Below are 57671 nucleotides of genomic sequence, written 5' to 3'. Positions count from 1 at the left end.
ACCTGCCGAGGAAGAGACAACCCCCTGGTATGACCAGCAGGTTCCTGTGCTCAGCTTGCCCGCGCTGGCTGCCAGCTATCCCGGCCGGTTCAGCGCTGCGTCCGACAGTCGAAGTACACGCCTGACCACCCAGGACGCCGCGCCCTCGGCCTGGGATCAGCTCTATGGGCAGGCCGGGCGCCAGGCCCAGACCGATTATGAATCCCAGTCAGGTGCCCTTGCCTACGCCAACCCGCACAAAGGCCCGGCGATCCTGACCCTGCAAAGCGGCAGCGGTCATGTCCAGCAAGTCGGCCTGATCGGTGGCACCAACCAGATCCGGGGCAACGTGGACGGTCCGCTGACGCATCGCGCGCTGGCCGATCCCAATACTGACACCCTGAACCTGCAAGGCCAGAGCCTCGGCGCCTACTGGAGCCTGACCGGCCCTCAGGGCTGGCACGTCGACCTGAGCGCCAGCGGCGGGCGCGTCAACGGGTTCAGTCGCAATCAGCAAGGCGCCCGGCAAGCCACGGAAGGCAGCGCAGTCACACTCTCGGTGGAAGGTGGTTTTCCGATCGGCCTGAGCGAGAACTGGGTCGTTGAACCGCAGGCACAGTTGATCAATCAGCGCATCACCCTGGACACCCCGTACGCGGGCTCCGGCAATGCATCGTCCAGCGACCTCACCTCGTGGAGCGGCCGGGTCGGTGCCCGACTCAAAGGTAGCTACGACATCAATGGCCTGGGGTTCGAACCCTATGTACGGACCAACTTGTGGCACACCGTCTACACCGGCAACACCGTGACCCTCGACCAAGTCGACAAAATCAGCAGCAGCCGTAAATCATCGACCGTCGAAGTGGGGTTGGGATTGGTTGCGCGGATGACACCGGCCGTCAGCCTGTACGTCAGCGCCGACTACAGCAGCGACGTCGACGATAACGACTTGAACGGCTTGATCGGCAGCCTGGGTGTGCGGATGCGTTGGTGAAAGCCTGTCCGAACTGTTACTTCTAACAGTAGGCAGACGGTTGGGGGTCGTGCATTGTAGTTGGCAAGTCCGCTTGATCAAGGCTTGCTCAAATGGCGACCGGTACTTCCTCCCGCGTGCATCTCGACACACCGACGCTTCAAGTGTCGGATGCGCGTGGGTTACCGGTCCGGACGGTGCAGTTCCATCGCCGCGAAACCGATGATCCGATCGATACGCGAGTGACCGCACAACGTTACGACGCGGTCGGGCGGCTGTTGGCCAGTCGTGATCCGTATCTGTTCGGCCTGGCACAAACGGATGCTTCAACACCGTTTAATGTTCAACAAGTGCTGAGCTTCTCGAGCAGTGCGTTGTTGACTGACAGCGTCGACGCCGGATGGCGTGTCGCGCTGCATGCCGAGGCCGGGCAAGGAGTGGAGACCTGGGACGGTCGTGGCAGCCATTCGCAGCATGAGTATGACGAACTATTACGACTGGTCGCCGCCCGCGAACAAAGCGCCGATGTTCCCCTGCACACGCTCGAACGCTTCACCTACGCCGATGCCAGCTCGGAAAGTGCCTTGCACAACCTGTGCGGGCTGCTGATTCGGCATGATGACCCCGCCGGAACACTGCAAACCCATGATGCAGGGCTCACTGCAAACGTGCTGAGCCACACACGCCGCTTTCTTCTCACTACCGACGCCCCCGACTGGCCGCTGCCAATCGCCGACAGAGAAGCACTGCTGGAGCCCGGCGACGGCGCCACAACGCTGTGTGCCTTCACCGCAAGTGGTGAAGCCCTCAATCAGACTGACGCGATGGGCAACGTCCAATCCTTCAGCTACACCCGCGCCGGACAATTGAAAGAAGCGCGTTTGACCCTGGCTGGCGAGGGGCAGCCCGCTCAACGGCTGGTCAGCGACCTGCATTACAACGCCCTTGGCCAGATCGAGCGGGAGACCGCCGGCAATGGCGTCATCACCCGTCACCTCCAGGACAAGGCCAACAGTCGGCTGACCGAATTGAGCGCACACAAGGCGGACGGCACGCCGCTGCAACGGCTGCATTACCTGTACGACGCCGTCGGCAACGTGCTGAGCATCGAGGATGCCGCGCAGCCAATCCGCTTCTTCAACAACCAGCGTATCGAACCGATCAAGACCTACCGCTATGACACCCTCGATCAGTTGATTGAAGCCACGGGAAGCGAAGCCCGAACTGGCAGCGGCGGCCCCGCCCTGCCCGACTTGCAACCGCTGCCGCTGGATCCGGGTCAGATCGCCCATTACACCCAGACCTTTCATTACGATAGCGGCGGCAACCTGCTGGACCTGGTGCATGTCGGCGCCCAAGCACAAGGCCGCACCCTGACCCGAGCGAAATACAGCAATCACTGCCTGCCTGAGCGTGAAGGCCGTCCACCCACGGAAGCCGAACTGGCGGACGGCTTCGATGCAAACGGCAATCTGCGTGAGTTGCAAGCCGGCCAGCGACTGAATTGGGACCTGCGAAACCAATTGCGCGAGGTGCGCCCGGTTGTCCGCGAAGACACCGAAGATGATCGTGAATGCTACGTCTATGACGGCAGCGGACAGCGCGTGCGTAAGGTACGTTCGAGTGTGACCAACGCCCGCACGATATTGTGTGAAGTTCGCTACTTGCCCGGCCTGGAGATACGCAGTCACGGGGGTACCGGGGAAGTACTCCACGTCATCAATGTAAGCACGGGCAGCAACAGCACACAGGTGTTGCATTGGGTCGTCAATCAACCTGATGAAATTGCCCAGGATCAGCTGCGTTACAGCCTGAATGACCAAATCAAATCCAGCACACTGGAGCTGGACCAGCAGGCCGATGTGATCAGCTGGGAATGGTATTACGCGTTTGGTGGAACAGCACGCTGGGCCGGTCGGAACAGCATCGAAGCAAAGTACAAGACCGTGCGTTACTCCGGTAAGGAACGGGACGCGTCCGGAATCCTTTACTACGGCTTACGTTATTACGCGCCGTGGCTACAGCGCTGGATTAATCCCGACCCTGCCGGATATACGGACGGAATGAATTTGTATTCGATGGTCAGCAACAGCCCTATAGTCTATTACGACAATCAGGGTCGCAATGGACAAAGCTTCAACCACGAGCAATATCTGAGCGACTTCAAGGAAATACTGCGAAATTTTCAATTAAAAGATAATTACATAAAAGCTTTCTCCCTCGACGCTTACAAACATTACAAGAAAAAGCTCTTGAAAATAGATTCGATCGAGACCGACGAGCAAAAACTACATTTCCGAAGACAAGTGATAAAGCTCGGTAAAACGCTGCGCTCCAGCCAAAGCGTCCTCGATGACAGGCCTCCCTATCGAGATACCTCGAAGATTGAAGACTACCGAACATTTCTACGCAATTTGCGCAAAGCCTTCAATTTCGAGCCCTTTAAGGAGGCGGCCAGCGCGACACACAGAGGCAGCTCAGGCAATCCAAAGTGGATGGAAGATCTTTTTAACTTTGATTGGGGAGCGGGCTGGTCTCAATCGGACGACACTGCTTATGCAGGTGATTTCAACTCGGGAGCATCATCGCAACCCGGTTCTTCAAGTACTTTCCGGCAAGCCCCCCAACCGGGCCCCAGTCGCGCGCGTACTTTCCGCGAAGAGCCACAACCCGGTCCCGCTACCTCACCAAAAGGTGGCCAGGGGGGTTCACGGACGAGCGGCGGAGAGGCAACTGCGGCACAACAACCCGCTACGCCAACGCCTCTGCAGAGTTTCCCCGTATTACCCGAAGGCACCGACCCAAAGATCATCGAAGGTTATGAACTGGCACTTCGTATCATAGCCAATGAAGGAAATCAGGACGCCATATTCCCGAACGGGTTTAACCGCAGGGAGTTCATGCATATTTCATTAAGAGTCCATCCTGACCGACTCAAGTTGGAAGGGACGGCTCAAGTCAACGAAGCCGCGACGAGAGCCTTTCAAATTATCGACAACTGGAAGGTCCGTTCAGGCAATTGACTTAATAGTGGAGGCAACCTCAATGGCAGCAGGAGTTTCGGTCCACGCACACTCGGGTACACCCACCCTAGCTGTGTCTGACGCACGGGGGTTGTCGGTCAGGGCCGTGGGATATCACCGCCGTGAAGCGAATGATCCGATTGACTCTCGGGTTACACAGCAGCGTTACGACGCGGTTGGTCGCCTGGTCGCCGGCCGCGACCCCTATCTGTTCGACCTGGCCCGTACCGATGAATCGACGCCGTTCAACACCCAGCAGACCCTGAGCTTGTCCGGCATCCCCTTGCTGACCGACAGCGTGGACGCCGGGTGGCGTGTTGCCTTGCAGGGCGAGGCGGGGCAAAGCGTGGAAACCTGGGACGGTCGCGGCAGTCACACGCAGTATGAACATGACGAACTGCTTCGACTGATCGCGCTCCGCGAACAGGGTATCGATGTTCCCCTGCACACGCTTGAACGCTTTACCTATGCCGATGCGGGCGCGGACAGTGCTGCGCATAATCTGTGTGGGCAGTTGTGTCGTCATGACGACCCGGCCGGCTCGGTTCATGTTCATGACATGAGCCTCCACGGCACCCCGTTGAAACACACCCGACGCTTTTTGCGCGACACCAACGCGCCGGATTGGCCATTGGAAATGGCACAACGAGATGCCTTGCTCGAACCTGGCAACGGCGCGACGACACACTGTGACTTCGCCGCCAGCGCCGAGTCACTGAGCCAGACCGACGCCATGGACAACCGTCAGGCCTTCGCCTACACCGTCGATGGCCAACTGAAAAACCTGCGCCTGACCCTGGCCGGCCCAGGTCAAAGTGAAAAGCTGCTGGTCAGCGATCTTCATTACAACGCTATCGGCCAGGTTCAAGCGGAAACGGCGGGCAACGGCGTCATTACCCGCCATCGCTACGACGAGGCCAATGGCCGACTGACCGAGCTGAGCGCCCACAAGGCCGATGGAACCGCACTGCAACTCCTGAAGTACCACTACGACGCCATGGGGAATGTGCTGAGCATCGAGGACGCCGAGCAACCGATTCGCTATTTCAGGAATCAGCGCATCGAACCTCGCAAAACCTACCGCTACGACACGCTCTACCAAGTGATCGAAGCGACTGGGTACGAAGCCGGGACCGGCAGTGCTGGCCCCGCCCTGCCCGACCTGCAGCCCCTGCCCCCGGATCCCGGTCAGATCGCCAATTACCGTCAGACCTATCATTACGACGCCGGCGGCAATCTGCTGGACCTCACTCACGTCGGCGCTCAAGCCCATAGCCGCACTTTGACCCGGGCTCGCTACAGTAATCGTTGCTTGCTCGATACCGCAGTGAATCGACAGGACGAAGGGTTCGATGCCAATGGCAATCTGAACGAATTGCAGAAAGGGCAGCGGTTAACCTGGGATCTGCGCAATCAATTGCACGAAGTGCGCCCAGTCGTGCGAGAGCAAGCGCCGGACGACGGCGAACACTACCTCTACGACGGCGATGGGCAACGGGTGCGCAAAGTGCACTCCAGTCTGACCAACGCCCGCGCCGTGATCCGCGAAGTGCGTTACCTGGACGGCCTGGAAATCCGTAGCCACAGCGGCACCGGGGAAATCCTTCACGTCATTTCCGTCAATGCCGGCAGCAACAGCGTGCAGGTCCTGCATTGGGCGGAGAAACGTCCGGATGAAATCGCCCAGGACCAGATGCGCTACAGCGTTGGCGACCACTTGCAATCCAGTTCGCTGGAACTTGACCAGAACGCTGGTTTGATCAGCCAGGAATGGTTTTACCCGTTCGGTGGCACCGCACTCTGGGCTGGCAGGAACGCAACCGAAGCCAAGTACAAGACTTTGCGCTACTCCAATACGCCACGGGATGCGACGGGGCTTTACTACTATGGATGGCGTTATTACGCACCTTGGTTACAACGGTGGATCAACCCTGATCCGTCCGGCTATCGGGACGGAATGAATCTGTATTCGATGGTTAGCAATAATCCAATTGTCTACTTTGATAATCAAGGCAGTCATGGTGAACATTTCAACTCTGAGCAATACTTGCAGGACTTCAAAGCAATGTTAAAACAACATTTGCCTTTGAACACTTACTACCTGCGTGACGTTGCGCGGACGAAGCACTACATTAGAAAATTAAGAAAAATAGAGTCCATAGAAGGGAAAAAAAATAGCCATTATTTTCAACGACAGGTCAAAAAGCTTTTTGACACGGTGAAGTCAGTTGAAGAGATCAGAAGGACTGGCCTTGCCGGGTTACTCGCCGACTTAGACGATCATCAACTGTTCCTGAATCATTTAAGGGAAGCCAACCGATTCCAACCTTTCTCAGCGCCGGGCGAACCTGGGTATACCCGTTCATCACATAGACCATTCTATACTCCTGGTGAATTCGACAGTTGGGGCGACTTTTCGGAACCGCCTCCTGCAAGTCATTCCAGTCGAGCCGGGCCATCGTCCTTCAACCCGCCTCCGCCACGTCCACCGGAACCACCTCCGCGCCCGCAGCAACCGCCTCCACGGCCGCCAAGACCTGATAGCCCGCCGCCTGGAGCACGGAGTGAGCGAAGCAGACCAGGGCCGAGTCATGCGGGCGCAAGTTCACGTCAGGACCCTGCGCCGCGACCAGTCAATATGTCCACCCCGGCGCCAGCGCCCAGCGTGAGGTCGTTGCCGGCAGGCACTGACGCAAGAATTATTGAAGGTCTTGCCCTGGCCAATCGAATCATTGCCAACGCAGGAAATGAGCGGGCGATATTTCCGGAGGGTTTCAATCTCAGAGAGTTCCGAAGAATCTCGTTACTCATCCACCCCGACAAATTGAATGTTGCGGGGAGTGGTTATGAGTATGTTGGTACAACAGCCAATCGCGCTTTCCAGATACTCGGAAACTGGAAATCACGTGGATCCAGATAATCGTAATGATTGGCGCAGGTTGTTAGCCATGCTTCCCGAGCAGAGCAACAGCTGGCGCGCCTTGCCCCGACCGATCAACAGATCATTTGCCGCAGCAAGGCGTGTCAGCCTCGAATCACCCCTCCGGCCTTAACATCAATACCGCCAACGGCGGCAAGTTCAGCACCAATGACATGGCCTGCCCGTGGCTCGCCTCCTCCTCGGTAAACGCCCCACCGCCGTTGCCGTAGTTCGAGCCGGCATAAGTGGCCGAATCGCTGTTGATCACTTCGCTCCAGCGCCCGGCAAACGGCACGCCGATGCGATAACCGGCCCGTGGCACCGGTGTGAAGTTGGCCACCACCAGCAGCGGTCGCCCATCCTTGCTCCAGCGCAGGAAGGCGTAGACGCTGTTGATCGCGTCGTCGCCAATCAGCCACTGGAAGCCTTGCGGGGCGTCGTCCTGGTCGTGCAGCGCCGGCTCGGCGCGGTACAACTGGTTGAGGTCGCCGACCAGTTTCTGCACGCCTTTGTGTTCCGAATACTGCAGCAGGTACCAATCCAGTTGCTGGTCGTGGTTCCACTCGCGCCACTGGCCGAACTCGCAACCCATGAACAGCAGTTTCTTGCCCGGATGCGCCCACATGAAGCTCAGGTACGCCCGCAGGTTGGCGAACTTCTGCCAGCGGTCGCCCGGCATCTTGTCGATCAGCGAGTGTTTGCCGTGCACCACTTCGTCATGGGAGATCGGCAGGATGAAGCGCTCGGACCAGGCGTACACCAGGCCAAAGCTCAGTTCGTTATGGTGATGGGCACGGTAGACCGGGTCTTGCTGGATGTAATGCAGCGAGTCGTGCATCCAGCCCATGTTCCATTTGTAGTCGAACCCCAGGCCGCCCTGCTGTGTGTTCTGGCTCACACCAGGCCACGCGGTTGACTCTTCGGCGATCACCAGCGCGCCGGGGACTTCGAGATTGACCACGTCATTGAGGTGACGCAGGAAATCGATAGCTTCCAGGTTTTCGCGCCCGCCGTGACGGTTCGGCACCCACTCGCCGGCCTTGCGCGAGTAGTCGCGGTACAGCATCGACGCCACGGCATCGACACGCAGGCCATCGACGTGGAAATGCTTGAGCCAATGCAGCGCCGACGCCAGCATGTAGCCGTGCACCTCGGTTCGGCCAAGGTTGTAGATCAGCGTGTCCCAATCCTGGTGAAAGCCTTCCTGCGGGTTGCCGTACTCATACAGCGCGGTGCCGTCGAATTGCGCCAGGCCGTGGGTATCGGTGGGGAAATGCGCCGGCACCCAGTCGAGGATCACGCCGATGCCCGCCAGGTGGCACGCATTGACGAACGCGGCGAAATCTTGCGGTGAACCGTAACGAGCGCTCGGGGCGAACTGCGACAGCAATTGATAGCCCCACGAACCGCCGAACGGATGCTCCATGATCGGCATCAGCTCGATATGGGTGAAACCCAGCTCCTTCACATATGGAATCAGGCGTTCGCCCAACTCGTGCCAGGTGTACTGGCGGGCCACTTCGCCCAGGTCGTCCAGTTCGCACTGCCAGGAGCCGGCGTGCAATTCGTAGATCGACAGCGGCGCGCTTGGTTTCGAGCGTTCGAGCCGGTCCTGCATCCATTGCTGATCCTGCCAGTCGATGTTCAGCGGTGCGGCGACTTTCGAGGCGGTGTCCGGCGGCAACGTGGTGGCCAGCGCCATCGGATCGGCTTTCAAAGGCAAGATGCCATGAGCGCCGAGAATCTCGTATTTGTAGGCCTCCCCGGCCCCCAGGCGCGGAATGAACAACTCCCAGACCCCGGTGGGATGCCGCAGGCGCATCGGGTGCCGACGCCCATCCCAATTGTTGAAGTCGCCGACCACCGACACCCGCTTGGCATTCGGTGCCCACACGGCGAAACGCACGCCGTCGACACCCTCGACGTTTTTCAACTGCGCGCCAAGGCAACTGCTCAGGTCGCGGTGATTGCCTTCGGCAAACAGGTACAAGTCCATCTCGCCCAGCAGCGGACCAAAACTGTAAGGGTCTTCGGCGACCTGCTCGCCACCGGCCCAGCGCGTGCGCAGGACGTAGGGCTGCGCATGATCGAAGTGCCCGACGAACAGCCCGGGTGTCTCGGTGGCTTGCAGCGCACCGAGTTCTTCGCCCGTGTCCTTGCTCAGCACCTGGACGCTCAACGCGTCCGGCAGATAAGCGCGAATGTACTGCCCGCCGGCATCGTCGCCGTGGGGGCCGAGAATGGCAAATGGGTCGTGGTGTTCGGCGCGTACCAGCGCCTCAATATCCCGCGATCTGGGCAGTAACGCCTCTTTGCGGTGACCCTGTTCCTTGTTCGAGAAACTCATGACTACTCTCCACCAAGATCGGAAAAGGGTTTAAGCCCACTCAATAATCCATATAAACCGTGCAACGGCACGGGCAGCCAGGTAGGCCGGTTCTCAGCCTCATAAGCCACCTCGTATGCCGCCTTTTCCAGACCGAACAACGCCAGCGCGGCGTCCTCGCCTCCCGGTTCCTGCCAAGCATGACTAAGACTAGCTGCCGCCAGCCGATACGCGTCGACAAATGCCTGTTTCGCCTCGATCAGGTAGCGCCGGGATACCCGTTCCCTGGCAGCCTGGGCATCGGCGGTGTTATCGACGTTATGCACGTTGATCGCCATCGCCGCCGCGTAATCGAAGGAACGCAGCACGCCACTGACATCCTTGTACGGACTGTGCTTGCCGCGCCGTTCGGCCAATGGCCGCGCCGGTTCGCCTTCAAAGTCGATCAGGTAGGCATCGCCCTTGATCACCAGGACCTGCCCCAGGTGCAAGTCGCCATGCACCCGAATGCGCAAGCCACCGGCCGCCTGTTTGCCCAGCGCCTGGATATGAGTGAGGATCGCCTTTTTGTTGTCCAGCATCTGACTGACCAGGTTTCTGTCGCCGGGGTTCAGTTCATTTTGATGTTGCTTGAGCAATTTCAGCGCGTGTTCCACTTGCGCCGCGACATCCCTGGCCGAGGCCATGGCGTCTTTCTGCGTGGTGACCTGCGGGGCGAAGTCCGGGTTGTCGGTCGGTGCGGCCAGCACCTGGTGCATTTCGCCCAGGCGCTGACCCAGCATGCCGGCGAAGTCCTTCAATTCGCCAAGGGCGTTGTAATGCTGCTCCTGCTCGGACATGGCGTCCGCCAGTTCGTCGCGCAGCGCCCGCTCGAGGTTGTTCTGGGTCCACTCCCACGCATCGCCCTGATTGCTCAGGTAGCCCTGGGCGATCATCAGCAGGTTGTCTTGGCCCTGCGCATCGCGGCGCACCACCGAGCCCAGCAGCGGTGAGATGTTGGCGAAGCCGGCCTCGGTCAGGTAGGCGCTCATTTCCAGTTCCGGGTGAACGCCAGAGGCCACCTTGCGGATCAGCTTGAGCACCAGGCTGCTGCCGATCACCACGGAACTGTTGGACTGTTCGGCGGACAGGTAGCGCACTTCGGATTCAGTGGTCAGGCCCAACCTGGCCAGCTCGGCCGTCGGCTCGAAACGGATTTCGCCACCTTCGCACGGCAACACGCTGTTGTTCTGCATGCCCTGGAGCACCGCGCGGATGAAGTTTTCGAGGGTGAAGGCATCAGTGATCAAACCGACCTGTGGCCCTCGTCGCACCCGCGACAATGCCAATTGCTGAGGCAGCGCGGGGCCCACCTGATCTTCGGCAATGAAGCCGAACGGCAACTGGTAGCGGCTGGTCTGGCCGCCGCTGGTGACATCGATCTCACTGAGCAGCACCGGATGCTGCGCATCTCCGAAACGCACGCCGTAGGCCAGCGTCACCGCTTCGATGGCTGCGTCCTTGCCGGCGAACCAGCGACGGTTCTGCAACCAGTTCGGCAGGATGGTTTGCTCCAACGTGGCGCGGGACGGCGCTTCGAGCAATTCTTCCATGCGTTTTTTCAGCACCAGCGTGGTGAAATCCGGCAGGCTTTGTGCCGGCTCCACGTGCCAGCTGGGCATCTGATTCTCGGCGGCCAACACGAACCAGTAGAAACCATACGGCGCCAGGGTCAGGAGGAAATTCAACTGGCCGATCGGCGGGAAGGCGTTACCGCCGAGCATTTCCACCGGCACCATGCCGACGTAGGCCGAGAGGTCCAGCTCCGCTGCCTGGGCGCTGCGGGATACGTTGGCCACGCACAGAATGATTTCGTGCCGGCCATCGTCCCCGGTGAATTCACGGGTGTAGGCCAGGATCCGCCGATTGCTCGGCGACAGCATCTTCAGCGTGCCGCGCCCGAAGGCCTTGGACTGTTTGCGCACGGCAAGCATTCGGCGCGTCCAGTTCAACAGCGAATGCGGATCGCCGGCCTGGGTTTCGACGTTGACCGACAGGTAACCGTACTGCGGGTCCATGATCGGTGGCAGCACCAGGCTCGCCGGATCGGCACGGGAGAAGCCGCCGTTACGGTCGATCGACCACTGCATCGGTGTACGCACGCCGTCGCGGTCACCCAGGTAGATGTTGTCGCCCATGCCGATCTCGTCCCCGTAATACAGGGTCGGCGTCCCGGGCATCGACAGCAGCAGGCTGTTGAGCAGCTCGACACGACGCCGGTCGCGTTCCATCAACGGGGCGAGGCGTCGACGGATCCCCAGGTTGATCCGCGCGCGGCGGTCCGCCGCGTAGTAATTCCACAGGTAGTCGCGCTCCTTGTCGGTGACCATCTCCAGCGTCAGCTCATCATGATTGCGCAGGAAGATCGCCCACTGGCAGTTGGCCGGGATTTCCGGGGTCTGGCGCAGGATATCGGTAATCGGGAAGCGGTCCTCCTGGGCCAGCGCCATGTACATGCGCGGCATCAGCGGGAAATGGAACGCCATGTGACATTCGTCGCCGTTGAGCCCGGACTTGTCGGTGTCACCAAAATACAGCTGGGTGTCTTCCGGCCACTGGTTGGCTTCGGCCAGCAGCATGCGGTCGGGATAGTTGGCATCGATTTCGGCGCGGATCTGCTTGAGGACGTCGTGGGTCTCCGGCAGGTTTTCGTTGTTGGTGCCGTCGCGTTCGATCAGGTAGGGAATCGCATCCAGGCGCAGGCCGTCGATCCCCATGTCCAGCCAGTAGCGCATCACCGACAGCACGGCCTTCATCACCTGCGGATTATCGAAGTTCAGGTCCGGCTGGTGCGAGTAGAAACGGTGCCAGAAGTACTGGCCGGCCACCGGGTCCCAGGTCCAGTTGGATTTCTCGGTGTCGAGAAAAATGATCCGCGTGCCATCGTATTTGCCATCGTCGTCGGACCACACGTAGAAATCCCGCGCCGCCGAACCAGGCTTGGCCTTGCGTGCCCGCTGGAACCAGGGGTGCTGGTCGGAGGTGTGGTTGATGACCAGCTCGGTAATCACCCGCAGGCCACGCTTGTGGGCTTCGGCGATAAACCGCCTGGCATCGGCCAGGGTGCCGTAATCAGTATGCACACCCCGGTATTCGGCAATGTCATAACCATCGTCGCGGCGTGGCGAGGGGTAAAACGGCAGCAGCCAGATGGTGTTGACGCCAAGATCGGCGATGTAGTCAAGCTTGTCGATCAGGCCGGGAAAATCGCCGATGCCGTCGTTGTTGGAGTCGAAAAATGATTTCACGTGGACCTGGTAGATCACGGCATCCTTGTACCAGAGCGGATCCTTGATAAAGGTGGCAGCCTTGGGTTTCTTCGCCATGGGTCACTCCTGTTGAATTCGAGAAAGCCGTCATCAATGTGTGGGAGCGCGCCTGCTCGCGAAGGGGACATGTCAGTCACCCTCATGGTGATTGCAGACCGCAATCGCGAGCAGGCTCGCTCCCACAGATGTCGTGCTTGTTAAGCCGTGATCCGCCAGATGCCGAACGGTTGATGCGCCGGGTCGATCCGCATGAACTGGTACTTGCCATGCCACGTCCAGCGATGGCCGTTCATCAAGTTTTCACCCTGGGTGCTGGCGTCATCGGGCAACCCCAACTCCCACAGCGGCAACTCGAAATTCGCCTCCTGGACGTTATGTGGGTCGAGGCTGACCGCAACCAGGATGAAATTGCTGCCATCGGCACTGCGCTTGCCGAAATACAGGATGTTGTCGTTCCAGGCGTTGTAGATCGTCAGGCCCAGGTGTGTGTGCAAGGCCGGGTTCTGCCGACGGATGCGATTGAGCTGGGCGATCTCGGCGATGATGTTGCCCGGCGCATTGAAATCCCTCGGGCGGATCTCGTACTTCTCGGAATCGAGGTATTCCTCCTTGCCCGGCACCGCGGCCGACTCACACAACTCAAACCCTGAATACATGCCCCACAGCCCGGACCCCATGGTCGCCAGCGCCGCGCGGATCAGAAAGCCGGCGCGGCCCGACTCATGCAGGAAGGCCGGGTTGATGTCCGGCGTATTGACGAAGAAGTTCGGCCGGTAGCACTCGCGCCACGGCGACTGGTTGAGTTCGGAAAAATAGGTCGACAATTCGTGCTTGGTGTTGCGCCAGGTGAAGTAGGTGTAGCTCTGGGAGTAACCGACCTTGCCCAGGCGCGCCATCATCGCGGGCGTTGTGAAGGCTTCAGCGAGGAAAATCACTTCAGGGTGCAGCGCCCGCACGTCGGCGATCAGCCATTGCCAGAACGGCAACGGCTTGGTGTGCGGGTTGTCGACACGAAAGATCTTCACGCCCTCTTCCACCCAGCCGACGACAATGTCGCGCAATTCTATCCAGAGGCTGGGGATCGCGTCGGCGGCATAGAAGTCGACGTTGACGATGTCCTGGTATTTTTTCGGCGGATTCTCCGCGTACTTGATCGTGCCGTCCGGCCGCCAGTTGAACCAGCCCGGATGCTGCTGCAACCACGGGTGGTCCTGGGAGCACTGGATGGCGAAATCGAGGGCGATTTCCAGGCCGTGGGCGGCGGCCGCCGCGACCAGGCGACGGAAATCTTCGCGGCTGCCCAGTTGCGGGTGAATCGCCTCGTGCCCGCCTTCTGCGCTACCGATGGCATACGGACTGCCCGGATCATCCGGGCCCGCCGTCAGGGAGTTGTTCGGGCCTTTGCGGAAACTGCGGCCGATCGGGTGGATCGGCGGGAAGTACAGCACATCGAAGCCCATGTCCTGGATCATCGGCAGCCGTGAATGCACATCATTGAAGGTGCCATGACGGGCGGGATCGTCGGTGATCGAGCGCGGAAACAACTCATACCAACTGGCGAACTCGGCGAGTTCGCGCTCGACGTCCAGCGGATATTCGGGACTGAAGCTCAAATAAGCACGGTGATCGGCCTGGGCCATCAGGTCGGCGCTGCGCGGTTGCAGAAACAGCGCCACCTGCTCCATTTCGAGCAGTGCTGCCAGTTCATGGTGCAGCGCCGCCAGCGCTTCACTGAGTGGCCCGTCGGAGCGCTCGGCGGCGGCCTGGACAAGATGACGACCTTCCTGCAACTCAAGGCTCACCGGCACACCGGCGGCGTGCTTCTTCTCCAGTTCATAGCAGAAGCTGGCGAACTGATCGATCCAGGCCTCGATGCAAAACACATAGCGCCCCTGCGTCCTGACGCGAAACTGCCCGCGCCAACCGTTGTTACCCAGGTCGGTCATGGATTCGCGTTGCCAGGTCTGCTCGCCCTCGGCCCGCCAGCGCACCTGCACCGCCAGCTTGTCGTGCCCGTCGGCAAACACCTTGCTGGTGACCACCACCTCCTGCCCCGCCACCGCTTTAACGGCAAACTGCCCGCCTTCGAGGGTCGGCATCGTGCTCTCGATCGCAATGCGCGGCAGCAGCAAAGCCTGCGACAGCGGCATGTGAGCGTTGTAGTCCAGCTCTGTCGGTGTTTCGGCAGTCATCGAGCATCTCTCCTTTACGCCCCATGGACGCTCAAGTGCAGGGTCGCCATTCGCACAGGACCGTCGGCCCCGGAATGAACTCACTTAGGTTCCGAGCGGCAGGTCCGGATAAAAGTTCAGGTGAATTGTCGTGGAATCAAATCCCTCGCCCGGTGGTCAACCAACTTAAGCACGACTTACGCCATGTGCCACCGGAGGCCGTCACCATGAGCATTCCAATCCCAGCCGAAACACCCGATCCGAACATCGACTCGCCGACCATTCCGCCCACCGAACCGGAACCGGTCCCCGAAAAGGACCCGCCCGGCACCACCCCGCCGCCACGAGAAGAACCGCCATCGACCATGCCGCCGGTGATTGTGGCGCCTGAGTGATGACCGTTCAGCAATCTCGATTTTCCTGAAGGAGGGAGCTCGCTCGCGAAAAACCCGACGCAACTGTGGAATGTCAGTAAGGGCGCTTCATCGTGGGCGCCCATCGCGATCAAGTGCGCTCCCACAGGTTGGGCGTGATGCTGTGGGAGTGAACCCGCTTGGGAAAAGTCGGCATACACCACTGGAGATCCTGCTTCTCGGACCCTGAACAGCCTACGAAGCCTCCTTCTCGTTCTCGAACATCTTCACAATCCTCGGCATCACGCTGAACACCGCCAACGCCAGCAACGTACTGAACACCGCCGTGGCCTCTCGTCCCAGCCCGGCCGAAACACCAATGGCGGCGGTCATCCAGAGGCCGGCGGCGGTGGTCAGGCCTTTGACGTGGCCTTCGTCGCCTTCCTGGTTTTTCAGGATGGTGCCGGCGCCGAGGAAACCGATACCGGCAATTACGCCCTGCACCACGCGACTCATGGCATCCGCCTGGGCGCCCGCCGTTTGCGGCACCAGCACAAACAGCGCTGCGCCCAGTGCGACCAGCATGTGGGTGCGAACCCCGGCCGCCTTGCCCTTGTGCTCGCGCTCAAAACCCAGGATCGCGCCCAGCAGTGCCGCGATCAGCAGTCTGACGGTAATCCGCGTCAGTTGCGCGGCGTCGCCGATGTCGGCGAATTCCGCTTGCAGGGTTACCCAAACCTCATGCCACCAGGCGTCCATGGCGCAATCCTTGTTATTGATCGATAGAGGATGGACCGCACCGACCATTAATCAGTTGCACAGAACGATGGCCATCTGTTGTGCCCTAACGCGGTATAACCCGCCGAAACAAGGACAGAGCCATGACTGTACGTATCGAGAACCAGACCTGCTTCTTCACCACCGAGAACGGCGAGGAAATTCGCCTCTGCCCTGACGTGGAGATCATCACCGACCGCGAAAAATCGATGTCGGCCGTCGAGATCAACGGGCAGCGCATCTACATCACCGAAGCAGAAGCGGATGCATTGACCGTAGCAGGTGCGGTGGACGGGCGCCGCCACTTGAAAGCCACGGACAGTGATTCGGTGATTTGACTGACGCGCATCAACACACCGCGCGGGCCCCTGATATAGGCGCCCGCGTGCCGGCAACACAAGTGCTTCAAGTTGTCGCAGGCAACGGCTGCACACTCATCTGATCCGCTTTTTATTGAAATAGCTGAGTCTGTTATGCAAACAGTTCGTCGCTCATAGTGACCCGGCCTGATGGAGGCTGATGAGCGAAAGACCATGAGCGAACTAATCCCCGTCCGAACCGTAGAAACCTTCGAGCCTTCGCGTCCAAAGATGAAGGCCAAGTCCACTGACACCCTGGTCCACACCCGCAGTTTCACCGGCAGGTTTCGTAACCTGCGCCTGCTCGGTGCGGGCCTTTTGTACCTGCTGTTCTTCGGCACTGCCTGGTTGAACTGGGGCGATCGCCAGGCCGTGCTCTGGGACCTTTCCGAAAGCAAATTCCACATCTTTGGCGCAACGTTCTGGCCACAGGACTTCATCCTGTTGTCGGGGTTGCTGATCATTGCCGCGTTCGGCCTGTTCGCGATCACCGTGTTTGCCGGACGCGTCTGGTGCGGCTACACCTGCCCACAGAGTTCCTGGACCTGGGTCTTCATGTGGTGCGAGAAGGTCATCGAAGGCGAGCGCAACCAGCGGATAAAGCTGAAGGCGGCGCCCTGGAGCCTGAACAAGCTGATACGACGCTCGGTCAAGCACACGGCGTGGCTGGCGATCAGCCTGATCACAGGCCTGACCTTCGTGGGCTACTTCACCCCGATCCGGCCGCTGGCCGCAGAACTGCTGACCCTGCAGATCGGCGGCGTCAGCCTGTTCTGGGTGCTGTTCTTCACCGGTGCCACTTACCTTAACGCCGGTTGGCTGCGTGAGGCGGTGTGCATCCACATGTGCCCCTATGCACGGTTTCAGAGCGTGATGTTCGACAAGGACACCCTGGCCATTTCCTACGATGTCGCCCGTGGCGAAAATCGCGGCCCACGCAAACGCGAGGTCAAGCCGGCCGAAGTGGGGCTTGGCGATTGCATCGATTGCCAGCTCTGCGTCCAGGTCTGCCCGACCGGCATCGACATTCGCGACGGTTTGCAGATGGAATGCATCGGTTGCGCCGCCTGCATCGATGCCTGTGACTCGATCATGGACAAGATGAACTACCCGCGCGGCTTGATTCGCTACACCTCCGAACGGGAGTTGCAGGGCGGCAAGACGCACCTGCTGCGTCCACGCCTGATCGGTTACACCGTGGTGCTGGTGGCGATGATCGGCGCCCTGGCCCTGGCGCTGATCGAACGGCCGATGGTATCGCTGGACGTGACCAAGGACCGTGGCCTGTTCCGGGAAAACGGTCGGGGCCAGATCGAGAACATCTACAGCCTCAAGGTGATCAACAAGACCCAGCAACGTCAGGACTATCAACTGAGCCTGGTCGATGGCGCCGGCTTCCAGCTGCAAGGACGAACGGAGCTGAGCCTGGCCGCCGGGGAAATTGTCGATGTACCGGTGTCGGTGGCAATGACCACGGACCGACCCGCCAGCAGTTCACAGACCCTGAGCTTTAAAGTCATCGACAGCGACGAGCCCGGTATTTACGCCGTGGCGAAGAGCAGGTTTGTTGCGCCGATGAATCGCTGATCCCTTAAACTTCAGTGCGCCCATCGCGAGCAGGCTCGCTCCCACCGTGTTGCGAGCGGCTTTGTGGGAGCGACTGCTCGCGAGAAGCTCACCCCGATTTCACCGAATGACACCCAACGGGCTTTAGATGAAACGCTACGAAAAATTCGCCGATGACATCGCTGAACTGATCCGCTCCGGCGTCCTGGGCCCCGGCCAACGCGTGCCTTCGGTGCGATACGCGAGCCAGACCTACGGCGTCAGCCCGTCCACGGTGTTCCAGGCCTATTACCTGCTGGAACGCCGCGGCCTGATCCGCGCCCGCCCGCGCTCCGGTTATTTCGTCAACACCCATGCGCCAAGCCCGTTTTCCGAGCCGGTGATCAGCAGCCAGGTCAACGAGTCCACCGAAGTCGACGTCAGCGAACTGGTGTTCTCGGTCCTCGACTCGATCAAGGACCCGACCACCGTGCCCTTTGGCTCAGCCTTTCCCAGCCCGACCTTGTTCCCCCTGCAACGCCTGTCGCGCTCACTGGCCAGCGCCACCCGGGACATGGACCCGCGCATGGTCGTCACCGACATGTCGCCAGGCAACCCGCAACTGCGGCGCCAGATCGCCCTGCGTTACATGGTCGGCGGCCTGATGCTGCCCATGGAAGAGTTGCTGATCACCAACGGCGCCCTGGAAGCGCTGAACCTGTGCCTGCAAGCGGTGACCGAGCCGGGTGACCTGGTGGCCATCGAAGCCCCGGCGTTCTACGCCTGCCTGCAGATTCTGGAGCGGTTGAAACTCAAAGCCGTGGAAATCCCCGTGCACCCGCGTGACGGCATCGACCTCGGCGTACTCGCGCAAACCCTGGAACGCCACCCGATCAAGGCCTGCTGGTGCATGACCAGCTTCCAGAACCCGATGGGCTCGACCATGCCCGAGGCGAAGAAACAGGAGCTGGTGGAGCTGTTGCGCCAGCATCAAGTGCCACTGATCGAAGACGATGTGTACGCCGAGCTCTATTACGGCCAGCAGGCGCCAAAGCCGGCCAAGGCCTTCGACACCGAAGGACTGGTGATGCATTGCGGCTCGTTCGCGAAAAGCCTGGCGCCCGGTTATCGGGTGGGCTGGGTGGCGGCCGGACGCTATGCGCAGAAAATCGAACGGCTCAAACTCATGACCTCGCTGTGCGCGTCGATGCCTGCCCAGGCGGCGATTGCCGACTACCTGCAACACGGCGGCTACGACCGGCATCTGCGTAAGTTGCGTTACGCACTGGAGGAACAACAGAGCGCGATGCTGGCGGCGATAGTCCGGTACTTCCCGGCAGAAACCCGGGTCAGCCAGCCGGCTGGCGGCTACTTCCTATGGCTTGAGCTGCCGCCGCAGATGGATTCGTTGAAGCTGTTCCAGATGGCGTTGGCCCAAGGGATCAGCATTGCACCAGGACCGATCTTTTCCCCGACCCAGCGGTTCAGGAACTGTATTCGCCTGAATTACGGCAGCCCCTGGAATGAGGCGGCGGAAAAAGCGATGGAGACGCTGGGGCGGATTGTGCGGTCGTTTTGACAGGCCTGATGTGTCTCGACCGCAGAAAGAATGGCTGGCGAACACGAAACGCGGCCGCACTATTCGACCAGCGGACAATATCAGGTAAAAAACCTGTTATTTCTGACAGTAGACAGCAATATTTCCGGGGCATTAACTGATCAGCAGCGGATGAATTTTCGCCGGTTTTCAATCTGACGTTCACCGTCCAATTGCCCTGGAAATCCCCATGAACAATCTTATCGCTCAAGCCAACAGGCCCGTCTCGGCGGCCGCAGCGGCGCCCTCGCCAATGCTGATGTTCAACTATGACGACAGCCTTGTTTATCCTGGCATCACATTGCCAGAAGGCACGTTCGTGCTGATAGAAACCGACACGGACACAAAAAAACATGACACGTACAGGTTGTATTTCGAGGCGAAAACCAGTCACACCGACTCTTTTATCGTCAATGACCCGGGACGTGCCGTTTTGTTCGTGTTGCCGAATAGCCTGATTGCCGACAACGCCGTGCCCGGCGACCTGATCAGGGGCAAGCTGTGGTACGAGGTGCTGCCCGCGACAGGACCTGTCAGGGAGTCGGGCATTACCAATTTCGCCGTAACAGCACCTGAAAAGAGTATTCCACCAGCCACTACACCCGGGGTTGATCCTAACCAGTTTGACCCGATCAACATGCCCGAACCGGGGTTGACACTTGCATTTCCAAACCACGCACACATCCTTCATGCACTCTGGCGCAGTTATGGAAAAAACGGGCGACTGCTTTACCAAGAGAACTTCGGGGTCAGTGAACATGTACTGATCGGCCCGAATATCCTGGCGCTCACGGAACCCGGCGGGCTGATCGTGGTTCAGTACTACTCCAGCAATGTGGACGGCAAACTGGGGCCATCCATACCGATGGTGCTGCGGGTCATCGAGAAATAAGGCGCTGGGGCGGATTGTGCGGTCGCGTCGCCCGGGCAGACTTCATCGCGAGCAGTCTCGCTCCCACAGTTGACTCTGGATGTTCTGCACTGTGGGAGCGAGCCTGCTCGCGATAACGCCAGGACAAACACAGGTAATCCTGGGACTAACGCCCGCCCCCCAGATCCACGAACGTCCCCGTCGCGTAGGAAGCCTTGTCCGACAACAGCCACACAATCGCCTCCGCCACTTCATCCGGCCGGCCGCCGCGTGCCATCGGGATTGCCGACTCCAGCTTGCTGACCCGATCCGGATCGCCGCTGAGCGCGTGGAAGTCGGTGTAGATGTAGCCAGGGCGCACGGCGTTGACGCGAATACCTTCGCCCGCCACCTCCTTGGACAGGCCCAGGGTGAAGGTGTCGAGTGCGCCTTTGGACGCGGCGTAATCCACGTACTCGTTCGGCGCCCCCAGGCGCGCGGCGACCGAGGAGACGTTGACGATGCTGCCGCCCTGCCCGCCGTGTTTGGGTGACATGCGCAGGATGGCGTGCTTGGCGCAGAGGATCGGCGCCAGGACGTTGGTCTTGAGGGTTCTGAGGATACGGAACTCGGACATTTCGTCGACCCGGGACTTTTGCCCCACCGTGCCCGCATTGTTGACCAGTGCCGTGACCCGGCCCAGCTCGGCGTCGACCCGGTTGAACAGGGCAATCACTTCGTCTTCGTTGCTGACATCGGCACGTACCGCAATGGCCTGGGCGCCAAGAGCGCGGACTTGCTCGAGCACGCGATGCGCCGCCTCTTCATCGGACTGGTAGTTGATGCAGATCCGATAGCCCTGTTCGGCGGCCAGTTGTGCCGTGGCGGCACCAATACCGCGGCTGCCGCCGGTGATGACAATGACTTTGTCCATGCGAGCGTTTCCCCGTTCAAGCGTATGCAGTCGGGGCCAAGAATAACCGCCATTGGCCGGTTTTGCATGAGCTGTGGCAGCTTGCGTGCAGACGCCCGATGACTGCGACCGGGATTTTCAGCCTGCCGCCAGCCGCTCCGCCTGGACAATGTCCGACAGGAACCGCTCCGCCGGCAGCGGATGCCCCAGCAGGTAGCCTTGCAGCGAGTCACAACCGAGCTGCGTCAGGAAATCCTGTTGCACGTCGGTTTCCACCCCTTCGGCGACGATTCGCAGGCCCAGCGCCTGCCCCAGGGCGACAATCGCCGAAACGATGGCCGCGTCGTCGCTGTCGCGCTCCAGGTCGCGGACAAACCCGCGGTCGATCTTCAGCTCGTTGGCCGGCAGGCGCTTGAGGTACATCAGGCTTGAATAGCCGGTGCCAAAGTCATCGATGGACAGGTCGACGCCCATCTGCGAAAGCTCATTGAGCACCGTCATGCTGGCATCGGCGTCGCTCATCGCCGTGGTCTCGGTGATTTCCAGGGTCAGACAGTTGGCTGGCAGATGGTGCGTGGCCAGGGCCCTGGCCACGCTCTGAACCAGCCCTGCGTGGCAGAACTGCAACGCGGACAGGTTCACGGCGATACGCCAATGGGTGTAGCCGAGCACAAACCACTCGCGCATCTGCCGACAGGCTTCGTTGAGCACCCAGTCGCCGATCGGAATGATCAGTCCGGTCTTCTCTGCCAGATCGATGAACTTGTCGGGCAACAACAGGCCGTGGGTTGGGTGTTCCCAACGCAACAAAGCCTCGGCGCCGACGGCGCGGCCGTTGCTGGCATCGAATTTGGGCTGGTAATGCAGCCTGAACTGCTGCTGATCCAGTGCGTTGCGCAGTTCCTGCAATAATTGCAGTTGTTTGCGCGCGTTGCTGTTCATCGAGGCATCGAAGAAGCTGTATCCGTTCTTCCCCGCCCCCTTGGCGTGATACATCGCCGCATCGGCGTTCATCAGCAATTCCTCGGCGCTGTGGCCATTGCCCGGATAAAGGGCGATGCCGACACTCGCGGAGATCTGCAAGTCATGTTCGGCGACGCGGAACGAGCGCCCGACCAGCCCGACCTGGCGCTCGGCGAGACTCAGCGCGTCATGCTCGCTGACCAACTGCACCAGCAAGACGAATTCATCGCCGCCAATCCGCGCCAGGGTGTCCTGGCTGCGCAAGTCCTCGCGCAGACGCAGTGCCACTTCACGTAGCAGCAGATCGCCCATGTGGTGGCCGAACGCATCGTTGACCGGCTTGAAGCCGTCCAGGTCGATGAACATCAAGGCAAAACAGCCGCCCTGCTCTTTCACCCTCGACATGGCCTGATCGATCCGGTCGGCCAGCAATACGCGGTTGGGCAGCCCGGTCAGCGTGTCGTGCAGGGCCAGCTGGGTCAGTTCGCGGTTGGCCTCGGTCAGCGAATGAGCCAGGTCGGCTGTACGGGCCTCCAGGCGTGCATCGAGAATCGACGTGAGCAGCGCGATGCTCAGCACCGCCAGCGTGGTCACCAGCACCAGGCTGTCCAGGCCCTTGCCATTCAGGCCAGTGGTGGCCGCGCCACAGAAACTGCCGTCGGGAAACTGCGCGGCGGCCATGGCCGTGTAATGCATGCCGACAATGGCAATGCCCATGATGATTGCCGCGCCGCCACGGATCAGGCTGACATAGGGTGTATGCAGGCGCAGGCGGAAGGCGATCCACAAAGCCGCACCCGACGCGCCGACGGCGATCAGCAAGGACACGGCGAACAGCATGGGGTCGTAATCGATGCCGGGCTGCATGCGCATCGCGGCCATGCCCGTGTAATGCATGGCGCTGATACCGGCGCCCATCACCAACGCACCGAAGCCCAGTTGCCATAGCGGCAATCGTGACTGGCTGACCAGCCACAGGGCAAAGCCACTGGACAGGATGGCGGTCAGCAGAGAGAGGCCTGTCAGCGTGATGTCGTAGCCAAGCTCGATCGGCAGATCGAACGCCAGCATGCCGATGAAGTGCATCGACCACACGCCAATCCCCATCGCAAAGGCGCCGCCAGCCGTCCAGAAGTGCACCGCCCGGCCCTTGGCCGTGGCAATGCGCCCGGTCAGATCGAGCGCCGTATAGGACGCGAGGATCGCCACGAAGAGCGAGATGACAACCAGCGAGGGGGAATAGCTACCGATGAGCATGGGGTTTCTCGAAACGACCTGACTGACTGCGTCCATTCCTGGCGGGCAAATCGGCGATTGTACTGATTGCGCAAAAGAACGCACTGACAAAATGAGCAAAAGGCCAGCAAGCCGATGAAACGCTTGTTTGATCCATCGCAGAGCCGCGTATTGCCGGCATGAATACCCCCACTGTGGGAGCGAGCCTGCTCGCGATAGCGGTGTGTCAGACCCAACCGTTGTGGTCTTGAAACCGCATCGCGAGCAAGCTCGCTCCCACAGGAGTGATTACAGTTCGGTATTGCCATCCCACCCGCCACCGAGCGCGGCGATCAATTGCACGCTGGCAATCAACCGGCTCTGCAACAGGTCCAGCATGCTGCGCTCGTTGTTCAGCGCCGTGGCCTGGACCACCACCACATCCAGATAGGCGATCAGCCCGGCCTTGTACTGATTCTGGGTCAGGCGCAGGGACTCCCGCGCCGCATCCAGCGCTTGCTGGCGAACCTCGGACTCGTTCTCCAGGACCTTGAGCTGGACCAGATAGTTTTCCACCTCGCGGAAGCCGTCTAGCACCGTCTGGCGGTACTTGGCCACGGTTTCATCGTACGCCGCCTCGCTGCGGTCGACTTCCGCCGAGCGCTGACCGCCGTCGAACAGGGTCATGGCCAGTTGCGGGCCGACCGACCAGAAGCGGTTGGGCACGGTGAACAGCCCGTTTGAAGTGCTGCTGCTGTAACCGCCATTCATGCTCAGGGTCAGGTCGGGGTAATAAGCGGCCTTGGCCACGCCGATGTTGGCGTTGGCGGCGATCACCGAGCGCTCGGCGGAGGCGATGTCCGGGCGTCGCTCCAGCAACTGCGACGGCAGGCTCAGCGGCACGTCAGGTAGCTGCGGGATGTCCTGGCGTTCGGCCACGCTGAATTGCGCGGGCGGCAGGCCGATCAACACGGCGATGGCGTTCTCGAACTGGGCCCGCTGCCAGATCAGGTCGACCAGGTCCGCCTCGGTGCTCTTGAGCTGGGTTTGTGCCTGAGCCACCGCATCTTTGCCGGAAACGCCGGCGCGGTACTGGTTTTCAGTCATTTTCAGCGACCGCTGATACGCCTCCACCGTCGCTTGCAGCAGGCGTTTCTGCTCGTCGATCACCCGCAATTGCAGGTAGTTCTGCACCAGTTCCGACTGCTGGCTCAGGCGCATCGCGGCCAGGTCGGCAAAACTGGCCTCGGCGTTGGCCGTGTCAGCCTCCAGCCCACGGCGCAATTTGCCCCAGACATCGGCTTCCCAACTGACCCCGGCCTGGGCGGTGTAGGTATTGCGAATACCACTGGAGGTGCTGCTCAGGCTGGAACTGCTGCTGCCGGTGCCCTGGCTTGAACGGTTCTTGCCGAGGGTCAGGTCCACCGTCGGGAAAAACGCACCACGGGCACTGCGCACCAGCGCCTGGGCCTGCCGGTACTGGGCTTCGGACTGCGCGACCGTCTGGTTGGCACTGTTGAGCTTGTCGATCAGGCCGTTGAGCTGTTGATCGCCGTACAGCTCCCACCAGGCCCCGCGAGCCAGGGAATCGCTCGGGGCGGCCTGTCGCCAGCCGGCCGCTTCCTTGTACTGCACCGGCGCGGCGGTGGCCGGGCGCTGGTAATCCGGACCGATGGCGCAGGCACTGAGCAGCGCCACGCACAGCGACAGGCTCAGCACACGCGAGCCCCGGGCCATCAGCAGCGGTGCGGACAGGTTGTTAAGCGAACGGTCAGTCATAGCGGAGTTTCCAGGGCAGCATCGGTGCGCACGCCGCGCCAGCGGTTGAAGCGATGGCGCAGTTTGTCGAGATAGAGGTAGACCACCGGGGTGGTGTAAAGCGTCAGCACCTGGCTGAAGATCAGCCCGCCGATGATGGTCAGGCCCAGCGGCTGACGCATTTCCGCACCTTCGGCACGGCTCAGCAACAGCGGCAAGGCGCCGAGGATGGCCGCCAGGGTGGTCATCAGGATCGGGCGCAGTCGCTGCAGGCAAGCGTTGCGAATCGACTCCAGCGGCTCCAGGCCCTGGTGTCGCTCGAGTTGCAACGCCAGGTCGATCATCAGAATGGCGTTTTTCTTCACCACGCCGATCAGCAGGAACAGTCCCAACAGCGAAATCAGGCTGAACTCGGCACCCAGCACGTAGATCGACAGCAAGGCACCGACCCCGGCCGACGGCAGGGTCGACAGAATGGTCAGCGGGTGAATGTAGCTTTCGTACAGCACACCCAGCACGAGGTAGACCGCCAGCAGCGCGCCGAGAATCATCCATGGCTGGCTCTTCTGCGTTGCGGCGAAGGCGTCGGCGGTGCCGGCCATCTTCACGATCACGTCTTCGGGCATGCCGAGCTGGGCGAGCGAGCGTTCGATCGCGGCCGTGCCCTGCTCCACCGTCACGCCTTCGGCCATGTCGAAGGAAATGCTCTCGGACGCAAACTGGCCTTCGTGGCTGACGCGGTCTTCTTCCAGGCTGCTTTCGTAATGGGCGATGGTCGACAACGGGATCCGCGCACCATCGGCGGTGATCACCTGGACCTGCTTGAGGGTGATCGGGTCCTGGGCGTACTTGGGATTGACCTCCATCACCACCTGGTACTGGTTGAGGCTGTCGTAGATCGTCGAAATCTGCCGCTGGCTGTAGGCGTTGTTGAGCACGGCCGTGACCATGTCCATGTCGACGCCCAGGCGCTTGGCCTGATCGCGGTCGACGATCAGCGTCACCTGCTGCGCGCCGCTGCCCTCCCGGGCATCGATAGCGGTCAGTTCCGGCAGGGCCCTGAGGGCCGCCACCACTTTCGGATACCACTTGCGCAGCTCGCTCAGGTCAGCACTCTGGATGATGTAGGAATACTGCGAGGTCGTCTGCTCACGGCCGCCCCCGAACTGCAAGTCCTGGTCCGCCATCAGCATCAACTGAGCGCCGGGCACCTTGGGCATTTCCTTGCGCATGCGCTCGATGACCTTTTGCGCGGAAAGCCCGCGTTCCTGGATCGGCTTCAGGCGCACCAGCATGAAAGCATTGTTGGTACCGTTGCTGCCACCGATGAAGCCGGCGACGCTTTGCACTGCGTCGTCCTTGAGCACGGCACGACGGAAAATTTCCATCTTCGGCTGCATGACACTGAAGGACAGACCGTCGTCCCCCCGCACGAAACCGATCAGTTGCCCCGTATCCTGCTGTGGCATAAATGTTTTAGGAACAACCACATACAGCGCAATGTTCACCCCAACTGTCACCAATAGGCTGAGCAACGTCAGGCGTCGATGGCGCAGCACCCAGTCGAGGCTGGTGGCGTATTTGCCGACCATCCATTCGTTGGTGCGCTGGCTCCAGCGTTGCAGGCGATTTTCCTGCCCCGGCGTGTGCGGCTTGAGCCAGCGAGCGCACAACATCGGCGTCAGGGTCAGGGACACCACCAGCGACACCACGATGGCCGCTGCCAGGGTGATGGAAAACTCACGGAACAGGCTCTCGATGATCCCGCCCATGAACAGGATCGAGAGGAACACTGCCACCAGCGATACGTTCATCGACAGCAGCGTGAAACCGACTTCCTGGGCCCCCAGGTAGGCGGCCTTCATCGGGCGCACACCGGCGTCGATGTGCCGGGAAATGTTCTCCAGCACCACGATGGCATCGTCCACCACCAGCCCGGTGGCGAGAATCAGCGCCATCAACGACAGGTTGTTCAGGGAAAAGCCGTAGAGGTACATCACCGCAAAGGTGCCCACCAGCGAGACGGGCACCGCCAGGGTCGGGATCAGCGAGGCGCGGAAGTTGCCGAGGAACAGGAACACCACCAGGATCACCAGGGCCACGGCGATCAGCAGGGTCATTTCCGCTTCGTGCAACGTCGCCTTGATCACCGGCGAGCGGTCCATGGCCAGGTTCAGCTTGACGCTGGCGGGCAGTACGGCCTGCAAGGCCGGAAGCTGGGCCTTGATTTCGTTGACCGTCTCGATGATGTTGGCGCCGGCCTGTCGGTTGATCACCAGCAGGACGGCCGCATCGTCGTTGAAGAAACCGCTGTTGTAGCGGTCCTCGACGCCGTCGCTGACCTTGGCCACATCCTTCAGGCGCAGCGCTGCGCCGTCCGCGTAGTGAATGATCAGCGACTCGTAATCCTTGGCTTTTTCCAGTTGATCGTTGGCCTGCACCTGCCACAGCCGCTCGCCGTCTTCGACCGACCCCTTGGGGCGACGCACGTTGGCGTTGGCGATGGTGTTGCGCACATCGTCCAGCGCCACGCCGTACTGGTTCAGCGCCTGGGGCTCGAGCTCGATGCGCACGGCGGGCAGGGAGCTGCCGCCGATCTGTACTTCACCGACACCCTGCACCTGGGACAGGCTCTGGGACAGGATCGTCGAGGCAAGATCGTACAGCTGGCCCTTTTGCAGCACCTCCGAGGTCAGCGACAACACCATGATCGGCGCCTGGGACGGGTTGACCTTCTTGTAGGTCGGCATGCTGCGCATCCCGCTGGGCAGCAGGTTACGCGAAGCATTGATCGCCGCCTGCACTTCCCGCGCCGCGCCGTTGATGTCGCGGTCGAGATCGAACTGCAGGATCACCCGGGTCGAGCCCTGGCTGGATCGGCTGCTCATGGTATTGACGCCCGAGATGGCGCCAAAGGAGCGTTCCAGCGGCGTGGCCACGGTCGAGGCCATCACTTCCGGGCTGGCCCCGGGCAAACTGGCCTGGACCACGATCACCGGGAAATCCATTTGTGGCAGCGGCGAGACGGGCAACAGGCCGAAGCTCACGCCGCCGAGCAGCATGATCGCCAGGCTCAACAGCAAGGTAGCGACCGGGCGCTTGATGAAAGGTCCGGAGAGGTTCATGGCTGCTCGACCGCTTCCACCGGCTCGGATGGACGGCCCCAACGCCGACCGAGACGGTCGAAGTACAGGTAAATCACCGGTGTGGTGAACAGGGTCAGCACCTGGCTCACCAGCAAGCCCCCCACCATCACCAGGCCCAGGGGTTGACGCAGCTCGGCCCCGGAGCCGGTGGCGAGCATCAACGGCACGGCACCGAACAAGGCCGCCAGCGTGGTCATCAGGATCGGCCGGAAACGCAGCAGCGCCGCCTGGTAGATCGCGGTTTGCGGGTCCATGCCCTGGTTACGCTCGGCGTCGAGGGCGAAGTCGATCATCATGATCGCGTTCTTCTTCACGATACCGATCAGCAGGATGATGCCGATGATTGCGATCATGCCCAGGTCATTGCCGCTCAACAGCAGGGCCAGCAAGGCGCCGACCGCGGCCGAGGGCAAGGTCGAGAGGATGGTGATCGGGTGGATGTAGCTTTCGTACAGCACGCCCAGCACGATGTACATGGTCACCACCGCCGCCAGGATCAGCAGCAAGGTGCTCGACAGGGACGCCTGGAACGCCTGCGCCGCGCCCTGGAACTGGGTCTGCACGCCGACTGGCATGCCGATGTCCTGCTGCACCTGCTCGATGATTTGCACCGCATGCCCCAGCGCCACGCCAGGCGCCAGGTTGAAGGACATCATGACCGCCGGAAACTGGCCGATATGGGTGATCGCCAGTTGCGCCTGCCGCTCCTCGATGTGCGCCAGGCTGGACAGGCGCACCTGCCCGCCATCGGTGGTCTTGACGTGGATCTGGTTCAGCGCGTCCGGGCCGATTTTCTCGCCCGATTGCGATTGCAGCACCACGCGGTACTGGCTGGCCTGGGTGTAGATGGTGGAAATCTGGCGCTGGCCGAAAGCGTCATACAGCGCATCGGTGATATTCGCCACCGACACCCCGACCCGCGAAGCGGCGTCACGGTCGATCACCAGATAGACCTGCAATCCCTTGTCCTGCAAATCGCTGGCGACGTCGGCCAGCTCCGGGCGCTCGCCCAGGGCTTCGACCAGGCGGCCGCTCCACAGGCTGAGCAACTCGGCATCCGGCGATGACATGCTGAACTGGTATTGCGTACGGCTGACGCGGTCTTCGATGGTCAGGTCCTGCACCGGCTGCATGAACAGGCGAATGCCGACCAGCTTGTCCACTTCCGGTTGCAGGCGGGCAATCACCTCGGAGGCACTGAGGTCACGATTGCCGTGGGATTTGAGGTTGATCAACAGGCGACCGCTGTTGAGCGTCGAGTTGTCGCCATCGACACCGATGTAGGACGACAGGCTCTCGACGGCCGGGTCGGCGAGGACCACCTTGGCCAGCGCCTGCTGGCGCTCGCTCATCGCCGCAAAGGAGATCGACTGCGGCGCTTCGGAGATGCCCTGGATGACCCCGGTGTCCTGGACCGGAAAGAAGCCCTTGGGCACCACCAGGTAAAGGAACACGGTCAACGCCAGCGTGCCGACGGCCACCAGCAATGTCAGCGGCTGGTGCTTGAGAACCCACTTCAACTTGCGCCCGTAAGCCTCGATCATCCAATCAATGACCGCACCGCTGGCCCGATAGAAACGGCCCTGCTCTTCCTCTTTGGGTTCACGCTTGAGCAACCGCGCGCACATCATCGGCGTCAGGGTCAGGGACACCACCAGGGAAATCAGGATCGCCACCGCCAGGGTGATCGCGAACTCGCGAAACAGACGCCCTACCACATCGGCCATGAACAGCAGCGGAATCAGTACGGCAATCAGCGACAGCGTCAGGGACACCAGGGTGAAGCCGATCTGTTTCGCGCCCTTGAGCGCCGCATTCAGCGGACTGTCGCCCTCTTCGATGAAGCGGGAAATGTTCTCCAGCATCACGATCGCATCGTCCACCACGAAACCGGTGGCGATGGTCAGGGCCATCAGGGTCAGGTTGTTGACCGAGAAACCGGCGAGGTACATCACGCCAAAGGTGCCAATCAGCGAGAGCGGCACCGCCACCGACGGAATGATCGTCGCGCTGGCCCGGCGCAAGAACAGGAAGGTCACCATGACCACCAAGGCAATGGCGATCAGCAATTCGTGCTGGACGTCGGTCACGGAAGCGCGAATGGTCTGGGTGCGGTCGGTGAGGACGGTGACCTCGAGGCCGGCAGGCAGGTTATCGGTGATGCTCGGCAGCAAGGCCTTGATCCGGTCGACCACCTCGATGACGTTGGCGCCCGGCTGGCGCTGGATGTTGAGCAACACCGCCTGGCTTTCATTGGCCCAGGCGGCGAGACGTTCGTTTTCTGCGCCGTCGGCGATTTCCGCCACATCCTTGAGTCGCAAGGGTGCGCCATTGCTGTAGGCCAGGATCAGGTTGGCGTAGTCTGCGGGCGAGGTCAGTTGATCGTTGGCATCGAGCATCGAGACCCGCGTCGGGCCGTCGAAGTTGCCCTTGGGCTGGTTGACGTTCGAGGCGCCGATCAGCGTGCGCACGTCCGACAGGTTCAGCCCGGCCGCCGCCAGGGCCTCGGGATTGACCTTGATCCGTACCGCCTGGCGCTGACCACCGGAAATACTGACCATGCCGACGCCGCTGATCTGGGCGATTTTCTGCGCCATGCGGGTATCGACCAGGTCATTGAGCTTGGGCATCAACATGGTCTTGGAGGTGATCGCCAGCGTCAGTACAGGGGTGTCGGCCGGGTTGACCTTGTTGTACACCGGCGGAGCCGGCAGGTCTTTGGGCAACAGGTTGGTCGCGGCATTGATCGCGGCTTGCACCTCCTGCTCGGCGACATCCATGTTGATGTCGAGGCTGAACCGCAGGGTCAGCACCGAGGCGCCGCCGGAGCTTGTCGAGGCCATCTGGGTCAAGCCCGGCATCTGCCCGAACTGGCGCTCCAGCGGTGCCGTCACCGCGCTGGTCATGACATCCGGGCTGGCGCCGGGATAGAGCGTCATCACGCGGATGGTCGGGTAGTCGACCTGGGGCAAGGCCGACACCGGCAACAATCGGTAGGCGATCAGGCCGGCCAGGACAATGGCCAGCATGCTCAGGGTGGTGGCTACCGGGCGAAGGATGAACAGCCGCGAGAGATTCATGCGCCGCCCTTTTTCGCCTTGTCGGTGGTGACCGGCTCAGTCGTGCTGGCCGCCGACTTGCCCTGCAGGTGCCCGGTCGGCGAGGTCGGTACGTCCTTGGTGTCGTTGACCACTTCCACTTCGCTGCCTTCCTTGAGGCGGTCGGTGCCTTCCAGGACGACGCGTTCACCCGCCTTCAGGCCCTCGATGACAACGGTGTTCTCGCCATCGCTGGCGCCGACCTTCAACGGGCGGATCGTGACTTTCTTGTCACCGTCCATCGCATAGACGAACGTACCGTTGGTGCCGAACTGGATGGCTGCCGCCGGGGCCAGCACCACGTCTTTCAGGGTGTCGGCCAACAAGTGGACGTTGACGAACTGGTTGGGGAACAGCGCCTGGTCGCGGTTTTCGTAGCGCGCCTTGAATTTCAGGGTGCCGGTGGCGACATCGATCTGGTTATCGAGGCTTTGCAACACGCCGGTGGCCTGCAATTTGGCGTCGCCACGGTCCCAGGCCTCAGCGGGCAGCCTGGCGCCGCTGCGATAGCGGGCCAGCACCACGTCGAGGCTGTTCTCCGGCAAGGTGAAGGCGACACTGATCGGCTGGGTCTGGGTGATGATCGCCAGCGCCGTGGTGTCGTTGGCGGCGACCAGGTTGCCGACGTCGAGCTGACGCAGGCCGACGCGACCGGCAATCGGTGCGCGGATGCGGGTGAATTCGAGATTGAGCTTGGCGTCGTTGACCGCCGCCTGGTTGGTCTTGACCGTGCCCTGGTATTGGCCCACCAATGCTTCGGCGGTGTCCAGGGTCTGCTTGGCGATGCTGTCTTCGCGATACAAACCGCGATAACGCTCGACGTCGACCTGAGCATTTTTCAGTTGTGCCTGATTCTGCAGCAAGGTGCCTTCGGCCTGCAGCAAGGCGTTCTGGTAGGGACGCGGGTCGATTTCCGCCAGCAGGTCGCCCGCCTTGACCATCTGCCCCTCTTCGAACGACACCTTGATCAGTTCGCCGCCCACGCGGCTGCGCACATTGATGGTGTTCAACGCCGTCACCGTGCCCAGCGCCCGGTAATACAACGGGAAATCGCCCTTGACCGCCGGCGCCACACGCACCGGCACCGCCCCGGCCGCGCCACCGAAGCCGGGCCGCATCCCGCCGGCGCGCCCCGTATGGCCCACCGCGGCTTTCTGCCCTGCCCCTTCTTTGGGTGCAGCACCACCGGGCCAGAATTTCCAGCACAGGGCAGCGATGACCAACAGGACGAGCAGGCCGAACAGCCAGCGACGAGGACTACGGGAAGCGGAGGATTGCATGGAATGATCAACCATTGGGCGCGTGGGCTTTTTCTACAGGAGGCTGAACGATAAGCACTGGCGGCTAAATAGCAAAGCGCCTTTACCGGCAATTTACCTTCGGCTTACGTATCAGGAGAGTTATCTAAGGGACTGAAGCACAAATGAAAACGGCCTGAACAGGAGCAGGCCGTTAACAATTGTAAGCGATTGCTTATTTCAGAACGGCGAGTGCCGCGTCGTAGTTCGGCTCCTGACCGATTTCACTGACCAGCTCGCTGTGCAGCACGTTGTCGTTTTCGTCCAGCACCACCACGGCGCGGGCAGTCAGGCCTTTGAGCGGACCGTCAGCGATGGCCACGCCATAGTTCTCGATGAACTCGGCGCCACGCAGCGTCGACAGGTTCTGCACGTTGTCCAGGCCTTCGGCACCGCAGAAGCGCGCCTGGGCGAACGGCAGGTCGGCGGAGATGCACAGCACCACGGTGTTGGCAACATCGTTGGCCTGGGCATTGAACTTGCGCACCGAGGTCGCGCAGGTCGGGGTGTCAACGCTTGGGAAGATGTTCAGCACTTTGCGCTTGCCGGCGAAGCTCGCCAGGGTGACGTCGGACAGATTGCCGGCAACCAGGGAAAAGGCTGGCGCCTTGGAACCGGCTTGAGGCAGTTGGCCGTTGACTTGAACCGGGTTGCCTTTAAGAGTGACTTGAGCCATGAACGGAGTCCTTCTGCACGTTGTTGTAGAGAATTTTGAAGAGGCAGAAGTTAACCACGAAACGGGCCGACGACCTACCGGCAGATACAAATTGTGAACACTCTGCTCAACGTTGTGGGAGTGGCTTCAGACTCAACAGTGCTCAAAGCCCCGGCGACCTGACACATCACCACCTGAGAGCGTGGGGAACTTGAAATATTGCCGGCGTTGTCGATCTGGCCGCACGCCAATCGACCATAGGGCGAATCATCCCCATCCAGCGGAGACACCACCATGCGATTCATGATCATCATAAAAGCCAGCGCCGATTCCGAAGCCGGCCTCATGCCCAGTGCCGAGTTGCTGACCGCCATGGGTCACTACAACGAAGAATTGTCCAGGGCCGGTGTCCTCATCGGTGACGAAGGCCTGCAACCCAGCAGCAAGGGCGCGCGCGTGCGCTTCAACGGCGACAAACGTAGCGTCATCGACGGCCCGTTCGCCGAGACCAAGGAGCTGATTGCCGGTTACTGGCTGTGGGAAGTGAAGTCCAGGGAGGAAGCCATCGAATGGGTCATGCGCTGCCCCAATCCCATGCCGGGAACCGATGCCGAAATCGAGATTCGCGAGGTGGGTTGTTGCGGGGCCCAGCCTGATCGTTCCTGATAACGAATGCGCTCCCACGAACCCCTGATCGCCGTGGGAGCGCGGCCTTTCCTCAATGCGAATGAGCACAGGAAACACCTGCGAATCAATCCCTTCGACTGGATAACCTGCTGGCAACTGCTAACGTCATCAGACGTGCCCTACAGGCTTGTCAGAAAAAAGACTACCCATCAGGGAACCGGGGATCCATGTCGAAACATCCAGGAGCAAGCGCCCTATTGCTGGCGACCTCTATAACGTCTGCGGTGTGTACCCTCGCGGACAACGCTGACACGGCCAACAAAAGCAACAACCCGTTGAACCTCGCGCCGGGGATGAACCTGCAGGATTATTACACCCCGAAACTCTACGACTCCAACGCCCACACCAACGACCTGCTGGTCCGTGGCACGCTGCCGATTGCGCCCAATGACGTCATCGGTGTGCCGCAATTGCTTCGCGCCACGGCGCCCATCAGCACCCGCCCGGATCCGCACGGCGGGTACAGCACCGGTGAGGGTGACCTGAACCTGTTCGATATTTTCCTGCTCAAGACCGACGGCGTTCAATTGGGCATCGGCCCACAAATCACCGCGCCGACCGCCGACAAGGACGAACTCGGCACTGGCAAATGGCAAGCAGGGCTCGCGGCGGTGGCGATCGACTCCTCGCCCCGTGGTCTGCTCGGGGCACTGGTGCAGTATCAGAGCTCTTTCGCCGGCGACAGTGATCGCGTGCATGTGGAAACCGCGACCCTCCAGCCCTTCATCATTCATAACCTCGAGAGGGGCTGGTACCTGCGCTCCACCGCCACCTGGACCTTCGACCTGAAAAACGACACCCACTACATCCCACTCGGTTTGGGGGGCGGCAAGGTCTGGAAATCCGGCTCCAATATCCTCAACGCCTTCATCGAACCGCAGTGGACCGTCGAGCACAAAGGTGACGGCTTGCCGCAATTTACCCTCTTCGCCGGAATCAACGTCACCTTCGGGAAATAAGGACGAATTTATGCACGGTGCAATTCGCGCAGCCGGTTTCAGCCTGATGAGCATGTTCGTCAGTTGTGGCGTTGGTGCGCAGGACCTCAATGCACGCATTGGTCCGATCGTCATGCAAGGCGAACTGCCAGCACCCGATTCCATCCCGAAACTGTATGCCGAACTGGATTTCCAACAGGCCACCCAGAGTTATCTCTGGGCATTGCCGTTGGTGTCCTACGCCCAGTGGCAGGAAGAGTTTCGCGACAAGCTCGGCGCCAAAAACGGCGATCTGATGGTGCTCGACAGCTACGAAGACAAGCTCGGCGTGATCACGGCCAACGCCACCACGCCGTACATTCTCGGTTTTGTCGACCTCAACGAAACCGGGCCGCTGGTGATCGAACTGCCTCCCGGCCCTACCGCAGGCGGTGTGGGCGATTTCTGGCAGCGAGCGATCATTGACATGGGCCAGACGGGCCCCGACAAGGGCAAGGGCGGCAAATACCTGGTCCTGCCACCGGGCGCGCAACCACCGGCCGACGCCGGTCAGTATTACCTGGCCAGATCGGAAACCATGAATGTGCTGGTGGGCTTTCGCGTACTGGATCCCGACCCGGCTAAAGGCAAGGCCCTGGTCGAGCAATTCAAGATGTACCCCTATGCCAAACGGGCCGCGCCGGACAAGACCAGGCTGCTCTCCCCAGACGGCAAAGCGTGGTCCGGAACCCAGCCGCGTGGACTTGCGTATTGGGAACGCCTGCACCAGGTCATCCAGAAAGAACCGGTCAACGAACGCGACCGTTTCTACATGGCCATGCTCGCCAGCCTGGGCATCGAGAAGGACAAGCCCTTCAACCCCACCGACGCGCAACGTCGGGCGCTTGAACAAGGCGCGCAAATGGGGGAACTGATCGCCAAGGCCAATACCTTCGCCAAGCGGTTCCCCGAGGCCCGGTACTGGAAAGACCGGCAGTGGGACACGGTACTGAACATTACCGAACCGTCGCAACGCGTAGCCTATTACGACCAGCTGTGGGAGCGCAGCGCGTGGTTCTACGAAGCCGTCACCAACACCAAAGGCATGGTCTCCAAAACCCCGGGTCTGGGCCAGACTTACCTCGGTGCCTACACCGATGCCAAGGGCGACTGGCTGGATGGCGGCAAAAGTTATCGACTGCACGTGGGTGCCAACCCACCGGCCAGGCAGTTCTGGTCGATGACCGTGTACGACATCGACAGCCGCTGCCTGATCGACAACCCGCAGCGCAAGGCGGACCTGTCGTCGCGCCAGGACCTCAAGAAAAATCCTGACGGCTCGGTTGACCTGTACTTCGGCCCCACCGCGCCCAAGGGCTTGGAGAACAACTGGGTGCAAACCCTGCCGGGCAAGCACTGGTTCAGCTATTTCCGCCTGTACGCGCCCACCGAAGCCTACTTCGACAAAAGCTGGAAACTCGACGACATCTCGGTGGTGGAATAAGGACGTGTCATGAATCAACGCCTGTTGCTCGCAGCACTTTCGATCCCCCTGAGCACGAGTACCTGGGCCGACTTCAGCGCAACGCCAGAAGAGGCCCGGAGCATCGCCAGGGAAGCTTATTTGTATGGCTTCCCGGTGGTGGAAATGTACAAAACCCTCTATACCCAGGCCGTCGACAAAAACAGCCCCAATTTCAAGGCGCCATTCAACCGGATCGGCAACACGGCCAAAGCCTTCACGGCGAAGGACACCGCGTTCGTCACGCCCAACGCCGACACCCCCTACTCCTTCGTCTGGTTGGATCTGCGGGCCGAACCGGTGGTGCTGACCCTGCCAGCCATCGATGAACACCGTTACTACTCGGTGCAACTGATCGACGCCTACACGCAGAATTTTGCCTACCTCGGCACCCGCAGCACCGGCAACAACGGCGGGCATTTCCTGATTGCCGGGCCGAACTGGCAAGGCCAGCAACCGGTGGCCATCGACCGCCTGTTGCGCAGCGAAACCAACATCGCTTATGCGCTGTACCGCACGCAGTTGTTCGATGAAAAGGATCTGGACAAGGTCAAGCAGATCCAGAAAGGCTACAAGGTCGAACCACTGAGCCACTACGTCAAACAAAAAGCGCCGCCTGCCGCACCGAACATCGACTGGCCGAAGCCGACGCCGACAATGAGCGATACCCCGGACCTGTTCCGCTACCTGGCGTTCATGCTGCAATTCGCGCCCCCCCAGGAGGTCGAACAGGACCTGCTGGCGCGCTTCGCGAAAATCGGCCTCGAAGCCGGCAAACCATTCAACCCCAACGAACTGCCCGCCAGCCAGCGCACGGCCCTGGAGGACGGCATTGCCGACGCCAAGGCCGAATTCGCCCGGTTCAAGAAGGACAAGGTCGACAGTCACCAGGTCAGCAGCGGCGACCTGTTCGGCACCCGCGATCACCTCAACGGCAACTACCTGTACCGCTACGCCGGCGCCAACATGGGGATTTTCGGCAACTCGGTCGAAGAGGCCAATTACATCGGCTACTTCGTCGACAAGAACGGCCAGCCGGTCGACGCGTCGAAACATGACTACACCCTGCACTTCGACAAGGGCGCCCTGCCCCCGGCCGACGCGTTCTGGTCACTGACGATGTACGACGGCAAGAACAAGTTGCTGGTGGCCAACCCGCTGAATCGCTACCTGATCAATTCGCGGATGTTGCCTGGCCTGAAACTCGACGCAGATGGCGGACTGACCCTGTACGTACAGCACAAAGCCCCGGCCAGCAATCTGCAAAGCAACTGGCTGCCGGCGCCCAACGGGCCGTTCTACGGCGTCTTGCGTCTCTACCTGCCGAAACCTGAAGTCACCAGCGGCGAATGGAAAATGCCGTTGCTGACGCCGGTCGATCAACCCAAACAGTAGACGGAGTCGCTGATGGTCAAGCCTTATGCAGTAACCCCTTTACTGGTCTTGTGCGTGCTCGGCGGCACTCCGGCGGCATTCGCCGCCGAAGGCGGTGTCGGCCGGCCGATAACCGGCCAACAGGTGTTTTCCAACGCTGGGGTCGTACCGCCCGAACCGGGCTGGGTCATGTCGTTTACCAGCATCTGGTACGACGGTGACCTGAAGGGTGGCAAGGGTGTGCCGATTGTCGGGGAGATCGGTGCCGACCTGGACATGAAGGTTTCCTACACCATGGCCAACTTCACCCACGTCTGGGACACCGGCAAGGGCCGCTGGAACTATGCGTCGGCCATCGGCGTGCCGGTGCAGTACACCGACGTCAATATCAGCATCACCGGCCCGCGTGGCCGGACGTTGGGCACCGAGGACTCGGGCACGCAATTCGCCGACATGCTGGTGACGCCGATTGCCGCCGGCTACCACTTCGACGAGGTTAACCATCTCTCGTTTTCCCTGCCGATCTACGTGCCGACCGGTGCTTACAATGACGACCGCCTGGCCAACCCCGGGCAGAACACCTACACCTTCATGCCCACCGTGGCGTTCACGCACCTGGACGGCAAGGGGGGCGAATTCACCCTGTCGGGCGGCCTGGAGTTCTACACCGAAAACGACGCCACGGATTACCGCAACGGCAACATATTCACCCTCGACGCGCTGTGGACCCACGGCTTCGGCAACGGCTGGAGCGCCGGCATTGTCGGTGGCTACGTGCAGCAGATCACCGACGACAAAGGGGATACCGCCGATGCCCTGAACGGTTTCCGCGGCCGCTCGGTGGGCGCCGGTCCGGTGATCGGCTGGGCCGGCAAGTTCAACGATGCCCAAGCCAGTGTCAGCGCCCGTTGGGTACCGGAGTTCGACACCAAGAATCGTCCGGAAGGCAACGGTGTGGCGATCAACCTGACACTGGCGTTTTTCTAGGGAGTGACCAGGGATGGCCATCGGTTCCAGACTGACCTTGTGCAGTGTGCTGTTCAGTGGCATCGCCTGCGCCGCAGACTTGCCAGCGCTCGGCGGGACACCGGCACAACCTGCGACCAAAGGTGATCCCGAGACCTGTCACCGACTGCAACAGGACTTCGACATCGACCTGAAAAAGGTCGTGGCCGCCGGTTGCGAGCCGTCCACCGAGCAAATCTCCAAGCTGATGGACAACCCGGTGGGCAATCTGGTGTTGCTGTTCAACCAGTTCGACTACACCGCGCTCAAAGGCCCGCACAGCAATGGCACGCGCATGCTCGGCAAATACAGTTTCATGCCGACCTTCCCGATCTCCCTCGGTGAAGACTGGAACCTGATCAATCGCCTGCCCATCAGCTACGTCAGCGCACCGGTCAACCGCAAGGCCGGCAACCTGATCGGCATGGGCCCCAATGAATTGCTGCATGATCGCGGCGACTTCGCGTCGGTGGTGCAGGACCCGTTCGACCGCACCAGCGGTTTTGGCGACCTGGCCTACGTGGGGGTGTTCTCGCCCAAGGAGCCGATCCGCTTCGCCGGGGGCGGCAAGATGGTCTGGGGCTTCGGCCCGACCGCGATGTTTCCCACCGCCGAGGAAGAAGTGCTCGGCACGGGCAAATATTCCCTGGGCCCGGCCTTCGTGGCCGCCTACCTCGGCCAAGACTGGACCCTGGGCGTGTTCCCGCAGCACTGGTGGTCGGTGGGCGGCGACAGCCAACGCAAGGACGTCAGCCTGACCAACATCCAGTACTTCATCCAGCGCAGCCTCCCCGGCCCGGAACAATGGCGGGTCGGCATGACGCCCAACATCACGGTCAACTGGAAGGCCGAGGGCGGCAACAAAGTGACATTCCCGATCGGCCTCGGCGCCGGACGGATCTTCAACTTCGGCAAGCTGCCGGTGCGGATTTCCGGGGAAATCCAGTACTCGGCCATTCATCCGGACGACCTGATCAGCAGCCGCTGGAATTTCCGCCTGTCGTTCATTCCGGTCATTCCGACCTTCATGTTTTGAGCCAGGACTGCCCATGAGCGCACTCGACGACCTCAACGCCCTGCAAGCCAGCATCGCCGAAGCGGTGCTCGGCCAGGATCAAGTCATCCGGCAGATCCTGCTCGGGCTCTTGGCCAACGGCCATTTGTTGCTGGAAAGCTTGCCGGGCCTGGCCAAGACCCGCACGGTCAAGGCGCTGGCCAGGCATCTGGACGCGAAGATGAGCCGCATCCAGTTCACCCCCGACTTGTTGCCGTCCGACATCACCGGCGCCGAAGTGCTGCACCAGATCGACGGCAGGAACGAGATCCAGTTTCAGCCCGGCCCGCTGTTCGGCAACCTGATTCTCGCCGACGAAATCAACCGTGCCCCGGCCAAAGTACAGGCGGCCCTGCTCGAAGCCATGGAAGAACGGCAAATCACCGTGGCCGGCAACAGCCATGCGCTGCCGGAGTTGTTCATCGTGGTGGCGACGCAGAACCCCATCGAACAGGAAGGCACTTACCCGCTGCCGGAAGCGCAGATGGATCGGTTCCTGATGAAGGTGCTGCTCGATTACCCGAGCGCCGACAACGAAAGCCAGGTGCTGCGACTGTTGCGCCAGGAGGAAGTCGCGGCGGGCGCCAGGGCCGCTCCGGTTCAGGGCTTTGCGTTGTCCCAGGAAGTGATTTTCAGCGCACGCCGGGAAGTCAGCGCGGTCCATGTGTCGCCCGCCATCGACCGCTACCTGATCGACCTGATCAACGCGACGCGCCATCCCGCCGACTACGACGCCGACCTGGGCCGCTGGATCGCGATGGGCGCCAGTCCCAGGGGGGGCATCGGCCTGGACCGTTGTGCTCGCGCCGATGCCTGGTTGCAGGGGCAGGATTTCGTTTCGCCGGACAACGTCCGCGCGGTGGTGCATCCGGTGCTGCGCCATCGTTTGCAATTGAGTTATGACGCGGTCGCCGATGGCGTCACGGCGGATCAGGTGCTCGATCGCCTGCTCGACAACGTGGCGATCCCCGCATGAACGACGAGGGCCTGGTCTATGTCTCTCTGGCGCAATTGATGGCGCTGGAGTTCAAGGCACGTGACCTGAGCTTTCTCGCACGCCAGCCCCAGGCCAGCATTCTCGCCGGCAACCACGCCTCGCGGTTACGCGGTCGTGGACTGAATTTCGACGAACTGCGGCGCTATCAACCGGGGGACGACTTGCGTCACCTCGACTGGCGCGCATCGCTGCGCACCGGCAAACCCGTGGTGCGCACCTTTACCGAAGAACGCGATCGGCCCGCCCTGATCCTCGTCGACCAGCGCATGTCGATGTTTTTCGGCTCCCGCCGCAGCTTCAAATCCGCCCTCGCCGCCGAACTGGCTGCACTGGCGGCGTGGATGGTGTTCAACGCCGGTGACCGGGTCGGCGGCCTGGTGTTCAACGACACTCGCATCGATGCCGTTGCCCCGTTGCGCAGCCGCAAACGGGTCGAAGCCTTGTGCAGCCGCATCGTCCAGCAAAATCGGGCACTCAACGCCGGCAATCCGGACGCCGAGGGCGAAGACCGGCTCGACAAGGTGTTGCAGCATTGCCTGGCGCTGGCCGGCCACGACCACCTGATCTGCATTGTCAGCGACTTTGCCGGCGCGGGTGAACGCACCCTGCAATTGATGCGGCAACTGGCGGCGCATAACGATGTGATCGCCATGCAGGTGTATGACCCGCTGGCGTTGAACCTGCCGAAAAACGGTCGCCTGCTGATTACCCAGGGCCAGTTGCAGGTCGAGTTGGCGGTCGAACAACGCAACGTGCATCAGCCCCTGGGCGATTTTCTCGGCGGCCGACTCAAGGACGTCGCCACCCTGCTGCGTCGCAGCCAGGTGCCGTTGATGATGTTCAGCACCGCGACCGATGCCCAGGAACAACTGCGAGCCGAACTGGGCAAGCTCGGCGGAAGACGGCAATGAACCCGAACGTGCCGAGCATTGATCAACTGCAGGAAATCGCCCTGCCCGCACCGATCGGTTATGCGCCGCAGACGTGGGGCTGGTGGGTGTTGCTCGGTGTCTTGGTGCTGACGGCGCTGACGATCGCCATCCAGCGCTATCGGCAATGGCGGCACGATGCTTATCGCCGGGAGGCGCTGGTGCGGTTGGCGCAATTGCATACGCGCATGGATGACCTGAGTGCGCTGCGCGAACTGCCTGAGTTACTCAAGCGCACGGCCCTCTCGATGCCAAGCACAACCCCTGTGGGTGCTGCGGCGTTGGGTAACGAGGACTGGCAGGGCTTTTTGCAGCGGCACAGCCCCCAGCCCTTGCCAGCTGACCTCAGCCGGCAACTGGCGCTGCTCGCCTACGCCCCGGACGCCACCCTGCAGGCATTACCCGCCGACCAGCGCGAACGGCTTTTCGCCACCTGCCAACACTGGGTGGAGCATCACCATGTGGCAGCTTGATTACCCCTGGCTGTTAGTGCTGCTGCCGTTGCCGTGGCTGGGCTACCGCTATCTGCCCGACTATCGCGAAGCCCGCAGCGCAGTGCGGGTGCCGTTCTTTGGCGCGATGAGCCGCGCTGTCGGCCAGGCGCCCAGCGCTGCCGGCACCCGCAACAATCGCTGGCAGTTGCTGCTCAATCTGCTGGTGTGGGCCCTGTTGCTGCTGGCGGTGGCGCGCCCGGTGTACGTGGAAAAACCCATCGAGCGCCAGCAGCCGGTGCGCGACCTGATGCTGGCCATCGACATTTCCCAGTCGATGGAAACCACCGACTTCACCGGCGCCAACGGGCAGAAGATCGACCGCCTGACCGCAGTCAAGCAGGTGGTGCATGGTTTTATCGACAAACGCAAAGACGACCGCCTGGGGCTGATCGTGTTCGGCAGCGGCGCCTATCCCCAGGCCCCGCTGACCCTGGACCATGCCAGCCTGTCGCTGTTGCTGGACGACACCGGTATCGGCATGGCCGGGCCCAACACGGCAATCGGCGACGCCATCGGCCTGAGCCTGAAGCTGCTCGATCAGGCCCATGAGCAGGATAAGGTCCTGATCCTGCTCACCGATGGCAATGACACCAGCAGCGCGATCACCCCGGACCACGCGGCATCCATGGCCGCCGCGAAAGGCGTTGTGATTCACACCATCGGCATCGGCGACCCAAGCGCCGAGGGTGAAGCCAAGGTCAACCTGCAAGGCCTGCAACAGATCGCCGAGGCCACGGGCGGCAGGTTCTTCCGCGCCGAAGACCGCACCGCACTGGACCAGGTCTACAGCACCCTCGATACACTGACCCCGCACCAGGTCAAGACCCTCAGCCACCAGCCCAAGCGCGATCTGTTTTACTGGCCGCTGGGCGCCGCCATCACCTTGCTCGCGCTCTACCATGTCGGCGCCCTGCTCCGCCCGCACCTGTCGCTTGCGCGCCAGCGGCAGGAGGCCTGAGATGGAGATCAACCTCAGCGACCTGCATTTTCTCCGTCCGTTCTGGCTGTTGCTGCTGCCATTAGGCGCGGCGCTGCCGTGGCTCTGGCGGCGCAGTCGCGATGTGCAGCGGCGTCTGCGCAGCAATATCGCCGAGCACCTGCTGCCGCACTTGCTGATCACGCCTCAGGATCAGCAGCGCCTGCGCCCGGTCCACCTGGCCTGCGCCCTGCTGATGCTCGGTGCCCTGGCGGCGGCGGGTCCGACCTGGCAACAGGACCGGCCGGACTTTCTGCAGAATCGGGCGCCGCTGATCATCGCTATCGACCTTTCACCCTCGATGGACGCCAGTGACGTGTCCCCCAGCCGCCTGCAAGCGGCCAAACACAAACTGCATGACCTGATCCAGCGTCGCGCCGGCGCACGCAACGCCCTGATCGCCTATGCCGGCAGCGCGCACCTGGTGCTGCCGCCGACCGACGATCCGGCATTGCTCGACACCTTCATTCAGGCGCTGAGCACCGACCTGATCGACAAACCGGGAAAAAACGTCGCGGCGGTGATCGACGAGGCCAAGCGTCTGCTGGCTGCCGAGAAATCCCCCGGCACCCTTTTGTTGATCACCGACGGCGCCGACATCTCGGCGCTGGCCGGCCTGGACAAACAGCTCAATGACAGCCAGCTGCAAGTGCTGATCCTCGCGGTCGGCAGCGAGGACGGCGGGATCATCCACGACGCCAGCGGCCAGCCGCGCACCGACAGCAACGGTCGCCCCGCGCTGAGCAGTTTCGATCAGGCCGCGCTCAAGCAGTTGGCCTCCGCACTGGATGCGCCCTTGGGTAGCCTGACCCTGAACAACGACGATCTGGACTGGGTCGAACTGCACTCCCAGCAGCATTTCCAGAGCGCCAGTGACGAGCAGAAGGAGTTGCACTGGAAAGACGCCGGTTTCTGGCTGTGCTGGCCGTTGCTGTTGATCGCGTTTTTCAGCGTGCGTAAGGGCTGGAGCTTGAACTGGATGGCGGGGTTACTGCTGACCGTGGGGCTGGGCCTGCAACCAGCCCCGGCGCGGGCGAACCCGCTGATCGACGCCTTTTTAACCCCGGACCAACAAGGCCGCTGGGCCTTCGAACACGAACATTTTCCCCAGGCCGCCGCGCATTTCGCCGACCCCTACTGGAAAGGCATCGCCGCCTACAACGCAGCGGATTTCGACCTGGCACTGGCCAGTTTCGCGCGTCTGCAAACGCCTCAGGCGTACTTTTATCTGGGCAATATCTACGTGCGTCGCTTCAAGTTCGACCAGGCCATCGCCGCCTACACCCAGGCCTTGAAGTTGCAGCCGCAATTCCCCGAAGCCACCGCCAACCTGGCCTTGGCCATCGCGCTGCAGAAGGACACTGAAAGCGCCGAACAGAACGCGCCCGAGGTCAAGCCCGACGAAATCAAGATGGACAAGGCACCGGGCAAGGGCCAGGGCAAAGCGGTGGAGACCGAGCAGGCGACGTCGGATGCCTTGTGGTTGCAGAACCTGACGACCTCGCCGGCAAAGTTTCTGAAGCAGAAGTTTGGGTTGCAGGATCGGATGGGGGATTCACAGTGAACAGTCTTCGGGACCGAGTCGTGGCCTTCGCGAGCAAGCCCGCTCCCACAGGGAATGTCTGTGCGCCGAAATCCCCCTGTGGGAGCGGGCTTGCTCGCGAAGAGGCCAGCCTGCTCACAGCAACTCTCCAGATCCTGCTCCTCTGCCTGTTCACCACCGCCACCTTGGCCGCCGAACCCCAACTACAAGTCCAAGCCCGCCTGCAACCCACCAACCCCATGGTCGGCAGCCTGGTCGAACTGCAACTGGATGTCCTCACCGACACCTGGTTCACCGACGCCCCCACCCTGCCCGCCCTGACACTGCCCGGCGCCCTGGTGCAGCCCCCCGACGGCCACGCCGAGCACATCAACCAGACACAGGGCGGCCAGTCGTTCACCGGTCTGCGCTACCGCTATCGCATCACGCCCAACCTCGCCCAGGGCTTCGACATCCCGCCGTTGACCGTGCAGGCGACCCCCGGTCAGGCCAGCAGCCCGCTCAGCGCACAAAGCCATCCGTTGCATTTTGCCGCCACGCCCATTCCCGGCTTCGCGTCCGGGGAAACGGTGCTGGTGGCGCAGGGGGTGCGCTTCAGCCAGACCACCCAGCCCTCGGCCACACCGCTCAAGGTCGGTGACAGCCTGACCCGGCAACTGACCTTGCAGGCCGACAACGCCACGGCCATGGCCTTGCCGGTGCCGACCATGGCAAACGTCGAAGGCCTCAGCCTTTATCCGAAAACCCCGCAAATCAGCACGCTGGACGACGGCCGCGGGCACTTCACCGGCGGGCAACGCATCGACACCGCGACCTATCGTGTCGACACCCCGGGCAGCCACACACTGCCGGCGATCGAATTGAAGTGGTGGGACACCAAGACGCAACAGGTGCGCGCCGCCCAGGTGCCGGCGGTGACCTTTGATGCGGTGGCCAACAGCACCTACAAGCCAGTGTTTTCCATCACCCAGGACCTTCAACGATTGGGTCAGCAAAGCCGTATTCACCTGTCCCGGCATTGGCTGCTGTGGTCGGTCCTTGTGCTCGCGCTGGGGGGGCTGATCGGCGTGGCACGGCCTTTCGTTCACCGCGCCTGCCTGGGTGTGCAGGCGTGGCGGCGCGCCAGGAAAGCGCAGTGGCAGCAATCGGCAGCCTTTGCCTGGAAACAAATTCCCCAGCAACTGGAGACGAAACCCGCACAACTGAGCGCCGTCTACCTGTGGCTCAAACGCAGTGGCCAAGGCTTGCAACTGAGTGCCCTTGGTCCGCAGATGCGCAGTGTGTTGCAGGCCTTTTACGGGAGCGAACCGACCGTAGATCAGACCCTTGCTCGACTGCGGGAAACCTTGTCTACGCTGCATAGTCAGGCCGAGCACCGCCGTACCGTACTCCGTCCAGCCTTGCGTCCCTTGAACCCGGTCCACGAGAAGGATTTCCCATGACGACCGTGAACTCGATCCGCCACCGCTGTGCGCTGTCAGTGTTGTTTGCATTGGTCTTGCCGCTTCTGGCACAGGCCAGCGAACCCTTACCCTCGTGGAACGAAGGTCCGGTGAAACGGCAGATCATCGAGTTCGTCCAGGCCGTCACCGACCAGACCAGCAAGGACTTCGTCAAGCCCGCCGAGCGCATCGCCGTGTTCGACAACGACGGTACGTTGTGGAGCGAGCAGCCGATGTACTTCGAATTCCTGTTCGCCCTCGATGAAGTCAAGCGCACGGCGGCGCAGCACCCGGAGTGGAAGACCACCCAGCCGTTCAAGGCGGTGCTGGAGAACGATCACCAGGCCCTGTCGGCAAGCGGCATGGACGGCCTCCTGAAAATCTTCGGCGCCACCCACACCGGCATGACCACCGAGGCCTTCGACGACTACGCCAGGACCTGGCTGAGCCAGGCCAGGCACCCGAAAACCGGCAAACCGTACACCGACATGATCTTTCAGCCGATGCTGGAAATGCTCGATTACCTGCGCGGCCAGTCGTTCAAGACCTACATCGTTTCCGGCGGCGACACCGGGTTCATGCGCGCCTTTGCCGAGAAGGTCTACGGCGTGCCCCCCGAACAGGTCATCGGCACCACCTTCGTCACCACCTTCGACTACAAGGACGGCAAGGCGTCGATCCTGCGCACCCCAACACTGGCGCACAACGACGATGGCCCGGGCAAACCGGTGAGCATCGACGCGGTGATCGGACGCCGCCCCATACTCGCCTTCGGCAACTCCGACGGTGACCTGCAGATGCTTCAGTGGACCGCCGCCGGCCCCGGCAAGCGGCTCATGGGTCTGGTGCACCACACCGACGCCAAGCGCGAATGGGCCTACGACCGCCAATCCAGCATCGGTCGCCTGGACAAGGCCCTGGACGAAGCCAACAACCGTGGCTGGACGGTCGTGGACATGGCGTCCGACTGGCGCCGGATCTATCCGTTCGAACCGCCAACCCCCGGGCAAGTGCAATAAGAAAGCGTGACGCAGGACTGCAGTAAACGTTTGTCGCACCACGCGACGCCAGCGCAAAGGAGCAAGTCAGATGACTCGCATACGCAAGTGGCTACCGAAATTCGCCCTGGTGGCGGCCTCGGTCATGGCGATCTCGGCGACTGCCGGGGCCGCCGAAAAACCCAACATCCTGGTGATCTTCGGCGATGACATCGGCCAGACCAATATCAGCGCCTACTCCATGGGCGTGGTCGGGTACAAGACGCCCAACATCGACCGGATCGCCAAGGAAGGCATGATGTTCACCGACTATTACGCGGAGAACAGCTGCACGGCAGGGCGCTCGTCGTTCATCACCGGCCAGACGCCGTTGCGGACCGGCCTGTCGAAAGTCGGCATTCCGGGCGCGCCGGTCGGCCTGCAGAAACGCGATATCACCATCGCCCAGGCGCTGAAGTCCCAAGGCTACGCCACCGGCCAGTTCGGCAAGAACCACCTGGGCGATCGCGATGAATATTTGCCGACCAACCATGGTTTCGACGAGTTCTTCGGCAACCTGTATCACCTCAATGCCGAAGAAGAACCCGAGCGCCCGTACTGGCCCAAGGACGATGCCGATTTCGTCAAGGCCAACACACCCCGTGGCGTTATCCATAGCTTCGCCGACGGCAAAATCGAAGACACCGGCGCGCTGACCACCAAGCGCATGGAAACCATCGACGACGAAACCACGGCCGCGGCGCAAGCGTTCATCGAGAAACAGGCCAAGGCGGACAAACCGTTCTTTGTCTGGATGAACACCACCCGCATGCACGTGTTCACCCACGTGCGCGATTCGATGAAGGGCCAGAGCGGCATGCCCGGCAACGAGTATGCCGACGGCATGCTCGAGCATGACGCCGACGTCGGCAAACTGCTGAAGACCCTCGACGACCTGAAAATCGCCGACAACACGATCGTCGTCTACACCACCGACAACGGGCCGAACCAGTTCTCCTGGCCGGACGCGGCGACCACGCCGTTCCGCAACGAGAAAAACTCCAACTGGGAAGGCGCCTACCGGGTACCGGCGATGATTCGCTGGCCGGGCAAGGTCAAGGCCGGTGAGGTGTCCAACGAAATGTTCTCGGGCATGGACTGGTTTCCGACACTGCTTGCCGCTGCCGGCGATGCCGAGGTCAAGGACAAGCTGCTCAAAGGCTGGGCACCGACTTCCGGTGGCAATAACTTCAAGGTGCACCTGGACGGCTTCAACCAACTGCCCTACCTGACCGGCCAGCAACCCAAGGGTGAGCGCAAGGAGTTCTACTACTTCAACGACGATGGCGTACTGGTGTCGATGCGTTTCGACAACTGGAAGGTGGTGTTCTGCGAACAACGGCAACCGGGCGGCTTCAGGGTCTGGAGCGAACCTTTCGTGTGCCTGCGGGTGCCGAAAATCCTCAACCTGCGCATGGACCCGTATGAGCGTGCCGACGTCGTGTCCGATCAGTTCTACGACTGGAACACCAAGAACGTCTACCTGGCAGGCGTTGCGGTGACGAAATCGGCGAAGTTCCTCGAGACCTTCATCGAATATCCGCCGAGCCAGCGGCCGGCGAGCTTCAGCATTGACCAGATCCGTGCGGCGGTGGATGCAAAAATCGCTGAAAAAATGAAGAACCAACCGGCACAGTAAGATCGCTTGACCGCCGCTCGACCTTACTGGCGAGCGGCCTTATTCCGCTTGAGATCGGGTTGTCCCCTTCGCCAGCAGGCTCGCTCCCACAGGGTCTTTGTGGCAGCGAACCTGCTCGCGAAAGGGCAACCAGGGTCACCCTTATTGAATTGGAACAAGGCAATCCGCAATGTCCTCACGCGTCGCCAGCAAGTCAGCCGCCCTGCCCGTCGCCCATGTGATCGCCCCTGCATTGTGGGTCCCCGCCCTGCTGCTGTTCATCTCCGGCGCTGCGGCGCTGGTGTATCAGGTGTTGTGGATCAAACAACTGTCGCTGGTGGTCGGCGTCGAGGTGTATGCGATCACCACCGGGATCAGCGCGTTTTTCGCCGGGCTGGCCCTGGGTGGCTTGCTGTTCGGGCGCTGGGCCGATCGCTTGCAGCGCCCGGTGCTGCTCTATGCGGGCCTGGAAGTCGCGGTCGCCGTGCTCGGTGTCGGCACGACATTCGCCCTGAGCCTCGCCGCCAGCCCGTTTGCCTGGCTGGAGCAACAGGTCGGCGTGGGCGCCTGGTTGTTGCCGTTCGCGCTGGTGGGTATCCCGGCGCTGTTGATGGGTGGCACCTTGCCGGTGCTGGTTCGTTCACTGGCGGCCGATCCGCAGCAACTGGGCAAGGCCGGCGGTCAGCTCTATGCGGCAAACACCGCCGGGGCCATCGCCGGGACATTGCTCGCGGCATTCTTGCTCATCGCCAGCCTCGGTGTGCGTGGCAGTGCGCTGGCTGCAGCGATGCTGAACCTGCTGGCTGCCGTCGGTGCCCTGTGGTTGCAACACCAGCGCCCGCAGCCGGTCGCCGCCGCGCCAAAACACGCCTGCGACAAGGCGCCCCATCATCTTGCACTGTGGCTGTATTCAATCGCCGGTGGCGTGGCGCTGGGCTACGAAGTGGTCTGGTCGCAATCCATCGTGCAGTTCATGAGCACCCGCACCTACGCCTTTGCCGTGGTGTTGGCGACGTACCTGAGCGGGCTGTTCCTGGGCAGCCTCCTGCTGGCCCGTCGGGTCGAGCGCATTCGTGATCCCTGGGGCGTGTTCGGTTTGTTGATCGCCGGCGCCGGTCTGCTCGCCTTGCTGGAAATCGCCTTGCTGGGTCGCTGGCTGGTCGTCGGTCAAAGCCTGGCCGAAGCCTGGGTGCTGAACTTGGGGGCCAGCGAATTGCTGGGTATGAGTGTGCGATTTGCCATCGCTGCCATCAGCATCGTGTTTGTGCCCACCCTGCTGCTGGGGGCAGCGTTCCCGCTGGCCCTGCGCCTGAGCGTCGGCCCGGCGCGGGTTGGTCGGGATGTCGGCGCCGTGGTGGCGTTCAACACCCTGGGCGGGATCATCGGGGTGATGCTCTGTGGGTTCGTGCTGATTCCGCTGCTCGGGCTGGTGCGCACCCTGGGGCTGCTGGCGGTGGTTGCGGCCGCCATCGGGTATTTCGCGGTGCGCAAGGGCCACGGCGTGAAGAAAGGCCGGCGTCACGCGGTCGTGGCCATCGGCATGCTGTCGGTGGCGGTCGCAGTGTTCACGCCCGTGAACAAACTCGCCAGCCTGCTGCCCGGCGCCCGCCAGGCAACGTTGACGTTCTATGAAGAGGGGCGCGGCGGCACCGTGGCGGTGGTCACCCAAGGCAAGGGGCAGAAAGCGTTTCAGCGTTTGTATATCCAGGGCGTGTCCAACACCGGCGACGCCATGCCGTCCCTGCGATACATGAGGATTCAGGCGCTGCTGCCGCTACTGATCCACAACGGCGAGCCGCGCTCGACGCTGGTGATCGGTTTCGGCACTGGCATCACCGCCGGTGCCCTGACCCGTTACCCGGGCCTGGAACATCGGGTGGTGGCCGAGTTGCTGCCGGCGGTGGTCAAGGCCGCGCCCTTGTTCAAGGGCAACTTCAATGCAGCGGAGGATCCCGGTGTTGACGTACGCCTGCGTGACGGGCGCCAGGAATTGCTGCGCAACGCGCAACGCTACGACCTGATCACCCTCGAACCCCCACCCCCCTCCGCCGCTGGCGTGGTCAATCTTTACTCCCGGGACTTCTACCAACTGGCGGCCAGTCGACTCGAGCAACAAGGTCTGGTTGCCCAGTGGCTGCCGCTGCCGACGCAGAACATCGACGACTCACGCTCGCTGGTGCGCAGTTTTCTCGACGTATTTCCCTACGCAACATTATGGACCAGCGAGTTCCACGAAATGCTGCTGGTCGGCTCGCTGCAACCGATTGAACTGGACGCGGCAAAAATCAGCCAGCGCTTCCAGCAGGACAGCGTGCGCGACACCTTGCAGGACGTCGGCATCGGCTCGGCGTCAGCGTTGCTGGCCACGTGGGTGACCGATCGCGCAGGCCTCGAGCGTTTCGCGGGCAATGCACAGCCAGTGACCGACGATCAGCCACGGATCGAATACGCGCCATGGGTGCGCGCCAGGGAGATCAGCCGCGTCCTGCCGGCGCTGCTCGACCTGCGCCAGCCACCGGTACTGGGCAATGCCGATGAAGGTTTTGTCGAGCGGATGAACACGCACCAGCAGCGGTTGATGCAGTTCTACCGGGCCAGCCTGCACGCCTATGACGGTGATCGCGACGCGTGGGCCAGGGACATTCGCGAGGTGATGCGCGGGGATGGCGGGAATCCGTATTACCGGTGGTTTGTCGGGGAGTGATGCGGCCTCTGAGGCGCCGCCTTCGCGAGCAAGCCCGCTCCTACGGTAGATCTTCAGTGGACACGCAAATGTGTACGACAGAGATCCAGGGTGGGAGCGGGCTTGCTCGCGACGAGGCCCTCAGCCCCGACGCATCACTTGGATTTGAGTTTCAGGTACGACTGGTGCATATCCGACGCCCAGCCATCGATCACGCCTTTCACGTCATCGGCCTTCATCACCTGCGAATCGTTTTCCAGCGGCTTGCCGGTGCCTTTGCGCACCACCTGCGCCAGCACATGGTTGTTGCCGCCATCGAGGAACACCGCTTCGGTGGCCAGGTCGGTTTCCTGGTCGCGAATGCCGCTGGCGGTACTCACCGCCGCCGCCACCAGCGCGATCGGAATCACTTCATAAGGTTTCAGGCCTTCGGTCTTGCTGCTGACGGCGGTGATCGCCGCCCGCACCACGATCACACCCGGCCCGGGACCGGACGCCAGTGGCAGGGATTTACCGATTTCACGCTTGAGCGCCTGATCGTAATAACTGGTGATGCCGTTCAAGGTGGCCTGCGGAATCTTCACCGTTGGTTGAGGCTTGGGGTACAACTGGGTTGGCTCGACGTACACGCTTTTGTATTTGTCGATGTCCAGCTTCGGATCGATCCAGCGCATCACCACCGCACCCGACGGCGACTTGGCCTCCTTGAGCTGGCTGTAATCCTTGAGGAACCCGGAATACTGGTCCGGCTCGACGGTCTTGCTGGCGCAGCCCACCACGCCGATCGAGGCGATGCAGACGGTGCTCACTATCAATGCCAGCTTCATGCGGTAACTCCTGTAGGCGGTCGACGACAGTTGGGGAACGGTGTAACAGGTATAGCCAATGCCGCAGGTTTTGCCTTGGAAAATCACCGTCAATTGACAGACCCCGAACATCCGGCAAAGCTGCATCGAACCTGCACGCGCGCCTGACGGCAAATGCACCTCGACCATGGAAGTCGCAATGCCGAAACATAAAAACAAAACCTTGGCTCCAGCCGTTGATTCGCCCGCAACTTCACGCTCTCGCTACCTGTTTCCCGCGCTGATTGGCGTGCTGGTCCTGGCCATCATCGGGATCGGCTGGTTTCTGTTCAGCAGTCAGCCGGCACCGCTGACCTCTGCCCCTGCCAGCCCACCCCCCGCTGCCGCGATCAAGCCGCCACCGATGACTGCCGAACCGGCCACGATGGTCGACGAACAGCAATGCCAGGGCTGCCACAGCGAACAGGTCAAGGACTGGCAAGGTTCCCATCATCAATTGGCGATGCAGGAAGCGAACGACGCGACCGTGCTCGGCGATTTCAACGACGTCACCTTCAAGGCGGAAAATGAAATCACTCGTTTCTCGCGCAAAAATGACGAATTCTGGGTCAATACGCCGGGCATCGATGGCCAGAACGCCGACTTCAAGGTGGCCTACACCTTCGGAATCGCGCCGTTGCAGCAATACCTGATCGAGGTCGGCGAAGGTCGTTTGCAAGCGTTGGGCGTGGCTTGGGATACCGTGAAAAATCGCTGGTTCCACCTCTATCCCGGCCAAGGTGTGAACTTCAAGAATCCGCTGCACTGGAGCAAACCCAGTCAGAATGCCAATTTCATGTGTGTCGAATGCCACACCACCGGCTACAAACGCAATTTCGACGCGGTGAAAAACACTTTCGACAGTCACTGGAACAACCTCGGCGTGGGCTGTCAGGCTTGCCACGGCCCGGCGTCCAGTCACCTGGAGTGGACGGCAAAAAAAGGCGACCTGCTCCACGCCGGTTTCGCCGTCGACCTCAAGGACAAGGACGCCACGGTCGAGATCGAGACCTGCGCCCGCTGCCACGCCCGCCGCGCACCGCTGGGCGATGGTTTCACCGTCGGCAAGCGCTTGATGGACGATTACCTGCCCAGTGCCCTGACCCGCGAGTTGTACGCGTTGGATGGCAAGATCAAGGACGAGGTGTTCGAACACGGCTCCTTCGCCCAGAGCAAGATGTTCGACAAGGGGGTACGCTGCAGCAACTGCCACAACCCCCACAGCAGCGAGCTCAAGGCCCCAGGCAATGGCGTTTGCCTGCAATGCCACAACACCGCAGGCAAGACCCCGGTGGCGGGTGTCGATGGTCGGGGGCTGCAGGCAAAAAATTACGATTCCAGCGAACACACCCGCCACGCCATGGGCCAGCCAGGCTCACAGTGCGCGGATTGCCACATGCCGGGCAAGTTCTACATGGGCAATGATTTCCGGCATGACCACAGCTTCAGCATTCCCAACCCGGAACGGGCGAAAAAACTCGGCACACCGGACGCCTGCCTGACCTGCCATCAGGGCAAGGCCGGCGACAAGGTCACGGAACAGTTCAAGCACTGGAACACAGCGACCGCTGCGCAAGCGCCGCGCTACGACGAAAGCCTGTGGCTGATTCGCAACGGCCAGCCCGGCGCGGCACAAGCCCTGTACGAACAATTGCAGCGCAACGATTTGCCGGCGATTCAGCGTGCGACGCTGCTGGCCGAGTTGCCGCTGTACCCCAGCGACCTGGCATTGAAACTGGCCACCCGGGACTTGAGCAACCCGGCGCCACAGGTGCGTGAAAGCGCCGTTCGGGCGATCAGTGCCTTCCTGCCGCCCGCCGAGCGCGCCCCGCTGCTGGCGCCCTTGCTGGGTGATCCGGTGAAGGCCGTGCGCATTGTCGCCGCTCGGGACTTGCTTAGCGTGGCGCGCAACGGCCTGGGCAGTGCGCAAGCCAACTGGAACGCCGCCATCGCCGAATATGAAGCGGTGCAAAAAAGCCTGGCCGAACGCGCCGAAGCCAACCTCAACCTTGCCATGTTGTACCAGGCCAACGGCCGGGCCGGTGAAGTCGAAGCACTGCTGCGCACCGCCCTGCAACGCGATGCCGATTTCCACCCGGCGCTGGTGACGCTGGTGCAATGGCTGGAAGCCAATGGCCGTGGCCAGGAGGCGCAGGCGCTGCTGGCCCAGGGCCTCAAGGACCACCCGGACGCTGCCTTGTTGCAACACACCCAGGGCTTGTCGCTGATTCGCGCGGGGCATGCGGATCAGGCGCTGCCGGCCTTGCGCAAAGCGGCGCAACTGGAACCGGCGAACGCGCAGTACGGGTACGTGCTGGCGGTGGCGTTGCACGACAGCGGCAAGGTCAACGAGGCCTGCGAGGAACTGGAGCGGCTGCTCAAGGTTCAACCGGCCAATCGCAATGCGCGGCTGTCCCTGATTCAGTATTACCTGGAGAACGGACAGGAGCCCAAGGCCCAGGTGCTGTTGCAGGGCTGGAAGAAGATGAACATGGGCGATCCGGCGTTGAAGTGATTGGGGCACACCCCAAGGCCACCTTCGCGAGCAGGCTCGCTCCCACAGGGTTACCAGCATTGTGGGAGCGAGCCTGCTCGCGATAGGGCCAACTCAGCCCACGAGGGTGTCTAGCGCCTGCGAAACAACGGCCTCGGCTCAATCACCGAGCGCCCATACAACACGCTCATCCCCGCCAATCCCTTGAGCGCGTCTTCGGCGGACTTGTCTTCGCGCACGGCAAAACTGTCGAAGCCGCATTGGCGCATATGGCTGAGCTGATCGCGCAGGACGTCGCCGATGGCGCGCAACTCGCCGGTCCAGCCCAGGCGGGTGCGCAGCAGGTACGCCTGGCTGTAGGCACGACCATCACGGAAACTCGGAAAGTCCAGGGCGATCAATGGCAGCGTGTCGAACCAGGTTTTGATTCGTTCCACCTCATCATCCGGCCCCAGCCACACACCCTGCCGTTGCGGGTCCTGCAGCCAGCTCTCCAGCGGCAATATCAGCGGACCGGCGGGCCGGGCCTCCGCGGGCTCGCGGACCAGCGTCCACGGATCATCGCTGACCCTGCGCGCCTCACCCGCGTGCAGTCGCAACAGGTTGTTCATGCCGACGCCTCCAGCACTTTCGGATACACCACTTCCTTGAACGGCTCCAGGCCGATGCGCTGCAAGGTGTCGACGAACAGCTCCTCGCTTTCGCGGTAACGCACGAAGGTTTCGATGATGCGTTCGATCACACCGGGCACTTCACTGGCACTGAAGGACGGGCCGATGACCTTGCCCAATGCGCTGTCCTTGCCTTGCGCACCGCCGAGGGTGATCTGGTACCACTCGCTGCCGTTTTTATCGACGCCAAGAATGCCGATGTTGCCGATGTGGTGGTGACCACAGGCATTCATGCACCCGGAAATGTTCAGGCTGATGTCGCCCAGGTCATGCAGGTAATCCAGGTCTTCGAAGCGCGCCTGGATGCCTTGGGCAATCGGGATCGACTTGGCATTGGCCAGGGCACAGAAATCGCCGCCGGGGCAGGCAATGATGTCCGTGAGCAAACCGGCATTGGCACTGCCCAGACCCTGTTCACAGGCCAGTGTCCACACATCGAACAGCCCGGCTTTCGGCACATCCGGCAGGACGATGTTCTGTTCATGGGCGATGCGAATCTCGCCGAACCCGAACTGCTCGGACCACGCCGCCACGGCCTCCATCTGCTGCGCAGTCACGTCGCCCGGCGGTGCGGCGGCCCCGGGTTTGGTCGACAGCACCACGCTGGCGTAGCCCGGCACCTTGTGCGGCTGCACGTTGCGCGTCACCCAACGGGCAAAGGCCGGGTTCTCGGCCATTCGCGTGCCGAACGCCAGGTCGGTGTCGGCCAACGCCTGGTAATCCGGCGGCAGAAAGGCGCTGGCGACCCGTTCGTACTCTTCGTCGGTGAGCTGGGCCGGGCCGTCCTTGAGGTATTGCCACTCCTCCTCCACTTCCTTGGAAAAGGCTTCGATACCCAGCGCCTTGACCAGAATCTTGATCCGCGCCTTGTACTTGTTGTCCCGCCGCCCGTGACGGTTGTAGACCCGCAGCACCGCTTCGACGTAGGACAGCAAGTGGTGCCACGGCAGCCCTTCACGAATCTGCAGCCCGAGGATCGGTGTGCGCCCCAGGCCGCCGCCGACCATGACCCGCAACAGCATTTGCCCGTAGCTGCCGCGATACAGGTAAAGCCCGATGTCATGCATCATGATGGCCGCGCGATCCTGCTCGGCGGAACAGATGGCGATCTTGAACTTGCGCGGCAGGAACAGGAATTCCGGATTGATGGTCGACCACTGCCGGAGGATTTCCGCCAGTGGACGCGGGTCGATCAACTCGTCTGCCGCCACCCCAGCAAAGGCTTCGGTGGTGATGTTGCGCACGCAGTTGCCCGAGGTCTGGATCGCATGCATGTTCACCTCGGCCAGGCGTTCGAGGATCTGCGGGACCTGATCGAGTTCGATCCAGTTGAACTGCAGGTTCTGCCGGGTGGTGAAATGGCCGTAGCCACGATCATAATCCCGGGCGATGCTCGCCAGCGTGCGCATCTGCCGCGCATCGAGCGTCCCATAGGGAATCGCCACGCGCAGCATGTAGGCGTGTTTTTGCAGGTACAGGCCGTTCTGCAGGCGCAACGGCAGGAATTCCTCTTCGCTCAACTCGCCGGCCCGGTAGCGCTCGACCTGGTCGCGAAACTGCGCAACCCGCTCGAACACCAGGGCGCGGTCATAGTCGTCATATTGATACATCTGGCTGCCTCATCAGGGTTCTTCGAACCTTCGGTCATTGCACCGATCCCGTGGGAGCGAGCGTGCTCGCGAAGGCGGTGTGTCAGGCGCATCGGATGCCGGAGGTGCCGGCCTTTCGCGATCAGGTTCGCTCAACAGGGATGGCGTCGGGAGGCGAGTTCCGTGGCTCGTTTCGAGACCGTGACTATGAGCCCCCGGCACAGTGCGCGACAGATTCACCTGAAGGTTAAAAAACCGGATCAGAACACAGCATGTCACTGCTGGCATGGCTGCGGATCTGATCCGCATAAATGAAGTTTTACTGAGTCTGTTTTGTTTCTTCCGGGGTTTCTACAGTGCAGGGGCATGCCAGTCCGGGTGGCCTGGCAAGACTTTGCAACCGTGGAAGCATTGACCATGAGCACAGCAACAATCGGACAGGCCTACAACTACAAGGTCGTCCGCCAATTCGTCATCGCGACCGTGTTCTGGGGCGTGGTGGGGATGGCAATGGGGGTGTGGATCGCCTCGCAACTGGTGTGGCCCGAGATGAACCTCGACCTGCCC

38 protein-coding genes and 1 pseudogene (1 of these 39 running past the window's edge) are annotated in these 57671 nt (G+C 61.8%); 25 read left to right on the top strand and 14 right to left on the bottom strand.

Going from position 1 to position 57671, the window contains the following annotated elements:
* From IB249_RS22350 to IB249_RS30015, 3 genes are all read left to right on the top strand, one after another.
* A protein-coding gene (locus IB249_RS22350; RefSeq protein WP_192307897.1) for an autotransporter outer membrane beta-barrel domain-containing protein crosses the window boundary here: on the top strand, positions 1-973 show its 3' portion. 95 nt of this gene lie to the left of the window's left edge; 973 of the gene's 1068 nt are visible here — the last part of the coding sequence; the start codon falls outside the window, past its left edge; it ends in the stop codon at positions 971-973.
* A 92-nt stretch (positions 974-1065) separates the two neighbouring features.
* The gene (locus IB249_RS22345) at positions 1066-3975 is read left to right on the top strand and encodes an RHS repeat-associated core domain-containing protein (RefSeq protein WP_192307896.1); all 2910 of its coding nucleotides are present in this window, start codon (positions 1066-1068) and stop codon (positions 3973-3975) included.
* A gap of 106 nt (positions 3976-4081) precedes the next feature.
* The gene (locus IB249_RS30015; RefSeq protein WP_318653509.1) at positions 4082-6895 is read left to right on the top strand and encodes an RHS repeat-associated core domain-containing protein; all 2814 of its coding nucleotides are present in this window, start codon (positions 4082-4084) and stop codon (positions 6893-6895) included.
* A 115-nt stretch (positions 6896-7010) separates the two neighbouring features.
* Here IB249_RS30015 and glgB read toward each other — a convergent pair whose 3' ends face one another.
* The 3 genes from glgB to IB249_RS22325 form a co-directional block, all read right to left on the bottom strand.
* Positions 7011-9242 (bottom strand): 1,4-alpha-glucan branching protein GlgB, encoded by a 2232-nt coding sequence (gene glgB / locus IB249_RS22335; RefSeq protein WP_192307894.1) that lies wholly within the window; start codon positions 9240-9242, stop codon positions 7011-7013.
* A 2-nt stretch (positions 9243-9244) separates the two neighbouring features.
* A complete protein-coding gene (treS, locus tag IB249_RS22330) occupies positions 9245-12586 on the bottom strand; it encodes a maltose alpha-D-glucosyltransferase (RefSeq protein ID WP_192307893.1) in 3342 nt (1113 codons plus the stop codon).
* A gap of 140 nt (positions 12587-12726) precedes the next feature.
* Positions 12727-14721 carry an alpha-1,4-glucan--maltose-1-phosphate maltosyltransferase gene (locus tag IB249_RS22325; RefSeq protein WP_192307892.1) on the bottom strand — a complete coding sequence of 665 codons (1995 nt, stop codon included), beginning with the start codon at positions 14719-14721 and terminating at the stop codon, positions 12727-12729.
* A 206-nt stretch (positions 14722-14927) separates the two neighbouring features.
* Here IB249_RS22325 and IB249_RS22320 point away from each other — a divergent pair, with 206 nt between their 5' ends.
* The gene (locus IB249_RS22320; RefSeq protein ID WP_192307891.1) at positions 14928-15095 is read left to right on the top strand and encodes a hypothetical protein; all 168 of its coding nucleotides are present in this window, start codon (positions 14928-14930) and stop codon (positions 15093-15095) included.
* A 213-nt stretch (positions 15096-15308) separates the two neighbouring features.
* Here the strand turns inward: IB249_RS22320 and IB249_RS22315 are convergent, their stop codons facing one another.
* Positions 15309-15812, bottom strand: a complete 504-nt coding sequence (locus IB249_RS22315; RefSeq protein WP_192307890.1) for an MgtC/SapB family protein — start codon at positions 15810-15812, stop codon at positions 15309-15311.
* Between the two features lie 122 nt (positions 15813-15934).
* Between IB249_RS22315 and IB249_RS22310 the strand changes: the two genes are divergently transcribed.
* The 4 genes from IB249_RS22310 to IB249_RS22295 all read left to right on the top strand — a co-directional run bounded on the left by IB249_RS22310 (position 15935) and on the right by IB249_RS22295 (position 20223).
* Positions 15935-16168: a DUF3203 family protein gene (locus tag IB249_RS22310; RefSeq protein WP_192307889.1), complete on the top strand. Its 234-nt coding sequence runs from the start codon at positions 15935-15937 to the stop codon at positions 16166-16168.
* A gap of 195 nt (positions 16169-16363) precedes the next feature.
* On the top strand, positions 16364-17776 hold the full coding sequence (ccoG, locus tag IB249_RS22305) for a cytochrome c oxidase accessory protein CcoG (protein WP_192307888.1): 1413 nt from the start codon (positions 16364-16366) through the stop codon (positions 17774-17776).
* A 127-nt stretch (positions 17777-17903) separates the two neighbouring features.
* A complete protein-coding gene (mapR, locus tag IB249_RS22300) occupies positions 17904-19313 on the top strand; it encodes a GntR family transcriptional regulator MpaR (protein ID WP_192307887.1) in 1410 nt (469 codons plus the stop codon).
* Positions 19314-19521: 208 nt separating this feature from the next.
* Complete coding sequence (locus tag IB249_RS22295) at positions 19522-20223, top strand: hypothetical protein (RefSeq protein WP_192307886.1); 702 nt, start codon at positions 19522-19524, stop codon at positions 20221-20223.
* A gap of 145 nt (positions 20224-20368) precedes the next feature.
* Here the strand turns inward: IB249_RS22295 and IB249_RS22290 are convergent, their stop codons facing one another.
* The 7 genes from IB249_RS22290 to tpx form a co-directional block, all read right to left on the bottom strand.
* A complete protein-coding gene (locus tag IB249_RS22290; protein ID WP_192307885.1) occupies positions 20369-21115 on the bottom strand; it encodes an SDR family oxidoreductase in 747 nt (248 codons plus the stop codon).
* Positions 21116-21232: 117 nt separating this feature from the next.
* A complete protein-coding gene (locus IB249_RS22285) occupies positions 21233-23314 on the bottom strand; it encodes a putative bifunctional diguanylate cyclase/phosphodiesterase (RefSeq protein WP_192307884.1) in 2082 nt (693 codons plus the stop codon).
* 267 nt (positions 23315-23581) lie between these two features.
* A complete protein-coding gene (locus IB249_RS22280; RefSeq protein WP_192307883.1) occupies positions 23582-25051 on the bottom strand; it encodes an efflux transporter outer membrane subunit in 1470 nt (489 codons plus the stop codon).
* Positions 25048-28155: an efflux RND transporter permease subunit gene (locus tag IB249_RS22275; RefSeq protein WP_192307882.1), complete on the bottom strand. Its 3108-nt coding sequence runs from the start codon at positions 28153-28155 to the stop codon at positions 25048-25050. Before IB249_RS22275 ends, IB249_RS22280 begins: the two co-directional genes overlap by 4 nt.
* Entirely contained in the window at positions 28152-31256 is a 3105-nt protein-coding gene (locus tag IB249_RS22270) for an MdtB/MuxB family multidrug efflux RND transporter permease subunit (RefSeq protein ID WP_192307881.1), read from the bottom strand. Before IB249_RS22270 ends, IB249_RS22275 begins: the two co-directional genes overlap by 4 nt.
* Positions 31253-32569 (bottom strand): MdtA/MuxA family multidrug efflux RND transporter periplasmic adaptor subunit, encoded by a 1317-nt coding sequence (locus IB249_RS22265; protein ID WP_192307880.1) that lies wholly within the window; start codon positions 32567-32569, stop codon positions 31253-31255. The genes IB249_RS22270 and IB249_RS22265 overlap by 4 nt, the downstream gene beginning before the upstream one ends.
* 178 nt (positions 32570-32747) lie before the next feature.
* On the bottom strand, positions 32748-33248 hold the full coding sequence (gene tpx / locus IB249_RS22260) for a thiol peroxidase (protein ID WP_192307879.1): 501 nt from the start codon (positions 33246-33248) through the stop codon (positions 32748-32750).
* 273 nt (positions 33249-33521) lie between these two features.
* On the opposite strand from tpx, the gene IB249_RS22255 reads away from it, so the two are divergent.
* The 15 genes from IB249_RS22255 (at position 33522) to IB249_RS22185 (ending at position 51526) form a co-directional block, all read left to right on the top strand.
* Positions 33522-33893 (top strand): YciI family protein, encoded by a 372-nt coding sequence (locus tag IB249_RS22255; protein WP_192307878.1) that lies wholly within the window; start codon positions 33522-33524, stop codon positions 33891-33893.
* A 188-nt stretch (positions 33894-34081) separates the two neighbouring features.
* Positions 34082-34873, top strand: a complete 792-nt coding sequence (locus tag IB249_RS22250) for a hypothetical protein (protein ID WP_192307877.1) — start codon at positions 34082-34084, stop codon at positions 34871-34873.
* 10 nt (positions 34874-34883) lie between these two features.
* On the top strand, positions 34884-36335 hold the full coding sequence (locus IB249_RS22245; protein ID WP_192307876.1) for a DUF1254 domain-containing protein: 1452 nt from the start codon (positions 34884-34886) through the stop codon (positions 36333-36335).
* Positions 36336-36344: 9 nt separating this feature from the next.
* The gene (locus IB249_RS22240; RefSeq protein ID WP_192307875.1) at positions 36345-37748 is read left to right on the top strand and encodes a DUF1254 domain-containing protein; all 1404 of its coding nucleotides are present in this window, start codon (positions 36345-36347) and stop codon (positions 37746-37748) included.
* A gap of 12 nt (positions 37749-37760) precedes the next feature.
* Complete coding sequence (locus tag IB249_RS22235) at positions 37761-38714, top strand: transporter (RefSeq protein WP_192307874.1); 954 nt, start codon at positions 37761-37763, stop codon at positions 38712-38714.
* Positions 38715-38727: 13 nt separating this feature from the next.
* Entirely contained in the window at positions 38728-39768 is a 1041-nt protein-coding gene (locus tag IB249_RS22230; protein WP_192307873.1) for a hypothetical protein, read from the top strand.
* Between the two features lie 13 nt (positions 39769-39781).
* Positions 39782-40762: an AAA family ATPase gene (locus IB249_RS22225; RefSeq protein ID WP_192307872.1), complete on the top strand. Its 981-nt coding sequence runs from the start codon at positions 39782-39784 to the stop codon at positions 40760-40762.
* The gene (locus IB249_RS22220; protein ID WP_192307871.1) at positions 40759-41694 is read left to right on the top strand and encodes a DUF58 domain-containing protein; all 936 of its coding nucleotides are present in this window, start codon (positions 40759-40761) and stop codon (positions 41692-41694) included. Before IB249_RS22225 ends, IB249_RS22220 begins: the two co-directional genes overlap by 4 nt.
* The gene (locus IB249_RS22215) at positions 41691-42185 is read left to right on the top strand and encodes a DUF4381 domain-containing protein (protein ID WP_192307870.1); all 495 of its coding nucleotides are present in this window, start codon (positions 41691-41693) and stop codon (positions 42183-42185) included. Before IB249_RS22220 ends, IB249_RS22215 begins: the two co-directional genes overlap by 4 nt.
* Positions 42172-43164 carry a vWA domain-containing protein gene (locus IB249_RS22210; protein WP_192307869.1) on the top strand — a complete coding sequence of 331 codons (993 nt, stop codon included), beginning with the start codon at positions 42172-42174 and terminating at the stop codon, positions 43162-43164. The genes IB249_RS22215 and IB249_RS22210 overlap by 14 nt, the downstream gene beginning before the upstream one ends.
* Before the next feature lies 1 nt (position 43165).
* Positions 43166-44746, top strand: coding sequence for a VWA domain-containing protein (locus tag IB249_RS22205; RefSeq protein WP_192307868.1), 1581 nt, complete (start codon positions 43166-43168; stop codon positions 44744-44746).
* Positions 44743-46167: a BatD family protein gene (locus IB249_RS22200; RefSeq protein ID WP_192307867.1), complete on the top strand. Its 1425-nt coding sequence runs from the start codon at positions 44743-44745 to the stop codon at positions 46165-46167. Before IB249_RS22205 ends, IB249_RS22200 begins: the two co-directional genes overlap by 4 nt.
* A complete protein-coding gene (locus tag IB249_RS22195) occupies positions 46164-47186 on the top strand; it encodes an HAD family hydrolase (protein ID WP_192307866.1) in 1023 nt (340 codons plus the stop codon). Before IB249_RS22200 ends, IB249_RS22195 begins: the two co-directional genes overlap by 4 nt.
* Positions 47187-47256: 70 nt before the next feature.
* Positions 47257-48843 (top strand): arylsulfatase, encoded by a 1587-nt coding sequence (locus IB249_RS22190; RefSeq protein ID WP_192307865.1) that lies wholly within the window; start codon positions 47257-47259, stop codon positions 48841-48843.
* Positions 48844-49012: 169 nt separating this feature from the next.
* Positions 49013-51526 carry a fused MFS/spermidine synthase gene (locus IB249_RS22185; protein ID WP_192307864.1) on the top strand — a complete coding sequence of 838 codons (2514 nt, stop codon included), beginning with the start codon at positions 49013-49015 and terminating at the stop codon, positions 51524-51526.
* A 134-nt stretch (positions 51527-51660) separates the two neighbouring features.
* Here IB249_RS22185 and IB249_RS22180 read toward each other — a convergent pair whose 3' ends face one another.
* Positions 51661-52332: a DUF3313 domain-containing protein gene (locus tag IB249_RS22180; RefSeq protein WP_192307863.1), complete on the bottom strand. Its 672-nt coding sequence runs from the start codon at positions 52330-52332 to the stop codon at positions 51661-51663.
* A gap of 178 nt (positions 52333-52510) precedes the next feature.
* Between IB249_RS22180 and IB249_RS22175 the strand changes: the two genes are divergently transcribed.
* Positions 52511-54865: a tetratricopeptide repeat protein gene (locus IB249_RS22175; protein ID WP_192307862.1), complete on the top strand. Its 2355-nt coding sequence runs from the start codon at positions 52511-52513 to the stop codon at positions 54863-54865.
* 110 nt (positions 54866-54975) lie between these two features.
* On the opposite strand, the gene IB249_RS22170 is transcribed toward IB249_RS22175, so the two are convergent.
* On the bottom strand, positions 54976-55455 hold the full coding sequence (locus IB249_RS22170; RefSeq protein WP_192307861.1) for a DUF934 domain-containing protein: 480 nt from the start codon (positions 55453-55455) through the stop codon (positions 54976-54978).
* A complete protein-coding gene (locus IB249_RS22165) occupies positions 55452-57125 on the bottom strand; it encodes a nitrite/sulfite reductase (protein ID WP_192307860.1) in 1674 nt (557 codons plus the stop codon). The genes IB249_RS22170 and IB249_RS22165 overlap by 4 nt, the downstream gene beginning before the upstream one ends.
* A 396-nt stretch (positions 57126-57521) precedes the next feature.
* On the opposite strand from IB249_RS22165, the pseudogene IB249_RS22160 reads away from it, so the two are divergent.
* Positions 57522-57671, top strand: a pseudogene (locus tag IB249_RS22160) (cytochrome C oxidase Cbb3); the annotation flags it as partial.

It is taken from the genome of Pseudomonas sp. PDM04 (assembly GCF_014851765.1).
Classification (GTDB): Bacteria; Pseudomonadota; Gammaproteobacteria; order Pseudomonadales; family Pseudomonadaceae; genus Aquipseudomonas.
Note: the sequence above shows the minus strand (reverse complement) of the source record. Positions and strands in the feature narration are given on the sequence as shown.

Coding starts and splice junctions, on each gene's coding strand:
- IB249_RS22345 (WP_192307896.1), top strand. CDS start 1,066: ATGGCGACCGGTACTTCCTCCCGCGTGCATCTCGACACACCGACGCTT.
- glgB (WP_192307894.1), bottom strand. CDS start 9,242: ATGAGTTTCTCGAACAAGGAACAGGGTCACCGCAAAGAGGCGTTACTG.
- treS (WP_192307893.1), bottom strand. CDS start 12,586: ATGGCGAAGAAACCCAAGGCTGCCACCTTTATCAAGGATCCGCTCTGG.
- IB249_RS22325 (WP_192307892.1), bottom strand. CDS start 14,721: ATGACTGCCGAAACACCGACAGAGCTGGACTACAACGCTCACATGCCG.
- IB249_RS22320 (WP_192307891.1), top strand. CDS start 14,928: ATGAGCATTCCAATCCCAGCCGAAACACCCGATCCGAACATCGACTCG.
- IB249_RS22315 (WP_192307890.1), bottom strand. CDS start 15,812: ATGGACGCCTGGTGGCATGAGGTTTGGGTAACCCTGCAAGCGGAATTC.
- IB249_RS22310 (WP_192307889.1), top strand. CDS start 15,935: ATGACTGTACGTATCGAGAACCAGACCTGCTTCTTCACCACCGAGAAC.
- ccoG (WP_192307888.1), top strand. CDS start 16,364: ATGAGCGAACTAATCCCCGTCCGAACCGTAGAAACCTTCGAGCCTTCG.
- mapR (WP_192307887.1), top strand. CDS start 17,904: ATGAAACGCTACGAAAAATTCGCCGATGACATCGCTGAACTGATCCGC.
- IB249_RS22295 (WP_192307886.1), top strand. CDS start 19,522: ATGAACAATCTTATCGCTCAAGCCAACAGGCCCGTCTCGGCGGCCGCA.
- IB249_RS22290 (WP_192307885.1), bottom strand. CDS start 21,115: ATGGACAAAGTCATTGTCATCACCGGCGGCAGCCGCGGTATTGGTGCC.
- IB249_RS22285 (WP_192307884.1), bottom strand. CDS start 23,314: ATGCTCATCGGTAGCTATTCCCCCTCGCTGGTTGTCATCTCGCTCTTC.
- IB249_RS22280 (WP_192307883.1), bottom strand. CDS start 25,051: ATGACTGACCGTTCGCTTAACAACCTGTCCGCACCGCTGCTGATGGCC.
- IB249_RS22275 (WP_192307882.1), bottom strand. CDS start 28,155: ATGAACCTCTCCGGACCTTTCATCAAGCGCCCGGTCGCTACCTTGCTG.
- IB249_RS22270 (WP_192307881.1), bottom strand. CDS start 31,256: ATGAATCTCTCGCGGCTGTTCATCCTTCGCCCGGTAGCCACCACCCTG.
- IB249_RS22265 (WP_192307880.1), bottom strand. CDS start 32,569: ATGGTTGATCATTCCATGCAATCCTCCGCTTCCCGTAGTCCTCGTCGC.
- tpx (WP_192307879.1), bottom strand. CDS start 33,248: ATGGCTCAAGTCACTCTTAAAGGCAACCCGGTTCAAGTCAACGGCCAA.
- IB249_RS22255 (WP_192307878.1), top strand. CDS start 33,522: ATGCGATTCATGATCATCATAAAAGCCAGCGCCGATTCCGAAGCCGGC.
- IB249_RS22250 (WP_192307877.1), top strand. CDS start 34,082: ATGTCGAAACATCCAGGAGCAAGCGCCCTATTGCTGGCGACCTCTATA.
- IB249_RS22245 (WP_192307876.1), top strand. CDS start 34,884: ATGCACGGTGCAATTCGCGCAGCCGGTTTCAGCCTGATGAGCATGTTC.
- IB249_RS22240 (WP_192307875.1), top strand. CDS start 36,345: ATGAATCAACGCCTGTTGCTCGCAGCACTTTCGATCCCCCTGAGCACG.
- IB249_RS22235 (WP_192307874.1), top strand. CDS start 37,761: ATGGTCAAGCCTTATGCAGTAACCCCTTTACTGGTCTTGTGCGTGCTC.
- IB249_RS22230 (WP_192307873.1), top strand. CDS start 38,728: ATGGCCATCGGTTCCAGACTGACCTTGTGCAGTGTGCTGTTCAGTGGC.
- IB249_RS22225 (WP_192307872.1), top strand. CDS start 39,782: ATGAGCGCACTCGACGACCTCAACGCCCTGCAAGCCAGCATCGCCGAA.
- IB249_RS22220 (WP_192307871.1), top strand. CDS start 40,759: ATGAACGACGAGGGCCTGGTCTATGTCTCTCTGGCGCAATTGATGGCG.
- IB249_RS22215 (WP_192307870.1), top strand. CDS start 41,691: ATGAACCCGAACGTGCCGAGCATTGATCAACTGCAGGAAATCGCCCTG.
- IB249_RS22210 (WP_192307869.1), top strand. CDS start 42,172: ATGTGGCAGCTTGATTACCCCTGGCTGTTAGTGCTGCTGCCGTTGCCG.
- IB249_RS22205 (WP_192307868.1), top strand. CDS start 43,166: ATGGAGATCAACCTCAGCGACCTGCATTTTCTCCGTCCGTTCTGGCTG.
- IB249_RS22195 (WP_192307866.1), top strand. CDS start 46,164: ATGACGACCGTGAACTCGATCCGCCACCGCTGTGCGCTGTCAGTGTTG.
- IB249_RS22190 (WP_192307865.1), top strand. CDS start 47,257: ATGACTCGCATACGCAAGTGGCTACCGAAATTCGCCCTGGTGGCGGCC.
- IB249_RS22185 (WP_192307864.1), top strand. CDS start 49,013: ATGTCCTCACGCGTCGCCAGCAAGTCAGCCGCCCTGCCCGTCGCCCAT.
- IB249_RS22180 (WP_192307863.1), bottom strand. CDS start 52,332: ATGAAGCTGGCATTGATAGTGAGCACCGTCTGCATCGCCTCGATCGGC.
- IB249_RS22175 (WP_192307862.1), top strand. CDS start 52,511: ATGCCGAAACATAAAAACAAAACCTTGGCTCCAGCCGTTGATTCGCCC.
- IB249_RS22170 (WP_192307861.1), bottom strand. CDS start 55,455: ATGAACAACCTGTTGCGACTGCACGCGGGTGAGGCGCGCAGGGTCAGC.
- IB249_RS22165 (WP_192307860.1), bottom strand. CDS start 57,125: ATGTATCAATATGACGACTATGACCGCGCCCTGGTGTTCGAGCGGGTT.